This is a genomic window from Gordonia sp. JH63, from assembly GCF_009856645.1.
Classification (GTDB): Bacteria; Actinomycetota; Actinomycetes; order Mycobacteriales; family Mycobacteriaceae; genus Gordonia; species Gordonia hongkongensis.
On sequence record NZ_CP047235.1, the window covers coordinates 1,144,525 to 1,202,195 of the forward strand.

Annotated in this window: 51 protein-coding genes, 1 pseudogene, 1 riboswitch and 1 other annotated feature (2 of these 54 only partly in view); of the genes and pseudogenes, 30 read left to right on the top strand and 22 right to left on the bottom strand. The window is 67.4% G+C overall.

Annotation, left to right across the window (positions count from 1 at the left end; all coding sequences use genetic code 11):
* The 3 genes from nusG to rplA all read left to right on the top strand — a co-directional run.
* Positions 1-545, top strand: the 3' portion of a protein-coding gene (nusG, locus tag GR168_RS05160) for a transcription termination/antitermination protein NusG (RefSeq protein WP_159370203.1). It extends 334 nt beyond the left edge of the window; 545 of the gene's 879 nt are visible here — the last part of the coding sequence; the start codon falls outside the window, past its left edge; the stop codon is at positions 543-545.
* Positions 546-620: 75 nt separating this feature from the next.
* Positions 621-1,055: a 50S ribosomal protein L11 gene (gene rplK, locus GR168_RS05165; protein WP_004021736.1), complete on the top strand. Its 435-nt coding sequence runs from the start codon at positions 621-623 to the stop codon at positions 1,053-1,055.
* Between the two features lie 82 nt (positions 1,056-1,137).
* Positions 1,138-1,854 carry a 50S ribosomal protein L1 gene (gene rplA / locus GR168_RS05170; RefSeq protein ID WP_159370204.1) on the top strand — a complete coding sequence of 239 codons (717 nt, stop codon included), beginning with the start codon at positions 1,138-1,140 and terminating at the stop codon, positions 1,852-1,854.
* 70 nt (positions 1,855-1,924) lie between these two features.
* On the opposite strand, the gene GR168_RS05175 is transcribed toward rplA, so the two are convergent.
* The 4 genes from GR168_RS05175 to GR168_RS05190 form a co-directional block, all read right to left on the bottom strand.
* Entirely contained in the window at positions 1,925-3,553 is a 1,629-nt protein-coding gene (locus GR168_RS05175; RefSeq protein ID WP_159370205.1) for an HNH endonuclease signature motif containing protein, read from the bottom strand.
* A 205-nt stretch (positions 3,554-3,758) separates the two neighbouring features.
* A complete protein-coding gene (locus tag GR168_RS05180) occupies positions 3,759-4,796 on the bottom strand; it encodes an ABC transporter substrate-binding protein (protein ID WP_238995024.1) in 1,038 nt (345 codons plus the stop codon).
* Positions 4,797-4,849: 53 nt separating this feature from the next.
* Positions 4,850-5,656, bottom strand: coding sequence for an ABC transporter ATP-binding protein (locus tag GR168_RS05185; protein ID WP_159371835.1), 807 nt, complete (start codon positions 5,654-5,656; stop codon positions 4,850-4,852).
* Positions 5,657-5,679: 23 nt separating this feature from the next.
* Complete coding sequence (locus GR168_RS05190) at positions 5,680-6,759, bottom strand: iron ABC transporter permease (RefSeq protein WP_068971794.1); 1,080 nt, start codon at positions 6,757-6,759, stop codon at positions 5,680-5,682.
* A gap of 46 nt (positions 6,760-6,805) precedes the next feature.
* Positions 6,806-6,984: riboswitch (cobalamin riboswitch) on the bottom strand.
* 150 nt (positions 6,985-7,134) lie between these two features.
* Between GR168_RS05190 and GR168_RS05195 the strand changes: the two genes are divergently transcribed.
* Entirely contained in the window at positions 7,135-8,088 is a 954-nt protein-coding gene (locus tag GR168_RS05195; protein ID WP_078113046.1) for an L-lactate dehydrogenase, read from the top strand.
* 2 nt (positions 8,089-8,090) lie between these two features.
* Here the strand turns inward: GR168_RS05195 and GR168_RS05200 are convergent, their stop codons facing one another.
* Positions 8,091-8,975 (bottom strand): alpha/beta fold hydrolase, encoded by an 885-nt coding sequence (locus GR168_RS05200; RefSeq protein WP_159370207.1) that lies wholly within the window; start codon positions 8,973-8,975, stop codon positions 8,091-8,093.
* A 126-nt stretch (positions 8,976-9,101) separates the two neighbouring features.
* Here GR168_RS05200 and GR168_RS05205 point away from each other — a divergent pair, with 126 nt between their 5' ends.
* The 6 genes from GR168_RS05205 (at position 9,102) to GR168_RS05230 (ending at position 12,463) form a co-directional block, all read left to right on the top strand.
* Positions 9,102-9,494 (top strand): hypothetical protein, encoded by a 393-nt coding sequence (locus GR168_RS05205; RefSeq protein ID WP_068971791.1) that lies wholly within the window; start codon positions 9,102-9,104, stop codon positions 9,492-9,494.
* 150 nt (positions 9,495-9,644) lie between these two features.
* Positions 9,645-9,917, top strand: a complete 273-nt coding sequence (locus tag GR168_RS05210; protein WP_078113048.1) for an excalibur calcium-binding domain-containing protein — start codon at positions 9,645-9,647, stop codon at positions 9,915-9,917.
* A 21-nt stretch (positions 9,918-9,938) separates the two neighbouring features.
* Entirely contained in the window at positions 9,939-10,247 is a 309-nt protein-coding gene (locus tag GR168_RS24215) for an AraC family transcriptional regulator (RefSeq protein ID WP_343213037.1), read from the top strand.
* A 164-nt stretch (positions 10,248-10,411) separates the two neighbouring features.
* Positions 10,412-10,870, top strand: a complete 459-nt coding sequence (locus GR168_RS05220; RefSeq protein ID WP_159370208.1) for a VOC family protein — start codon at positions 10,412-10,414, stop codon at positions 10,868-10,870.
* Positions 10,871-10,920: 50 nt separating this feature from the next.
* Positions 10,921-11,622, top strand: a complete 702-nt coding sequence (locus GR168_RS05225; protein WP_159370209.1) for a DUF1275 family protein — start codon at positions 10,921-10,923, stop codon at positions 11,620-11,622.
* Between the two features lie 10 nt (positions 11,623-11,632).
* Entirely contained in the window at positions 11,633-12,463 is an 831-nt protein-coding gene (locus GR168_RS05230) for a DUF2786 domain-containing protein (protein WP_058253315.1), read from the top strand.
* On the opposite strand, the gene GR168_RS05235 is transcribed toward GR168_RS05230, so the two are convergent.
* The gene (locus GR168_RS05235; RefSeq protein ID WP_159370210.1) at positions 12,460-13,401 is read right to left on the bottom strand and encodes a YhjD/YihY/BrkB family envelope integrity protein; all 942 of its coding nucleotides are present in this window, start codon (positions 13,399-13,401) and stop codon (positions 12,460-12,462) included. The genes GR168_RS05230 and GR168_RS05235 overlap by 4 nt on opposite strands.
* Before the next feature lie 44 nt (positions 13,402-13,445).
* On the opposite strand from GR168_RS05235, the gene GR168_RS05240 reads away from it, so the two are divergent.
* The gene (locus GR168_RS05240; protein ID WP_058253351.1) at positions 13,446-13,964 is read left to right on the top strand and encodes a TIGR04338 family metallohydrolase; all 519 of its coding nucleotides are present in this window, start codon (positions 13,446-13,448) and stop codon (positions 13,962-13,964) included.
* A gap of 6 nt (positions 13,965-13,970) precedes the next feature.
* On the opposite strand, the gene GR168_RS05245 is transcribed toward GR168_RS05240, so the two are convergent.
* A complete protein-coding gene (locus GR168_RS05245; protein WP_065629263.1) occupies positions 13,971-15,998 on the bottom strand; it encodes a CocE/NonD family hydrolase in 2,028 nt (675 codons plus the stop codon).
* A 214-nt stretch (positions 15,999-16,212) separates the two neighbouring features.
* A complete protein-coding gene (locus GR168_RS05250; protein ID WP_159370211.1) occupies positions 16,213-17,400 on the bottom strand; it encodes a glycoside hydrolase family 76 protein in 1,188 nt (395 codons plus the stop codon).
* A 279-nt stretch (positions 17,401-17,679) separates the two neighbouring features.
* On the opposite strand from GR168_RS05250, the gene rplJ reads away from it, so the two are divergent.
* The 16 genes and pseudogenes from rplJ (at position 17,680) to GR168_RS05330 (ending at position 40,319) form a co-directional block, all read left to right on the top strand.
* On the top strand, positions 17,680-18,210 hold the full coding sequence (gene rplJ, locus GR168_RS05255; protein WP_004019499.1) for a 50S ribosomal protein L10: 531 nt from the start codon (positions 17,680-17,682) through the stop codon (positions 18,208-18,210).
* An 87-nt stretch (positions 18,211-18,297) separates the two neighbouring features.
* A complete protein-coding gene (gene rplL / locus GR168_RS05260) occupies positions 18,298-18,687 on the top strand; it encodes a 50S ribosomal protein L7/L12 (protein WP_004019500.1) in 390 nt (129 codons plus the stop codon).
* 306 nt (positions 18,688-18,993) lie between these two features.
* Positions 18,994-19,949, top strand: a pseudogene (locus tag GR168_RS05265) (hypothetical protein).
* 371 nt (positions 19,950-20,320) lie between these two features.
* Positions 20,321-21,547 carry an ABC transporter ATP-binding protein gene (locus tag GR168_RS05270; protein ID WP_068970872.1) on the top strand — a complete coding sequence of 409 codons (1,227 nt, stop codon included), beginning with the start codon at positions 20,321-20,323 and terminating at the stop codon, positions 21,545-21,547.
* Between the two features lie 2 nt (positions 21,548-21,549).
* The gene (locus GR168_RS05275; protein ID WP_004023366.1) at positions 21,550-22,356 is read left to right on the top strand and encodes an ABC transporter permease; all 807 of its coding nucleotides are present in this window, start codon (positions 21,550-21,552) and stop codon (positions 22,354-22,356) included.
* A gap of 2 nt (positions 22,357-22,358) precedes the next feature.
* Positions 22,359-23,240, top strand: a complete 882-nt coding sequence (locus GR168_RS05280) for an ABC transporter permease (RefSeq protein WP_058253306.1) — start codon at positions 22,359-22,361, stop codon at positions 23,238-23,240.
* A gap of 1 nt (position 23,241) precedes the next feature.
* A complete protein-coding gene (locus GR168_RS05285) occupies positions 23,242-24,609 on the top strand; it encodes an MCE family protein (RefSeq protein WP_065629267.1) in 1,368 nt (455 codons plus the stop codon).
* Entirely contained in the window at positions 24,606-25,688 is a 1,083-nt protein-coding gene (locus tag GR168_RS05290) for an MlaD family protein (RefSeq protein ID WP_058253304.1), read from the top strand. Before GR168_RS05285 ends, GR168_RS05290 begins: the two co-directional genes overlap by 4 nt.
* Positions 25,689-25,693: 5 nt before the next feature.
* A complete protein-coding gene (locus GR168_RS05295; protein ID WP_203235897.1) occupies positions 25,694-26,800 on the top strand; it encodes an MCE family protein in 1,107 nt (368 codons plus the stop codon).
* A complete protein-coding gene (locus GR168_RS05300) occupies positions 26,800-28,131 on the top strand; it encodes an MCE family protein (RefSeq protein ID WP_058253303.1) in 1,332 nt (443 codons plus the stop codon). The genes GR168_RS05295 and GR168_RS05300 overlap by 1 nt, the downstream gene beginning before the upstream one ends.
* Complete coding sequence (locus tag GR168_RS05305; protein WP_159370212.1) at positions 28,131-29,474, top strand: MCE family protein; 1,344 nt, start codon at positions 28,131-28,133, stop codon at positions 29,472-29,474. Before GR168_RS05300 ends, GR168_RS05305 begins: the two co-directional genes overlap by 1 nt.
* On the top strand, positions 29,471-30,712 hold the full coding sequence (locus tag GR168_RS05310; protein WP_159370213.1) for an MCE family protein: 1,242 nt from the start codon (positions 29,471-29,473) through the stop codon (positions 30,710-30,712). The genes GR168_RS05305 and GR168_RS05310 overlap by 4 nt, the downstream gene beginning before the upstream one ends.
* Positions 30,713-30,814: 102 nt before the next feature.
* On the top strand, positions 30,815-31,468 hold the full coding sequence (locus GR168_RS05315; RefSeq protein WP_238995025.1) for a hypothetical protein: 654 nt from the start codon (positions 30,815-30,817) through the stop codon (positions 31,466-31,468).
* A complete protein-coding gene (locus GR168_RS05320; protein WP_159370215.1) occupies positions 31,468-32,448 on the top strand; it encodes a hypothetical protein in 981 nt (326 codons plus the stop codon). The genes GR168_RS05315 and GR168_RS05320 overlap by 1 nt, the downstream gene beginning before the upstream one ends.
* Positions 32,449-32,791: 343 nt before the next feature.
* On the top strand, positions 32,792-36,298 hold the full coding sequence (locus GR168_RS05325) for a DNA-directed RNA polymerase subunit beta (RefSeq protein WP_159370216.1): 3,507 nt from the start codon (positions 32,792-32,794) through the stop codon (positions 36,296-36,298).
* Between the two features lie 64 nt (positions 36,299-36,362).
* Entirely contained in the window at positions 36,363-40,319 is a 3,957-nt protein-coding gene (locus GR168_RS05330) for a DNA-directed RNA polymerase subunit beta' (RefSeq protein WP_058253299.1), read from the top strand.
* Between the two features lie 60 nt (positions 40,320-40,379).
* On the opposite strand, the gene GR168_RS05335 is transcribed toward GR168_RS05330, so the two are convergent.
* The 5 genes from GR168_RS05335 to GR168_RS05355 all read right to left on the bottom strand — a co-directional run bounded on the left by GR168_RS05335 (position 40,380) and on the right by GR168_RS05355 (position 46,230).
* Complete coding sequence (locus GR168_RS05335) at positions 40,380-41,360, bottom strand: alpha/beta hydrolase (protein WP_159370217.1); 981 nt, start codon at positions 41,358-41,360, stop codon at positions 40,380-40,382.
* Between the two features lie 134 nt (positions 41,361-41,494).
* Positions 41,495-43,009, bottom strand: coding sequence for an acyl-CoA synthetase (locus tag GR168_RS05340; RefSeq protein WP_159370218.1), 1,515 nt, complete (start codon positions 43,007-43,009; stop codon positions 41,495-41,497).
* Between the two features lie 31 nt (positions 43,010-43,040).
* Positions 43,041-43,877, bottom strand: coding sequence for an SDR family oxidoreductase (locus GR168_RS05345; protein WP_159370219.1), 837 nt, complete (start codon positions 43,875-43,877; stop codon positions 43,041-43,043).
* A 44-nt stretch (positions 43,878-43,921) separates the two neighbouring features.
* Entirely contained in the window at positions 43,922-44,719 is a 798-nt protein-coding gene (locus tag GR168_RS05350; RefSeq protein ID WP_159370220.1) for a maleylpyruvate isomerase N-terminal domain-containing protein, read from the bottom strand.
* A gap of 56 nt (positions 44,720-44,775) precedes the next feature.
* Complete coding sequence (locus GR168_RS05355) at positions 44,776-46,230, bottom strand: aldehyde dehydrogenase (protein ID WP_159370221.1); 1,455 nt, start codon at positions 46,228-46,230, stop codon at positions 44,776-44,778.
* Positions 46,231-46,346: 116 nt separating this feature from the next.
* Here GR168_RS05355 and GR168_RS05360 point away from each other — a divergent pair, with 116 nt between their 5' ends.
* Positions 46,347-47,369, top strand: a complete 1,023-nt coding sequence (locus GR168_RS05360; protein ID WP_065629277.1) for an AraC family transcriptional regulator — start codon at positions 46,347-46,349, stop codon at positions 47,367-47,369.
* Here the strand turns inward: GR168_RS05360 and glsA are convergent.
* The 9 genes from glsA to GR168_RS05405 form a co-directional block, all read right to left on the bottom strand.
* Positions 47,366-48,631 (bottom strand): glutaminase A, encoded by a 1,266-nt coding sequence (gene glsA / locus GR168_RS05365; protein WP_159370222.1) that lies wholly within the window; start codon positions 48,629-48,631, stop codon positions 47,366-47,368. The genes GR168_RS05360 and glsA overlap by 4 nt on opposite strands.
* Positions 48,632-48,653: 22 nt before the next feature.
* On the bottom strand, positions 48,654-49,025 hold the full coding sequence (locus GR168_RS05370; protein ID WP_159370223.1) for a VOC family protein: 372 nt from the start codon (positions 49,023-49,025) through the stop codon (positions 48,654-48,656).
* A gap of 312 nt (positions 49,026-49,337) precedes the next feature.
* Positions 49,338-50,590 (bottom strand): IS3 family transposase gene (locus tag GR168_RS05375; RefSeq protein ID WP_159370224.1). Its coding sequence is split into 2 segments (ribosomal slippage): positions 49,338-50,296 and positions 50,296-50,590, totalling 1,254 coding nucleotides; the frame shifts between segments, so codons are not numbered across the junction.
* Positions 50,175-50,306: a sequence feature (AL1L pseudoknot), on the bottom strand. Its footprint overlaps the gene before it by 132 nt.
* Complete coding sequence (locus GR168_RS05380) at positions 50,578-52,227, bottom strand: IS1182 family transposase (RefSeq protein WP_238995078.1); 1,650 nt, start codon at positions 52,225-52,227, stop codon at positions 50,578-50,580. The genes GR168_RS05375 and GR168_RS05380 overlap by 13 nt, the downstream gene beginning before the upstream one ends.
* 144 nt (positions 52,228-52,371) lie before the next feature.
* Positions 52,372-53,232, bottom strand: a complete 861-nt coding sequence (locus GR168_RS05385; protein ID WP_058253898.1) for a hypothetical protein — start codon at positions 53,230-53,232, stop codon at positions 52,372-52,374.
* 336 nt (positions 53,233-53,568) lie between these two features.
* Positions 53,569-54,450, bottom strand: coding sequence for an ATP-binding protein (locus GR168_RS05390; protein ID WP_159370225.1), 882 nt, complete (start codon positions 54,448-54,450; stop codon positions 53,569-53,571).
* A 58-nt stretch (positions 54,451-54,508) separates the two neighbouring features.
* Positions 54,509-54,835 carry a hypothetical protein gene (locus GR168_RS05395; RefSeq protein ID WP_058251199.1) on the bottom strand — a complete coding sequence of 109 codons (327 nt, stop codon included), beginning with the start codon at positions 54,833-54,835 and terminating at the stop codon, positions 54,509-54,511.
* Positions 54,836-54,974: 139 nt separating this feature from the next.
* Positions 54,975-55,514 carry a sigma-70 family RNA polymerase sigma factor gene (locus GR168_RS05400; protein WP_159370226.1) on the bottom strand — a complete coding sequence of 180 codons (540 nt, stop codon included), beginning with the start codon at positions 55,512-55,514 and terminating at the stop codon, positions 54,975-54,977.
* A gap of 63 nt (positions 55,515-55,577) precedes the next feature.
* The gene (locus GR168_RS05405; RefSeq protein ID WP_159370227.1) at positions 55,578-55,925 is read right to left on the bottom strand and encodes a hypothetical protein; all 348 of its coding nucleotides are present in this window, start codon (positions 55,923-55,925) and stop codon (positions 55,578-55,580) included.
* A 159-nt stretch (positions 55,926-56,084) separates the two neighbouring features.
* Between GR168_RS05405 and GR168_RS05410 the strand changes: the two genes are divergently transcribed.
* Both GR168_RS05410 and GR168_RS05415 read left to right on the top strand, forming a co-directional pair.
* Positions 56,085-57,467 carry a dynamin family protein gene (locus tag GR168_RS05410; protein ID WP_238995026.1) on the top strand — a complete coding sequence of 461 codons (1,383 nt, stop codon included), beginning with the start codon at positions 56,085-56,087 and terminating at the stop codon, positions 57,465-57,467.
* A 69-nt stretch (positions 57,468-57,536) separates the two neighbouring features.
* A protein-coding gene (locus GR168_RS05415) for a dynamin family protein (RefSeq protein ID WP_159371837.1) crosses the window boundary here: on the top strand, positions 57,537-57,671 show its beginning. It continues 1,719 nt past the right edge of the window; 135 of the gene's 1,854 nt are visible here — the first part of the coding sequence; its start codon is at positions 57,537-57,539; the stop codon falls past the right edge of the window.

A 57,671-nucleotide genomic window follows, 5' to 3' on the forward strand; every position in this document is an offset into this window, starting at 1 on the left:
AGAACAAGGTCAAGGCCAACCTCGAGACCCGCGTGCAGAACCTCGACGTCGGCGACTACATCTTCCAGGTCGAGGTGCCGACCGAAGAGGTCACCGAGATCAAGAACGGCCAGCCCAAGAAGGTCAACCGCAAGGTACTGCCGGGCTACATCCTCGTCCGCATGGAGCTCAACGACGAGTCGTGGGGCGCCGTGCGCAACACGCCGGGTGTCACCGGCTTCGTCGGGATGACCAGCAAGCCGTCGCCGCTCTCGCTCAACGAGGTGCTGCAGTTCCTGATGCCGCGGACCGAGGCCAAGAAGCCCGCCGCGTCGCGTGGTGCCGCCGCCGAGGGCGTCGAGGCCGCAGCTGCCGCCGCGTCGAACGTCATCGAGGTCGACTTCGAGGTCGGCGAGTCGGTCACCGTCATGGACGGCCCGTTCGCCACGCTGCCCGCGTCGATCAGCGAGGTCAACGCCGAGCAGCGCAAGGTCAAGGTCCTCGTGTCGATCTTCGGTCGCGAGACGCCGGTCGAGCTCGGGTTCAACCAGGTCGAGAAGATCTAGGGCCGGACCACCAACTCAGAACTTTCACGTCTCCAGCGGGCGTGAATTCGCAAGGAAACAAGCAAGGAACAGAAGATGCCTCCCAAGAAGAAGAAGCTCGCCGGGATCATCAAGCTCCAGATCTCGGCAGGCCAGGCCAACCCGGCCCCGCCCGTGGGTCCGGCGCTCGGTCAGCACGGCGTGAACATCATGGAGTTCTGCAAGGCGTACAACGCGGCGACCGAGTCGCAGCGCGGCAACGTCATCCCGGTCGAGATCTTCGTGTACGAAGATCGCTCCTTCGACTTCAAGTTGAAGACCCCGCCGGCTGCGAAGCTCCTGCTGAAGGCCGCCGGCCTGCAGAAGGGCTCCGGCGAGCCCCACACCAACAAGGTCGGCAAGGTGAGCATGGACCAGGTCCGTGAGATCGCCAAGACCAAGGCCGAAGACCTGAACGCCAATGACATCGACCAGGCCGCGAAGATCATCGCCGGTACTGCTCGGTCCATGGGCATCACCGTCGAAGGCTGACAGACCTCATCATCACCGTGGGAGGGCCGGCTCGGCCCGCACCACACACCCCGCCGACTGACGGCGGAGAAGGAACAGAGCAATGAGCAAGAAGAGCAAGGCCTACGCGGCCGCGGCCGAGAAGGTCGACAAGACCAAGCTGTACAGCCCGCTGGAGGCTGTGGAGCTGGCCAAGGACACGTCGTCGAAGAACACCGACGCGACCGTCGAGGTCGCGATGCGGCTGGGCGTCGACCCCCGTAAGGCAGACCAGATGGTTCGAGGCACCGTCAATCTGCCGCACGGCACCGGTAAGACTGCCCGCGTGATCGTGTTCGCCGCCGGCGACAAGGCCGCCGAGGCCACCGCCGCCGGTGCCGACGAGGTCGGCGCCGAGGATCTAATCGAGCGCATCCAGGGCGGTTGGCTGGACTTCGACGCCGCGATCGCCACCCCGGATCAGATGGCCAAGGTCGGCCGTATCGCGCGTGTCCTCGGACCCCGCGGCCTGATGCCGAACCCGAAGACGGGCACCGTGACCACCGACGTCACCAAGGCCGTCAACGACATCAAGGGCGGCAAGATCAACTTCCGCGTCGACAAGGCTGCGAACCTGCACTTCGTCATCGGCAAGGCCTCGTTCGACCCGGCCAAGCTGGCCGAGAACTACGGCGCTGCCTACGACGAGATCATGCGCGCCAAGCCGTCGGCCGCCAAGGGCCGCTACATCAAGAAGGTCACCGTCTCCACGACGACGGGCCCGGGCATCCCGGTCGACCCGGCGGTCACCCGCAACTTCGCGGAGGCACCGCAGGCCTGATCTGATCAGGCGCACTGACACCCACGAGGGGCCCGGCATTCCGATGCCGGGCCCCTCGTGTCGTGTGCAATCACGCGTGGTCAGCGAGTATGCGTGCGAGTGCAGCTTCGACCGGGGTCAGCGGTGGGGTGGTGAGGTGCTCCGGCGGTGTTCGCGGATGGACGAGTTCGCGGTAGGCGAGTTCGAGGCGCCGGCCGCGGTCGCCGTAGCCGACGGCGTCGGGGCGCGACTGGTCGCCGGACCTGGTGGCAGGTCCGTGGATCTCGTTGCGCACGGTGTTCAGGTGTTGTGCGAACCGCCGGGGTATGTCGGGTCGGCGGTTGATGTGTTCGGGGTTGGGCGGTGCGCCGGGTTCGGCGTTCAACCGCCACAGGCAGCGGCCTTCGTCGGGGCCGGATCGGGCGATGCGGGTGGTGTATTGGCCGGGTTGGTCGCCGACCATGCGGTTGTGACGGGGACAGGCCGGGGCGAGGTCGTCGATGTCGGTGAGACCGCCCTTGGCCCAGTCTCGTTCGGCGTGATGAAGCTCGACGTGGGTGGCGGGTTGATCGCACCCGGGTGCCGAACACACTTCCCCGTCGGGACGGGCGAAGGAGACGAGGCGTTGTTCGCGGGTGGCCAGGCGTTTGCCCCGTCCGAAGTGCAGGGGGACGGTGGTGGCGTCTTTGAAGATCGCGAGCCAGGGTTGCATGTCGGCGGCCATCGTGATCAGGTCCCGGATGGGCAGCAGGGTGCCGGTGGCGGTGGTGGCGAGTCCGGCTTCGCGGATGAGGTCGTTGAGGTCGGCTTTGATGATCAGTTGCACGGGTAGCCCTCGGTGCGAGGTGCCGAGTGTTCCGTCGGCGAAGCCTGCGGCGAGTGCGGCATCGAGGGCGTCGTGATTGGTCTGGGCGAGGGTGCGTTGGTCGCGGTCGGCTGCGGCGGTCAGGGCGTCGGGGTCGGCGGCACCGGCCGGGCCTTGGGGCGAGGCGGGGTCGTCGGGGTTGTTGAGTCCGGGTTTGCCCCACACGGCGAACATCATGGTCAGTCGGGCGGCGAGTGCGGGGGTCAGGGTGCCGGAGATCTTGGCGGTGCCATCGGCGCGTTGCCGACCGATCCACAGGCCGCGGCGTCGTTTCTGGTCGGTGTCGTCGGCCAGTGTGCCGTCGGGATCGAGGTGGGCGAGCAGCCGCGAGCCGAGCTGGGTGATCTCGGCAGGCGTGTGGGCTTCGGCGATCTCGGCCATCTGCCGCTCAGCGGCGACCTGTACATCGTGGTCGATGGTGCCGGGGATGCGGTCGAGGACGTCGAGGGTGGCTTGTACGTGGGCGGTGCCGACTGTGCCTTGTGCGAAAGCTTCGGCGAGGCAGGGGTATTCGGGTGGGAGGACCTCGCCGCCGAGGCTGGTCCGGTGGGCGGTGGCGTCCATCTGCTTACGGCGGCGCATCGGGTTCGAGACTCGTAGCCGGTGGGTCATGTACTGCATGAGGGTGCGGCAGCCGGCCTTGCGGGGTAGGTCGCGGGCCTCGACCTGATCGATCTGCCGGTCTCCGGCGACGGTCAGACGCGCGATCGCGCGCTCGGTCTCCGCGGCCACGTCGGCGAGTTCGGCATCGGTACACGGCGACAGGTCCACGGTCTGCAACTCACCGAGGATGCGGTGCAGGTCGGCCACCAACTCGAGGGCGCGCGGTCGCCGCGCCGCTTGTTCGTCAGACATGGTCGCCCCCGAGAACCGTTGCCGCGAATGTACGTTCGAGTGTACACCGTTGCGAGCGCGTTGCAAGCCAAAACTGATGTTGTGCAACGCTATTCGGAGCCGGTAACTTGTCGGTGCCTCGTGGTAGGGGGTCCACCGACTACTCCGTGGGGCGGCGGCATGACGATCGCCGCGGCCCCACGTGTTCAACGGGGCGTCCCGCGACTCACTCCAGCCAGTTGTTGCCCCCGAGGTCCAATTGCGCGACATCCAGGGACGGGGTGATACCGGATTCCGGTGCGAGGCCGTGGCTCTCGAGAACGCCGCGCATGATCTCGGCGGCGTCGATGTTGAGTGGGCTCGACACCCACATCGCGTACGGCAGGTTCACGAAGCGGTTCTCGCGCACGGCCTTCAGGTTCCGGCTCGCCGGATTAGAACGCAGGGCGGCGATCTTCTCGTCGACCGACTGGCCGGGATAGTCGACGAACACGATGACGTCGGGGTCCGCGGTGGTGAGGCGTTCCCAGCTCACGGCGGTCCAGGTGTCCTCGATGTCCTCGGTCGCGTTGCGCGCGCCCGCGGCGTCGATGATGCCCTGCGGGCCGCCGAAGGATCCGGAGGAGAAGATGGTGTCCGAGACGCTGTCGAAGACGAAGACCGTTGGTTTCGCGGCGGGTTGTGGTGCGGCGCGCAGCTTCTCGAGGCGGTCGGCCACCTCGTCGGCCGCGGCGGCGCCCTGCTCGGGATTGCCGGTGAGGGTGCCGATGTTGCGCAGATCGGTGTCGAGCGCGACCCACGGGTCCATTGTGCCGCGCTGCGCCTCGCCCTCGGTCTGCCGGCACGCCTCGGACAACTGGTACACGTCGATGCCGTGTCCGGCGAGGATCTCGGGTGTGATCCCGCGCGATTCGCTCATGCCGTAGTTGTATCCGGCATACAGCACTTGGGGTTTCGCCGCGACGATGTTCTCGAGGGTGGGACGTTCGGTCGCGACCTCGTTCAGGGTGTCGACCTGGGGTCCGTACTCGAGCCGCAGGATGTCCTTGTCCCGGGCGAGCGCGCTGACCGCCACCATGTTGTCACGGGCACCGGCGGCGAGTGCGATCGCAATCATGCCGCCGTCGTTGACGAACAACCGGTCGAGGGGTTGCGGGAAGGCGACGTCGGCTCCGCAATTGGATACGGTGACAGTGCTTTCCGACGCTGCGGTGCTGTCGGTTCCGCAGGCGGTGGCAGTTCCCAGGATCAGTGTCGCCGCCACGATGGCGACGGTCGGGTGGACTCGGGACGTACGTATGGTCAAAGGATGTCCTCTCACGGGATGTCTTTCGTCAGAGCGCTGGGGGCGGGTGTGGTGGTGGGAGTGTTCAGGAGCAGATGGGGCAGGCCCGTCGATGGATGGTCGACGACGGTGCCGGACACCTCGAAGACGTCGGCCAGCAGAGCCGGCGTCAGCACCTCGACGGGTGGTCCGTGCACGATGACTCCGCCGTCGGAAACCACTGCGACGGAGTCGAAGTGACGCAACACCAGGTCGAGGTCGTGCATCGCCGCGACCACGGTGGCGTCGAGTTCGTCGAGGATCTCCATCAGTCGTAGTCGCCAGGCGGCGTCCAGGTGATTGGTGGGTTCGTCGAGCACCAGGATCGGGGTCTGCTGAGCGAGCGCGCGGGCGAGGACGACGCGGTGCCGTTCGCCGCCGGACAGCTGGGTGCACGAGCGGGTGCCCCAGCCGTCGAGCCCGACCTGGATCAACGCGCGATCGACCACCGTCTTGTCGTCGGAACTCCCGGTGGACCAGGCCGACCGGTACGGGGTCCGGCCGAGGCCGACCGCCTCGCCGACCGTCAGCTCCGCGGAGGGCTGTTCCTCCTGGCCGACCACCGCCATCGACATGGCGCGGCGTCGCGAGGGGATGCGGTGGAGGTCGTCTCCGTTCACCTCGACGGTGCCGGCGGCCGGGCGTTCGAGACCGCACAGCGTGCGCAGCAGGGTGGTCTTGCCGGAACCGTTGGGCCCGACGATGGCCAGTCGGGTGCCGGCGGGGACCGCGAGATCGACATCCCGCAGTACGACGCGGCCACCGCGACGGCACGCAAGCGCAATCGCGCGCAACGACATCGACGATGCGCGGGCGGGGTCGGTCACGAGCCACCCCCGAACACGTACTGGCGTCGTCCCATGAGGAACAGGAAGATCGGTGCCCCGATCAGTCCGGTCACGATGCCCAGCGGCATCTCGCGCGGTGCGGCCGCCACCCGCGAGATCACGTCGACCCACACCAGGAAGAGCGCACCGCCGCAGACCGCCACCGGCAACATCGCGCGGTGGGTGGCGCCGACCAGGAGTCGCGCCGCGTGCGGGACGATCAGACCGACGAAGCCGATGCCGCCCGCCACCGCGACGAGTACGCCGACCAGGAGACCCTGGACACCGAACAGCGCGTTGCGCATCGCGCGTACCGGCACGCCCAGCGACGTCGCGGTGTCGGTGCCGGCCGCGTAGGCATCGAGCCAGGAGTGGATGGCGAGCATGGCCACGACGGTGGCCAGCACGACCACCCCGGCGATCTGCACTTTCGCCCAGGTGGCGCCCGCGACGCTGCCGAGCATCCAGAACATCACGTTGTCGGCGGCGTGCGGGTCGGCGGCGGTGAACACCAGCAGCGACGACAACGCCATGAACGCCGAGGACAACACCACCCCGGACAGGATGAGTCGCAGCGCGGTCAGCCCGCCCTGGGCGCGGGCCACCAGGTACACCGTGACGGTGGCGGCCAGCGCGCCGAGTAGCGCCCCGCCGGACAGCGCCCAGACGCCCAGTCCCGCGAGCACGCCGAGGGTCATCACCGCGGTGGCCCCGACCGCCGCGCCGGCGGACACACCCAGCAGATACGGCTCGGCCAGCGGGTTGCGGACCAGGGCCTGCATGAGTGCGCCGGCCAGCGCCAGCCCGGCTCCGACCAGCGCGGCCAGCACGGACCGGGGCAACCGGAGATCCCAGATGATGACGGCGTGCGCGGAGTCGAGCTCGGCCCCGGTCATCCGGCCGACGACGGTGTGCCACACGTCGCCGACGGGGATGGTCTCCGCGCCGAAAGCGGTGGCCAGGGCGATGCTGAGGAGGGTGAGGACGAACAGTACTGCGGCTAGCGGCGTCGACGGGAGTCGCCGGACCGACGGGGCGGTCGCGCTCTCGGTCGTGCCGTCGGTACGACGGGACACGGGTGGTACTGCCTATCGGTCTGGGTATCTGTGCGCGAGATACACGATGGACTCGAGCGAGAACGGCCGGTAATCGGACTCGGGATCGTGGCGCCGGCGCCTTCCCGGGTCGCCCCGGTGTCCGCGCCGAATCCGTCTCCCATACCGTTGCGCGCCAGTCCCGGATTCACACCGGGTTCCCTGACACCCACGTGTGCGGGTGTGACCGTTCTCGGGGCTGAACATACCAACAACGATTCGCTACACCTGAGTCAGATGTCGCAGTTCGTGGTTCTGGGCGCAACGATGCGCGACATCGGTGCCCGGACAGCCGACACGCGAGCACCTACGCTGGGGGCCGACGATCGACGATCCCGACGCGGAAATGGTGAACCGATGGACGTACGAGACACGAAGCTGGCCATCATCGGGGCGGGTGCGGTGGGCACCGCGATCGCCTACTCGTCCCTCATCCGAGGTGTCGCACGGACCATCGCCCTCCTCGACATCAACGCTGCCAAGGTGACCGCCGAGGTGCTCGACATGTCGCATGGCCTCGAGTTCGTGCCCCGCGCGGACATCATCGGATCCGACGACGTGTCGGTGTGTGCGGACGCCGACGTCGTCGTGTTCACCGCCGGCGCGAAGCAGAAGCCCGGGCAGTCGCGCCTCGAATTGGCCGAGGCGACAATCGGTCTGACACGCGCCATCCTCCCCGGGGTGCTGGCGGTGGCGCCGAACGCGATCTATGTGATGGTCACCAATCCCGTCGACATCGTCACCTACGCCGCCCAGGAGATCAGCGGGCTGTCACCGCACCAGGTCTTCGGCTCGGGCACGGTGCTGGACTCGTCCCGGCTGCGATTCCTGATCGCGCAGCACTGCGGGGTCGCGGTGCAGAGCGTGCACTCCTACATCGTCGGCGAACACGGCGACAGTGAGATCCCGCTGTGGAGTTCGGCGTCGATCGGGGGCGTGCCGCTCACCTCGTGGACGCCGCTGCCCGGCCGTCCGGCGATGGACGCCGTTGCGCGCGAACGTATTCACCACGAGGTCGTACATGCCGCGTACACCATCATCGAGGGCAAGGGGGCGACGAACTACGCGATCGGTCTGGCCTCGACGCGCATCGTCGAGGCGATCCTGAACAACGAACACCGGGTGCTGCCGGTGTCGACGCGGGCGGACGGCATCGAGGGGCTCGACGGCGTGTGCCTCTCGTTGCCGACCGTCGTCGACCGCGGTGGTGCCCAGACCCGGCTCGATGTCCCGCTGTCGGACTCCGAGCGGGCGGGTCTGCTGGCATCGGCGGAAACGCTGCGCGGGATGCAGGCGCGGTTCGGGTTCTGACGTCACACGGGGACGGTCCCGCGCAGGAACTCGAGCTGATCGGCGACCACCCGCTCGAAGTCGGCGCCGACGTAGATGTCGAAATGTCCTGCCGGATAACGAATCACTCGCGCTGCCGGGGCGCGGCGGGCGTACCGGGCAGTCGGTCCGGCCGGCGCCACGGTGTCCTCGTCGCAGATGCACACGAGCGTGGGACAGGTGAGCTTTCGCAATGCCCGACCAGGCGTGTGCAGCGGGATGGCGAGACCGGCCCGCGCGGCGACCTCGTTGATGAACTCCAGGTCGTCGGGCACCAGCGGCAGGTATCCCGACACCGCGTCGGGTGCCGTCATCAGGGCGGCCGAGCCGGACGCACCGGCGAGGCCGACGGTGACCGGCGGACGGCCCAGCGCCGAACCCGCCAGATCCGCGAGCGCGCGCACGGTCACCTTTGCCCCGGACGCCACTCCCAGGGCAGCGGTGGAGGCTATTCCACTGGTGAAGGGGCACTGGGAGATCACCGCGGCCACCCGGCCGTCGCGTTCGCCCGCGACGAGGGCGTGCCCGCCGCCGAAGGAGGTGCCCCACAGCACTATCCGTGAGGTGTCGACACCGCTGAGTGTTCGGGCGAAGGCGATTGCCGCGGCCCAGTCGTCGAGTTGGCGGCGAATGGACAGCAGCTGTCGCGGTTCGCCGTCGCTGGCGCCGAAGTGGCGGTAGTCGAACACCAGGCACGAGTATCCCGCGGCGGTGAAGCGCTCGGCGAACGCGTCCAGGCGCATCCGCCGGACCGCACCGAGCCCGTGCGCCATCACGATGACCGGCGCCGGAGTGGTTCCCTCGGGCAGGTACCACCAGGCCCGGCATGTCGTCCCGGACGAATCGAACTCGACGTCGTTCCTGATCATCGTTTCCCCCGCTGTCGGTGGTTGCCTGGCCGGACTGTACCAATACGCGTTGTCGAATGGCAGGCTCGTGGCAGGCTGTGGAAAGCGAGATGGAACCCGACGTCGACGCTGCTAGCGTCTGCCGTCGTGAAGAGATTGATAGCGGGGGCGTTGATCGCCGGAACAGCAGTATTCGGATTGGCCGTGGGCGCGGGTGATTCCGACGCCAAGATCAAGCCGGGCAACTACAAACATCAGCAGCTCATCTACGGGGTCATCCCGACCCCGGAGTCGAACGTCCGGGTCATCGGCAACGGGTTGTACACCGACTACTACGGACTCGGACCGTGGAATCTGTCGCGTCAGCAGATCCAGCACACGAAGAGTGGTGGCGTCGTCGCGTTGACCGCGGACCCGCCCGTGCAGTGGTACCAACGGGTCGAGTATCGGCGTACCAAGAACGGTTACACCGGTACGACGTACATCCTCGGCGGCATCCCGACCGGCAACGTCCTGCTCAAGGAGCAACCCCGCCGCTGACCCCGCGCCTTCCGATCCCAGGTCCGGCCGATGGCGTGTCCGTCGGCCGGACCAATCTTCGCGTCGCATGCGCTTTTCGCCGGCCGGAACCCGTAGTGTCACTTCGTCACGTTGAGGTGTCGGGGGACACTACGAAGAAGGCCAAGCACGATGCGTTGCTCGCGAAAGATGGTTCTCGGATTCCTGGTCGCGGCGTCGATGACGATCGCTCCGCTGATGGTGGCGGCACCCGCCGCGGCGGCAACCGACTACGCCAATTGCACCGAACTGCGCGGCGACTACCCGCACGGTGTCGGCAAGACCGGCGCCGTCGACTCGACGTCGGGTACGCCGGTCACGACGTTCACCGTCGACGACGAACTGTACGAGGCGAACTCCGAGAGCGACCGCGACGGGGACGGCATCGCCTGCGAGAAGCACTGAGCGTGCGTCACACTGGGTGACGTGTTCACCCAGGTCGAGGACGAGAACCGCCGGTTGCTCCGTGCGCGCGACGCCATCGACCGCTCCTACGCCGACGACCTCGACATCGCAACGCTCGCCCGCATCGCGCTGATGTCGCCGTCGCACTTCATCCGCCGGTTCCGGGCCGTGTTCGGGGAGACGCCGCACCGCTACCTGCAGCGTCGGCGCATCGAGCGGGCCTGTGCCCTCCTTCGGACCACCGACGTCCCGGTGCTCGACGTCGCGTTGCTGGTCGGCTACGACAATCCTGGCACGTTCGGCCCGACGTTCAGCCGAATCGTCGGCTGAAGTCCCACGGCCTACCGGCAGCGTGTCGCTCCGATTCCCGTTCCCGGTTGCTTCGTGCGCCGGTGGACCAGGCCGAGCGATGCTGCCACCGGGGTCCCGCGAGCGGCCGAAGTGAGCGATTTCGGAGAAGCGCCGGCCGGGCCGCCGGTCGTATCGTCGGGCGCATGATCAACGGCATCGGTATCCATTCCGTCTACGTCCTCGATCAGGACGTCGCACTCGACTTCTACGTCGGCACACTCGGTTTCACGGTCGACACCGACGTCGACATGGGGTTCATGCGGTGGTTGACGATCGCGCCGCCCGGTCAACCCGACCGGCTCATCCTGCTCGAGAAGCCCGGGCCGCCCGCGCTTTCCGACGAGACCGCCGCGAAGATCCGCGACCTCGTGACGCAGGGGGCGATGCCGGTGACGATCCTGTCGACCGACGATTGCCGCGGCACCCACGCGGCGCTCGTCGCGCGCGGCGTCGAGTTCACCCAGGACCCCGAAGACCAGCCCTACGGCACCGACTGTGCGTTCCGGGACCCGTTCGGCAATGCGTTGCGAATGACCCAGCGGGCCGTCGCCGCCCGGCCGATCCGAGCCGAGGACATCGCCTGCTGGGCACCGGACGATTGACCTGGTCCGCCGACCATCCCGACCGGCACGCAGGCGTTAGATTCGTGCCCATGGCGGTCCGTCTCGACAGGTACCTGAGCAGCAACCACCCGGACATCGCGATCGCGGCAGCGTTGCTGTTCCTGGCCGGGCTGGTCGACGCCATCGCGTTCGTCGTGCTCAAGGGCAGCTTCGTCGCGTTCATGTCCGGCAACTCGACGATCCTGGGAGCGTCGACGGCCGCGGGCCGGTGGTCGACGATCGCCGTCGTCGCCGGACTCGTCGCGGCCTTCTTCGGCGGGGCCGTGGGCGGCGCGGCACTCGGTCGCTGGGGCGGACAGCACTCGCCGGTCTGGGTTCTCGTAGCCGTGACGGTGACGCTTCTCGCCGGCACCGTTGTCGCGCTGACCGCGTCGCCGACGGCCGGGATGATCGTGGTGGCGACTGCGACCGGCGCGATCAACTCGGCACTGTCGCACACCTCGACGGTGCCGGGCGGCTTGACGTACGTCACCGGCACGCTGGTGAAGTCCGCGCACGAGCTGGTCGCCTCGCTGGGTACCGATCGACCGTGGGCGTGGCTGGCGGTGTTCTGGATGTGGCCGGTGTTCGTCCTGGGCGCGGTGTGCGGCGGTTTCGCAGAACGTCACTGGGGTGTCGCCGGGTTGTGGGCCGGGGTCGCGATCGCCGCCTGCACCCTCCTCCTGCGGGTTGCCGAGACGTTGTCTCGGGGCAATTCGCGCTCAGATGGAACCGAACGGGCCGCTGGATAGTCTGAAACATATGCGCGACGACAAGCTGCTCACCCGGATCTCCGCCCTTCTCCGTCAAGCGGAGAACACCGACAACGAGCACGAAGCCGAGACCTTCATGCAGGCCGCCCAGCGGCTCGCCACGGCGTCGTCGATCGACCTGGCGGTGGCGCGGGCCCACGACCCCGCGGCGCGCAAGAAGGTCACCCCGATCAGTCGACAGATCGCGATCGGCGAGCCCGGCAAACGCGGACTGCGGACCTATGTGCAGCTCTTCGTTGCCATCACCGCCGCCAACGACGTGACCGTCGACGTGGCGAGCAACTCGACCTTCGTGCTCGCCTACGGGTACGAAGCCGACATCGACGCCTGCGAGGCCCTCTACACGTCGCTGATCGTGCAGATGGTCGCGGCCAGCGACGCCTACCTGCGGTCGGGTGCCTACAAGGGCGAGACGTTCGCGCGGGTCGTCACCCGCGGGAACGGGTGGCGAGCCCGGCGGGTGATCGAGGAGAAGCCGTTGTCGCCGATCACGGCGCGGCTCAACTTCCAGTCGGCGTTCGCCGAACGCATCGGCAAGCGTCTCGCCGAGGCCCGCGACGCCGCGCGTGCGGAGGCCCTGGCCGCCGAACGCGACTCCGGGGAGACCACGCGCTCGACGGCGGTCGCGTTGCGCAACAAGGAGATCGAGGTCACCGACTTCTACCGGACCGAGTCGAGCGCCCGCGGGACGTGGCGTCCGTCGAGCGCCTCGGCCGGCTACTCGGAGGCCGCACGCCGCGCCGGCGACCGCGCGGGACGTCGCGCGAAGATCGGTGCCGACCGCGAGTTCGGCGGTGCGCGTGGCGCTTTGGAGGGTTAGGGCTCCACACGCGTGGGCGGGGCGTCGACCGGACCCCCGGGCGGCCGGTCGTACCAGGATGCAGACGGGTGCGGGACGAACGGTGTCGGTGTGCCGGCCCACCGCCGCACCCACCGGCCCAGACGACCCTCGTCCGTTGCCACGGCGTGCACGACGATGGCGGTGACGACGAGGATCAGCGCGAACACGAACAGCCAGCTGATCGCGACGAAGACGACACCGAGGGTGCCGTAACTGCGGATGGTGCCCGCCGCGAGCGTCGGCAGTGCGACGCGGCTGCCGGCGAGCAGGGCGGTGATGAGGATGCCGGTACCGAGGCCGTTGAGGACGAGCAGCTTCATCGGTACCTGCGACGACACCAGGAGCCGCGGGATCGCGGTGAAGGTGACCGACCAGATCAACACGGTCACCGCGACGATGAGCCCGATTCCCAGGACGCCCCGATCGCCGATGTGCATGCCGAACAGCGAGGTGGCCTCCACTCCGGTGGACAGACCCTGCACGGTGACCGCGGCGGGGATGAGGAAGACGACGACGACCCATCGCCAGAAGCTGCTCCACGGCAGTTTGGCGACGTCCCAGATCGACACATACATTCGGCCGAGGGCACGGGACAGGGAGGTGGCGCCGGCGATGGTCATCAGCGCACCGACGATGCCGAAGGTCGTCGCCGAGGTCGGGTCGTCGATCGTGGGCGTGTCGAGACTGCTGACGGGGATACCGAGCTGGGTGAGTGCGTCGTCGACGACGCTGGCGCCCGGGAGGGTGAGCACCAGGATCACGACCGGGAGGATCGAGGTGAAGGCCTGCGCGGCCAGGGTCATCGACCGGTCCGTGAGATTGCCTCGAGCCATGTCGATGACGATGCGGAGCATCAGGGAGGCGCCGGGCAGCCGCATCACGCGCTCGCGTACGGCATCGAGGTCGGGACGGCGCATGAAGTCTCCCATCGGCTCCGGGGTCTCTCATCATCGGCGATGCCGTGAGTGAACGGGACACCGGGCGCGCACGATTCTATGAGGCCGAGCACCTCGTGCATCGCCTGTTCGACAACGTGTCGTCGTCACGGACGGTGCAACTCGCCGGCACCGAGGTCACCCTCCCCGCGGAGGCGCGCTTCGCCTCGATCGACGCCGTCGACGACTACGTGGGCCGCGTGCTCGCGCTGCCGGGTGTGCGGTCGAGTTTCGAGCGCGCGTCGCACCCGGTGTCGGTCCGCGAACGGCGCGGCCAGCGGTCCGCGCACTATGCGGCGCGGGTTCGCAGATCCGACGGTGTGCCGGTCGCCGCCGAGATCGCCATCCCGTCCGCGGCCGACGGACGCTGGGCGCTGCGTGAACTGGTGGTGCTGCACGAGCTCGCCCATCACCTCGACGGCACGACCGGCCCGGCTCACGGGCGCGGATTCGTGCTGACGCTCATCGAACTCGTCGGGCTCGTACTGGGGCCCGAAGCCGCGTTCGTCTATCGCGTCGTGCTGTCGGATTCCGGGGTGGGGTGAACGACCTCAGCGCAGCCCGTCGCCGGCCAGCAGCGTCAGGTGGCTCGGGTGGTCGGGGTCGAGGACCAGGCGCTGGTGTCGGCGGCCGCGTGCCTTGATGAGGTCGGGCACGAGCGTCAGGTAGCGCGGGAGACTCGCGGCGTAGACGTCGACCCGGAGCCGATGGCCCGGCTGCAGGACCGCGTCGGTGGGGACGAGATCGACGTCGAGGCGGATCGGTTCGTCGGCGGGTACCGGCAGCTTGCGCTTGCGGGACAGATAGTGGTGCGCCGAGAGCAGGCTGCCGTCGTCGGCGTACGTCGACTTCGATTGGTCCAGTGCGCGATTCGACGCCGACAACGCGCCGTTGGTCAGCACCACCGACGTACCGTCGGGCGCGACGTCGTTCACGGTCACCGCCCAGACGGCCTCGTGTGCCGTGGTGGCGACGTTGAGGCGCAGGTTCATGGCGCCGCTGATCGGGGTTGCCTCTCCGACCGGCTCCGTGGTGAACGACAACGCGCCCCGCTCCTGGTATCGCGCATCCCGGGCGAAGTCCGCGCCGAGGGCCAGCGTCGCCCCCGCGGTCACCTGGGTCATGTCCCGGGACCGGAGCCCCCGAGTGTCCGGACGTACGTGCAGGGACGAAACACCCTGTGCGGGAGTGGTGCTCAGCGAACCGTCGTGGACGCAATGGTCGGCGGTCGACGACGGTTCGGCAGTCAGGTAGAGCCGCGTCGGGGCCACCCCGGGACGCGGGAAGCTCTGGCCCGCGGTCCACGCACCGCCCTGCTGCAGCATGGTGACCGGCCCGTAGTACTCGATCCCGTTGCGGTGCCCCTTGAGCCAGCGGTCGAACCACGCGCGTTCGAGGACGTCCAGGCGCGGGGGAGCGAACTTGCCGCCGTATCCCGACCCCACGTCGAGGTGATAGCCGTCGCCGACGATCATCTGCTTGCGGCCCGGCTCCATCTGTAGGCGCTCGTACACCCCGGTTGCACTGCGGCCGAACAGATCATGCCAGGCGCCGACGGTGAAGGTGGGTGCTTCGATGCGGTCGACGATCGGGTCGCGGGCGTCGAAGTACGGGTCGTCGAAGATGCGTGGATCACGGGCGGTCAGGAACCCCCACAGCAGCGAGGGGATCTCGGTGGCCGGGGACTTCACCCGGTCGATCGCCCAGCGCACCGCGTCGCCGCGCACGAGGTCGCGGATCACGTTGGCGGGGTTGGGAACCCACTTGAGCATGTTGACCGCGGACAACCACACCGGGATGAAGGCCGACGGCATGCCGCCGGTGATGTAGATGTCGCGCACCAGGTCGTCGCAACCCTCTACGGCGAACACGGCTTTCAGCTGTGGCGGCCGCTTGTCCGCGGCCTGCAGCGAGTTGATCGCCGAGTACGACCAGCCGGCCATCCCGACGGTCCCGTCGCACCACTCCTGCTCGGTCACCCAATCGATGACCTCCACCGAGTCCTGCTGCTCGCGAGGACCGAGGATCTGCCATTTACCCAGGCTCGCGCCGGTTCCGCGGACGTCGACGACGACCTGCACGTACCCGCTGCGTACCAGGTTGCGATTGATGCCGAAGACGTCGAAGACCCCGCCTGACAGGGTCTGTGTCAGCGTCGTGAGTCCCTCGAGGGCCGTGCCCGTCGCGTCCATCGACCGGGATGCGGTGTGCAGTGCCTTGCCGAGGACGGGGGCGTGGAGGGTCTGGTCGATGAAGTCGATGGCCGCGCGGTTGTACGGGTTGATGTTGATGACCGCGGGATAAGGGGTGAGGATCGTCTGCCCGAACCGGTTGGCGGGCCGGATGACCGTGGCGCGCAGGACGACGCCGTCGCTCATGGTGATGGAGACGTTCCGGTCGATGACGACGCGCGGGTAGAGCTGCTTGCCGTCGACCTGCTCGCGCCAGCGGATACCGTCGGCGCCGCCGGTGGGATCACCCAGCGGGAGCGTGCCGAAATGCGGCGCACCAGTGGTGCGGGTTCGCGTCGACGGAGCGACGCGGGCGCGCGGCTGTGTGGGATCCAGCTGGTACGTCATGGTGCATCACCCTGCCTGGGATGAGGTGTCGCACCCGCGAGTTGTTGCACGGATCGAGACGGCCGGGTGGACACCGACACCCCGTCGTGTCGGTCGCTTGCTTCCCGGCCCGTCCGCTGGCTGCGGATTACAGTGTGGTCCAGGTCACTTCACGTAGTCGCTGAAGGATAACTCAGCGGCGGTATCGGATGGCTAACGAGGTGGCGTCTTTTGGTCATGGCCGTGTGTGTTCCTGGTCACATTCAGGTAAACCCAGATCGATGGCGGCCGCCGCCTCGAGCACCATCCACGCCGACAACTGCACCGACAGATCCCGCTCCGGGACCTCGGAAGGATTGACGGCGCCTGCCACGAACTGGGCTTTCGTGCCGGCGTCGGTCGGGATCACCGCGTTTCGTCGCCAGTCGCTGGAGAAGATCACCCGTCCGGCGACCTCGGTGCGATGAGCCCACGCGGCGTCCGCGCTACGGGTCACGATCCGGGCTGCCCGCGTACGGAGTTCATCCGAACCGTCGGCCTCGGGCAGGTCGGTGGCGATGAGTGCGAGGTAGCGGGCCAGTACGCCGTGGAAGAGGCCGCCGTCGCCGCCACCTCCGCCGTTGATCACCCCGTCGGTGCAGGAGTGGTGCTCGACGGCGCCGAGCAGCCGGGCCAGCCGGTCGAGGTGCCGGCGATCCCCGGTCGTCCGCAACGCCTCGAGTTCGGCGCCCAGCACGACGCCCTGGCAGTAGGTGTAGGTGCCGGTCTCGGGTTTCAGTGAACCGTCGGGCAGCTTCTTGAGACCGTCGATGACCAGATGGGTGTCGGGATCGACGAGGTTGGCGTCCATCCAGTCGCACATCGCCACGGCGCGTTCGACGTGACCCGTGCGTGCCAGCAGGATCGCGGCCGGGCCGTTGGCCGGTGCGTTGAAGAACTGATCGGCCTTGCGCCAGGGGATGCCGCCGCCGTCCGCGGGCACCCAGGCGTCGAGCATCTGCCCGGCGAGGACACGGAGTCCGCTCGCATGGTCGAGGTGCAGGTGCCGGTCGGCGCGTTCGATGGCCAGTCCCAGCCACGCCATGTCGTCGTAATAGTTGTTGGTCCAGCGGCCGCCGTTGCGGACCCGGATGCCGCGCAGCAGCCGGTTGGCGTCGTCGGCGACGTCGGGGTCGAAGGAGCGGTCCGAGCCGACACGGTGGATCGCGGCGTCGACGATCAGGTCGACGAGGTGTGCCTGCCACCAGTAATGCCAGGATCCGAACTGGGCCTGCACGCGCCCGATGGGCCAGGCGACGGCTCCGGCACGTGTCCCCGGCAGCCAGAAGGCCCGCTGCAGGTGACGGTCGTAGATGGCGTCCGCGGCGGCCTGTGCGCGGGCGTTGGGGTCCCGCAGGTCCGACGATTTGGATTGTTCGTCCACGTCCGCGTAGCCTAGTCGTCGATGTGATGCACACCCGTGCGTCGTATCGGTTCAACCAGAGACCGTTGGTCGTCGGGATTTCCCGGACGAAGGCGCGACGAGGTCGCCGGCCCACGCAGGATGAACGAGGAATGTCGCTCCACACGAACAGTGTGTGCGTTCACGCCCCGTGCCTGTGTGCCGGGGCGTTTGTCATCTCCGCCCTCGATCGCCTCCCGATGCCTGTCGCTCTTCTGTTGGACTCGACCAACTCATAGTGACGAGGAGAGGAGGCGAAGTATGGCCAAGTCCGAAAAGGTCGCCGCAGTTGCGGAGATCGCGGAGCAGTTCAAGAGCTCCACGGCGACGGTTGTCACGGAATACCGTGGCCTGTCCGTCACCCAGATCAGCACGTTGCGACGTTCCCTCGGTGAGGGTGCAACCTACTCCGTCGCCAAGAACACCCTGGTGAAGCGTGCCGCTGCTGAGGCGGGCGTGGAAGGGCTCGACGAGCTGTTCACCGGTCCGACCGCGATCGCCTTCATCGAAGGTGAGCCGGTCGTGGCCGCGAAGGCGATCAAGACGTTCGCCAAGGACAACAAGGCGCTGGTCATCAAGGGCGGGTACATGGACGGCCGCGCGCTGTCCATTGCCGAGATCGAGCAGATCGCCGACCTTGAGACCCGTGAGGTCTTGCTGGCCAAGCTCGCCGGTGCCATGAAGGGCAACTTGGCAAAGGCCGCCGGTCTGTTCAACCAGCCGGCTTCGCAGGTGGCGCGCCTGGCCGCGGCCCTGCAGGAGAAGAAGAACGAAGCCGGCGAGACCGAATAGGTCGTCCGCCGCACCACACCAATCCCCGAACCGTACGGGGATGAACACCGAAGCCCCGTACGGGGACTGACAGGAAGGACGCCAACCATGGCGAAGCTCACCGCTGACGAGCTCATCGATCAGTTCAAGGAACTGACCCTGCTGGAGCTCAGCGATTTCGTGAAGAAGTTCGAAGAGGTCTTCGAGGTCACCGCTGCGGCTCCGGTCGCCGTCGCCGCTGCCGGTGCCCCGGCTGCCGGTGGCGCCGAGGCTGCTGCCGAGCAGGACGAGTTCGACGTCATCCTCGAGGGTGCCGGCGACAAGAAGATCCAGGTCATCAAGGTCGTCCGCGAGGTCGTCTCGGGCCTGGGCCTGAAGGAAGCCAAGGACCTCGTCGAGAGCGCTCCGAAGGCTCTGCTGGAGAAGGTCGACAAGGAGGCCGCCGAGGCTGCCAAGGCCAAGCTCGAAGAGGCCGGCGCCAAGGTTTCGGTCAAGTAAGACCGACTCACGCGCAAGCGTTTCACGAGCCCGGGACAGCACCGCTGTCCCGGGCTCGTTGCTGTCTGCTGTCTGCGCCCCTCGCCCTCGGTCCGCGGCGAACTCGTCGGCCTGCTGCGGCTTCGGCCGGCGGTCTCCCCGGATTGAAGTCGCACGCGACATCGATCCGTCGGTGCGACCTCGATCGAAGTCGCGCGGACGGACTGACATCGCATGCGACTTCGATCCGGGGGCTCGGCGCACGGTGCGCAGGGGGAAATCCGGAATGGGATGCAACCGAGACGGGGTCGTGTGCGTCCAAGACGCATGGCCTGGTTCCCTGCTGACAGTTTTCCCACCGACCGGCACGGGCTGATCCGTCGAGAGGCGACACTCCGGGCGGGTATCGGCGATGGCGTGGTCACCGCTGCAGTCGCACGGGGAGCACTCGTCCGTCTCGCGCCGGGCGTGTGGATCGCCGCGTCGGCGGAGTTCGACGGCCCCGACGGCGCCGACAGGCTCTATCGGAAGCGTCGATCGCCGTCGCCACCTCCGCGCGAGACCGCGGTGTCGCGACCCTCAGCCATCAGTCCGCTGCCGCTCTTCTCGGCCTCGCGACACTGCATCCTCAGCGTGAGACGGTCCACCTCACCAAGCCGTCGAGTTCGAGCGGCGGGTTCGTCCGTGGGCACCGCCACGTCCACAACGGCCCACTGGGCAGAGATGAGACGGTGGTCGTCGAAGGTGTCCTGGTCACCCGCGCCGAACGCACCGCGGTGGACATCGCCATGTCCGGCGACTTCGCTCAAGCGCTCGTCGTCTTCGACCAGGCGCTGCGCATGGGGGCGGATCCTGGGCTGATGTCCGCGATGGTCGACAGCCGCGCAGGCTGGCGCAACGTCGGTGTCGCACGTCAGGCGCTGGATGTTGCCGACGCGCGCGCCGAGAGTGTCGGTGAGTCGTGGAGCCGAGCGCAGATGGTTCTGGCCGGACTGCCGACGCCGCGCCTGCAGCACACGTTCCAGACGCCGCACGGCGAGGCGCGGGCCGACTTCGACTGGGATGGACGAATCATCGGCGAGTTCGACGGTCTCCAGAAGTACGGACTCGTGGTTCCGGGCGAATCCCCTCGGGATGTGTTGATCCGAGAGAAGCAGCGCGAGGACGCCCTCCGCGCCCAAGGGATCGTCGTGATCCGCTGGACGTGGGCGACACTGGAATCCGGCGAGCTCGTCGGCCTCTTGCGGCCGTGGCTGGCGAAGTTCGGTCACACAGCTGCCTGAGCCGCACCTCCGCGCTAACGCCGGAGACCGAGCAACCGATATCGTTTCCGACATCATTCCGACGCCACCGCCCATCGACTTCGAGGGTGGTCATCGGCCGTCGGATCGCGTCTCGCAGGTGAAGCCCAGGTCTGCGGTGGCCGTCACATCGAGGGGCCGGCCCGACTTCCCTCACCGCGAACCATCGGATATTGTCATCGGCGCGGCGAGAGTTACCGGGCGGTAGGTTTCCCGCAGCCATCACCGAGAACCACGCGGCGGCGTTATGGGCGGGGACGGGTCGGTTAGAGTGACCCCAACCACAAATGCCGCCGGTTGGTGCGCGGTCACACCGTGGCCGCCTCGGGGGCAGCGATCGTCTGGAGGAAGTTGTGGGTGTTGAGGTCAGCGTCGAAGGACTCACCAAGTCGTTCGGTTCGCAGAACATCTGGCGTGATGTCACTCTGACCCTGCCGGAGGGGGAGGTTTCGGCGCTGCTGGGTCCGTCGGGTACCGGTAAGTCGGTGTTCCTGAAGACCCTGATCGGGCTGCTGCATCCGGAGCAGGGGTCGGTGATCATCGACGGGACCGACATCACGCAGTGTTCGGCCAAGGAGCTCTACGAGATCCGCAAGCTGTTCGGCGTGCTGTTCCAGGACGGCGCTTTGTTCGGGTCGATGAGCCTGTTCGACAACATCGCGTTCCCGCTTCGTGAGCACACGAAGAAAAAGGAGAACGAGGTCCGCGACATCGTGATGGAGAAGATCGACCTCGTCGGTCTGACCGGTGCCGAGGACAAGCTTCCCGGTGAGATCTCCGGCGGTATGCGCAAGCGCGCCGGGCTGGCGCGCGCGCTGGTCCTCGACCCGCAGATCATCCTGTGCGACGAGCCGGACTCGGGTCTGGATCCGGTGCGTACCGCCTACATCTCGCAGTTGCTGATCGACATCAACGCCCAGATCGACGCCACGATCCTGATCGTGACCCACAACATCAACATCGCGCGGACGATCCCGGACAACATCGGCATGTTGTTCCGCAAGGAACTGGTCATGTTCGGTCCGCGGGAGCAGTTGCTGACCTCGGAGCAGCCGGTGGTCAAGCAGTTCCTCTCCGGTGACCGGTTCGGTCCGATCGGTATGTCCGAGGAGAAGGACGAGGCGGTCCAGAAGCAGGAAGAGGCGATGCAGGCCGCGGGTATCTCCGGTGGTGGTACCAAGGAGGACTTCACCGAGATCATTCCGCAGGTGCAGCCCAATCCCGGTATGCCCGAACGCAAGGCGATCGCCCGGCACCGCGAGCGCGTGCACGCGATGCTGCCCGACCTGCCCCATAACGCTCAGGAGGCGATCCGCCGCAGCCAGGAGCAGGAAGACCAGATCCGCGAGGAGAGCCGCCAGCACGCCGACAACATGGCGAACGGCAACGGCCCGTCCGGCAACAACAGCTCCGGCAATGAGTGGACGACCGCGCCGAGCAACGTCGCCGTCGCGGACTCCAAGACCGACGTCATCGACTACGGCGGCAGCGATGCCCCGACCGAACAGTGGCACACACCCGGTGATGCACTGACCAAGCCCAGCCATCGTGCTGATGGGAACGAAGGGCGGACACCCTAGGGATGAGCAGTGCCACCACGCGTGGCGTCGACCGAATCGCGCAAGCCGGGACAGGTGCCCTGTCACAGACCGGCAATATCGTTCAGCTCTTCGTCGATGTTGCACGCCAGACCTTTGTGCGCCCGTTTCAGTGGCGGGAGTTCATCCAGCAGGCGTGGTTCATCGCCAGTGTGACGATCCTGCCCACCGCCCTGATCGCGATTCCGTTCGGCGCGATCGTCTCGCTGCAGACGGGTTCGCTCATCAAGCAGCTCGGCGCGGAGTCCTACACCGGCGCGGCCAGCGTGCTCGTCGTCATCCAGCAGGGTTCGCCGCTGGTGACGTCGTTGCTGATCGCGGGTGCGGCCGGGTCGGCCGTCGCCGCCGACCTCGGCTCGCGCACCATCCGCGAGGAGATCGACGCGATGGAGGTGCTCGGCATCAACCCGATCCAGCGCCTCGTCGTACCGCGTGTGCTGGCGATGGTCCTGGTGGCGATGCTGCTCAACGGTCTGGTCGCGGTCATCGGCATCGGTGGTGGTTACTTCTTCAACGTCGTCGTCCAGGGCGGTACCCCGGGTGCCTACCTCGCGTCGTTCGGTGCGCTGGCACAGCTGCCCGACCTCTGGGTCTCGACCCTGAAGGCCGCGATCTTCGGTGTGCTCGCCGGCGTCGTGGCGTCGTACAAGGGCCTCAACCCCAAGGGCGGTCCGAAGGGCGTCGGTGACGCGGTCAACCAGAGCGTCGTCATCACGTTCCTGCTGCTGTTCCTGGCGAACCTGATCATCACTGCGGTCTACCTGCAGGTCGTCCCACCGAAGGGGAGCTAGACGTGACCGAAGGTGGGGGCGGTGTGACCATCGCCAAGAGCCGGCCCGAGTACTACATGTACGAGGCCCGCAAGCAGCTGGGCAAGCCGCTGAAGGTGCTCGACGGCGCCGGCGAGCAGATGTCGTTCTACGGCCGGACGCTCGCGTGGATGCCGAAGACGATCGTGCATTACACGCGCGAGGTCCTGCGCCTGCTCGCCGAAGTCGCGTTCGGATCGGGCGGACTCGCGGTCATCGGCGGCACCATCGGCGTGATGGTGCTGATGTCGGGGTTCACCGGCGTCGTGGTCGGCCTGCAGGGGTACGCCGCGCTCGACCAGATCGGGTCGCAGGCCCTCACCGGCTTCCTCTCCGCCTACGTCAACACCCGCGAGGTGGCGCCGCTGGTGGCGGGTCTCGCGCTGTCGGCGACCGTCGGTTGCGGCTTCACCGCCCAGCTCGGCGCCATGCGGATCTCGGAGGAGATCGACGCGCTGGAGACGATGGCCGTGCCGTCGATCCCGTTCCTGGTGTCGACCCGAGTGATCGCCGGTTTCATCGCGGTCATCCCGCTGTACGTGCTCGGCCTGCTGTCGGCGTACCTCGCCTCCCGCGTGGTGACGACGGTCTTCAACGGCCAGTCCGGCGGCTCCTACGACCACTACTTCAACCTGTTCCTGCCACCGGCCGACGTCTTGTGGTCGTTCGGCAAGGTGCTGGTCTTCGCGTTCGTGATCATCCTCGTGCACTGCTACTACGGCTACTACGCTTCGGGCGGTCCCGCGGGTGTGGGCGTGGCCGTCGGGCACGCGGTTCGAGCGGCTCTGGTGCTGATCGCGGTCCTGGACTTCTTCCTCGGCCTGGCGATCTGGGGCACCACGACAACCGTGCGAGTGGGAGGTTAGCGTGACGCTGCTGCGTAAACGGTTGCTCGGACTCGTCTTCTTCCTCGTGGTCGCGTTGTTCCTCACCTTGACGATCACCAAGTTCAACAAGACGTTCACCGAGTTCACCGACGTCACGTTGCTGACCGACTCGACCGGCAACGCGCTGCCGGCGAACGCCGACGTCAAGGCCCGCGGCATGACCGTCGGCGAGGTGCGCGAGGTCAAGCCCGGACCCGACGGTTCCGTCGAAGTCGTGTTGGGACTCAACCCCGATCAGGCGTCGACGTTGTCGGCCGAGACCACCGCGCGCATCCTGCCGAAGACCCTGTTCGGCGAGCGCTACGTCGCCCTGCAGGTGCCGGAGGACAACTCCGGGCCGACGCTGAGCAACGGTGCGACGATCCAGACCGACCAGAGCGGCAACGCGCTGGAAATCCAGCAGTTGTTCGACAAGCTGCTCCCGGTCCTCGAGGCGATCCCGCCGCAGGATCTGAACGCCACGCTGACCTCGCTGTCGTCGGCACTCTCGGGCCGCGGTGAACAGCTGGGCACGACGCTGGAGGAACTCGACCAGATCTTCGGCGAGATCAACGAGAACCTCCCCGAACTCGAGGGCACCCTCGAGGGGCTGGCCAGCTTCTCGCAGACCTACTCCGAGGCGCTGCCCGACGTGGTCGACGCGCTCGACTCCCTGCGCACGACGACGAACACCATCGTCGAACGCCAGGACGACCTGCGGACCCTCATCGCCACCCTGGGTGTCGCGTCCGACGACCTGACCGGCTGGCTGCGTGCCAACCGCACCGACCTCATCGACCTGGCCGTCGACTCCGAGGAACTCCTCGTCGGACTCGCCAAGCAGTCGCCGGCGTTCGTGTGCACCTTCCGCAACTTCGCGGGTCTGATCCCGGAGTCGCGCAAGATCGTCGGCCAGGGCACCAAGAATCCGGGTGTGCGCGTGAACCTCCAGTTCGCCAATCCCCGTGGCCGTTACCTACCGAACCAGGACGAACCCCGCTTCATGGACCTCGATCCGCCGGCCGTGTGCTACGACCCCAAGATGGGTGGCAACCGCCCGTTCCCGCAGTACCCGGGTGGTTCGCTCGCCGACGGCAGCTACCAGCCCCCGTCCCGTAACCCCGGCCCGCGCACGATGCCCGAGCTGCCGCAGCCGCAATTCAGCGGCGTCCCCGCGGGGTCGGTCTCGGCGGCGCCGGGCGCGAAGCCGGTCGCAGTGGAGTCCAACCCGTTCGACGACCCGGACTACCGCAAGCAGCTGCAGGTCATCTATGGCGCCACCTCGGGCAAGGCGCCCGAAGAGGTGCCCACCTGGGTGACCATGATCGGCGGCGGTGCGCTGCAGGGTGCGAAGGTCGACATCAAATGAAGTCGATCGTCGGACCGCTGATCAAGCTGGTCATCTTCGGCGTGGTCACGGTGGTGACCACGAGTCTGCTCGCCGTCACCATCGCCAATGCGGGCGGTGACGGGGACGCGAAGTTCAACGCCGTCTTCACCGACGCCACGCTGCTCAACCCGGGCGACGACGTGCGCATCGCCGGTGTGCGTGTGGGACAGGTCGAGAGCGTCGAGGTCTACGACCGCAACAAGGCGAAGGTCGCGTTCAACGTCGACCGCGACCGGCTGCCGGACGGGACCCAGCTCTTCATCCGCTACCGCAACCTGACCGGGCTCCGGTACCTCGCGCTCGAGCGCGGGGCGGGCGATCCGTCGCAGACGGTCGCGCAGGGGCACACCTTCGGCCTGAACCCGGGCGTCAAGGACACCCACCCGCCGGTCAACCTGACCGAGCTGTTCAACGGATTCCGACCGCTGTTCCAGCAGCTCTCGGCCTCCGACGTGAACAAGCTGACCGAGCAGATCATCGCGATCTTCGACGGTCAGGGCGGTTCGATCACCCGTCTGGTCAGCGACACCGCCGATCTGACGAACGCGATCGCCGACAAGGACAAGGTCATCGGTGAGCTGATCACGAACCTCACCAAGGTCCTCGACACCGTCAACCGCAACGACGAACAGTTCACCAGCCTGCTCGACAACACCGAGAAGCTCGTGACAGGCCTTGCGGCGCAACGCGGTTCGGTGGGTTCGGCGATCACCTCGGTCTCAAACCTGACCTCGGTCACGGCGAACATCCTCGGTGCGACACGGCCGTCCATCCAGGGCGACATCGCCGGCCTGAAGTCGCTCGCCGACCAGATCAACGCGCGCGACGAGGACATCGAGGAGACGCTGACCAATCTGCCGATCAAGCTCCAGAAGATCGGCCGCGCAGCGACATTCGGTTCCTGGTTCCAGTTCTACCTGTGCGGTATCGACGTGGTGGCGGGCAACGGCAAGTCGCCGGTGCTGACGCAACCGCTGGTCCCGCTGCCCGACATCAACCATGTGCTCTACACCAGTGCGGCGACGCGCTGCTGGGCCGACGACCGGCCAGGGGGGTGACCACGATGGCAGACAACAACGATCCGAACCCGCGTGACCCGAATGTGAACGACGACGAACGCGACGCGGCTGACGCCCCGGTGCAGCATCCGCACCGGCGCTTCGGCGGCCGGCGCAGCCCGGTCAGCATCGGCGCCATCGGCATCCTCATCCTGATGATGCTCGGACTCAGCTCGTTCTATCTCGCCGAACTGCCGCTGCTCGGCGCGGGTGCGCGCTACACGGCGAAGTTCACCGAGGCCGCCGGCCTCAAGCCGGGCAACGAGGTCCGCGTCGCGGGCGTGAAGGTGGGCGAGGTCGACGACGTCACCCTGGACGGTGACCGCGTCAACGTGTCCTTCCGGGTGGAGAACACCTGGATCGGTGACCAGACCCAGGCGACGATCCAGATCAAGACGATCCTCGGTCAGAAGTTCCTGTCGCTGAATCCGCGTGGCAGCGAGCCCGCCGATCCCGACGTCCCGCTGACCGACACGGTCGCCCCGTACGACGTCATCGAGGCGTTCTCCGGTGCGGCCGAGCAGATCGGCGAACTCGACAACGACCAGCTGGCCGAGTCGATGCGCGTGCTGTCGGACACCTTCTCGGGGACCGCGGGTACCACGGGACCGGCGCTCGACGGCATCGCCCGTCTGTCGCAGACGATCTCGAGCCGCGACCAAGAGGTGCAGCGACTGCTCGCCGCGACGAAGGACACCTCGAAGATCCTCGCCGACCGCAACGAGGAGTTCGTGCGCCTCATCGGCGGCGCCGGTCAGTTGCTCGACGAGCTGAACAACCGCCAGCGCAACATCTCGGCGTTGCTGGCCAGCACCACGAGCCTTGGTGATTCGCTCACCGGCATCGTGCGCGACAACGAGGAACAGATCGGACCGGCACTCGACGCGCTGAAGGGCGTGAACGAGCTGCTGCAGCGGCAGAACCAGAACATCCGCGACTCGATCAAGTACATGGCGCCCTTCTACCGCCTGTACGCGAACGTGCTCGGCAACGGTCGATGGTTCGAGTCGTCGGTCGTGAACCTCCTGCCGCCGGCGCTGCCGCAGCAGAACACGACGCGGCCGCCGAACAAGCAGGCCATGGAGAACCAGGCCGGAACGGGGGTCGGCTGATGACCGCACCAGACCTGACCCAGAACTCGGGTCCCGGTCGATGGTTCACGCCGCGGCACATCGTGGTGCTCGTGATCGGGCTGATCCTCGCTCTCATCGTCGCGGGTGCGCTGTGGTGGGTGTTCACCTCGGTCGGCACCACCAAGATCACCGCGACCTTCAAGCGGTCGGTCGGCATCTACGAGGGCTCCGATGTCCGGGTGCTCGGGGTGGCGGTCGGCAAGGTCGACTCGGTCACGCCGGAGGGCGACACCGTCAAGGTGACGATGACCGTCGACCGCGGTGTCGAGCTGCCCGCGGATGTCCGTGCGGTGCAGATCATCCCGTCGGTCGTCGCGGATCGTTACGTGCAGCTGACCCCGGCCTACACGGGCGGGGAGAAGGCGCCGCGCGACCTCACCCTCTCCGTCGACCAGACAATGGTCCCGGTGGAGGTCGACCAGATCTACGCGAGTGTCAAGGAGCTGTCCGACGCACTCGGCCCCGACGGCGCCAACAAGACCGACGGCACCGGTCGGCAGGGTGCGGTGAGTGAACTCGTCACCACCGGCGCGGAGAACCTCGAGGGCAACGGCGAGAAGCTCGGCGCGGCCATCGAGGGATTGTCGAAAGCGTCGACGACGCTCAGCGACTCGCGCGGCAACCTCTTCGACACCGTCAAGAACCTGAACGTCTTCGTCGGCGCGCTGCGCGAGAACGACGCCCAGGTGCGGCAGTTCAACACGCAGATGGCCTCGTTCAACCAGTTCCTCGCCGGTGAGCGCGAGCAGCTCGCCGCCGCGCTGAACAAGCTGTCGATCGCTCTCGGCGACGTGGCGACGTTCCTCGCCGACAACCGTGAGCAGATCGGGGAGACGGTGAAGGACCTGCAGCCGACGACCCAGGCCCTGCTCGATCAGAAGAACAACCTCAAAGAGGTCCTGACCGTGCTGCCGATCACGGTGAACAACCTGATCAACGCCTACGACGCCGAGTCGGGCACGCTGTCGATGCGCCTGACGATCCCGGACCTGCAGGATCTGATCGGTGCCCAGTGTCGCCTGCTCGACCTCGGCAAGCTGCTGCCGGGCAACCCGGCCGCCGATCAGTTCAGCGACACCCTGCGGCCGCTGATCAGCCAGTGCGAGGAGATCGGTGAGCAGATCCAGGAAGGCGTCCTCGAGCCGCTGCTGCCCGTGCTGCCCTTCGGCATCATGAGCAACAACAAACTGCAGCGTGCGCCGGTGCCGGGCACCGTCCCGGGCAACCCCGATCCGGAGATCGGCAACCCGCCGTCGGAGCGGGCCCCGGCCTCCTCGTCGACCACCCCGCGACCCCGGGGAGGCAACTGATGAACCGCACGTCGATGCGTACGGCGATGGCCGGCGCGGCGCTGTCGCTGACCCTGCTGGTGACCGGCTGTATGTCCAACGGCATCCAGTCGATCCCGCTGCCCGGCGGCGTGAACACAGGCGACAACGCGCGCACGTACAAGATCCAGTTCGACGACGTGCTCGACCTCGTGCCGCAGTCGATGGTCAAGCGCGACGGGATCCCGGTCGGGCGCGTGACCAAGGTCGAGGTGCCCAACGATCAGTGGTTCGCCCAGGTCACCGTCGAGGTGCAGAACAACGTCGACCTGTCCGATGAGGCCGAGGCGAGCGTGCAGCAGACCTCGCTGCTCGGTGAGAAGTTCGTGTCGCTCACCGAGCCCGACGGCAGTGCCGACGCGCCGCGCCAGAACCCGGACCAGCCGATCCCGGTGTCGCGGACACGGACCGCCACCGACATCGAACAGGTCCTCGGGGCGCTCGCGCTGCTGCTCAACGGCGGTGGCCTCAACCAGCTGCAGCCGATCGTCACCGAGCTCAACAAGGCACTCGACGGCCGGACAGACAAGGTGCGCGACCTGATCGGCGAGACCGAGGACCTGATCGCCGGCCTCAACCGTCAGCGCGACGACATCATCACCGCGATCGACGGCCTGGCCGAGCTGTCCACCCGGACCGCCGCGCAGACCGCGCAGATCGACCGCATCCTCAAGCAGCTGCCCGCGGGCGTCGAGGTGCTCGAGGAGCAGCGTCCGCAGTTCGTCGAACTGCTGACCAAGCTCGACGAGCTCGGCCAGGTCGGTACCGACGTGCTGGGCAAGTCGCGCAAGGCGCTGATCAACGACCTGAAGGCGTTGCGGCCGGTGCTGACGCAGCTCGCCGCGGCGGCTCCGGATCTGATCACCGCCGCGCCGCTGATGCTCACGCATCCGTTCCCGGACTGGTTGCTTCCGGGTGTGCGCGGTGACTCGACCAACCTGTTCATGACGCTGGACCTCCGCGTGCTCAATCAGCTCGAGGCGCTCGGTGTCGGCCAGGGGACCCCGAGGTACGTCCCGCCCGCTCGGGTGAACGTTCCGGTCGACCGGCGCAACCCGTACTACCGCGGCAACGGCCCGCGCTACGGCTGGCCGACGATCACGCTGCTCCCGCCGGCCCCGAACTCACGTCCGGGACCGAACACCCCGCCGTCGGGTGGCACCTACCCCGCCTCGTTCTCGCGCCCGGCCGACGCGGCCGGTCAGATGCCGACCCCGGCGGTGCCCGGTCAGGGCATCCTCGACGGTCCGCTGGCCGCCATGGGGCTCGCTCCGGCGGCGTCCGCCGGGAACCCGGCATCCGACCCGTCAGGAGGTGGACGATGATCGGCAAGCTCGTCAAGATCCAGCTGATCGTGTTCGTCGTCGTCGGCCTGGTGGCGCTGGTCTACGTGGGCGCGAAGTACGCCCGTCTGGACAAACTGGCCGGTGTCGGCATGTACACCGTCACCGCCAAGCTGCCCGACTCCGGCGGCATCTTCACCAACGCCGAGGTCACCTATCAGGGTGTGCCCGTGGGTCGCGTCGGCAAGCTGACGCTGACGCCCGACGGTGTGGACGTCGCTCTCGACATCGACTCGGGCGGGCCGGAGATCCCGGCGTCGGCGACCGCGGTCGTCGCGAACCGGTCGGCGATCGGTGAGCAGTTCGTCGATCTGCAGCCGACGTCGTCGGAGGGGCCGTACCTGAAGGGCGGCGACACGATCACCAAGTACGTGCTGCCCGAGCCGCTCGAGGACGTGGTGGCCTCGGCGATCGACTTCACCGATTCGATCCCGGTCGACGACCTGAACACGGTCATCACCGAACTCGGCAACGCGTTCAACGGCCAGGGCGAGAACCTGACCCGCCTCGTCGACTCACTCGGCAAGCTCTCGCGGGCCGGCGTCGACAACCTGAGCGAGACGGTCGCGCTCATTCAGAACTCGAACGTCGTGCTCGACACGCAGGCCGACCAGTCCGACGCGATCCTGACCTGGTCGCGCAACCTGAACCTGGTGACCGCGACCCTCGCCTCGGCCGATCCCGACCTGCGGCGACTGCTCACCACGGGCACGTTGTCGGCGACGCAGATCTCGGAGCTGATCCAGAAGAACGGCAACGACCTGTCGAAGGTCGTGAAGGATCTCGCCGAGGTGGCCCGCACGATCGAGCCGGCGACCTACACGACGTCGACGACGTTCGCGATGCTCTCCGCGCTGTCGGCGGGCAGCCACGCACCCGCGCCGGGCGACGGCCAGATCCACTTCGGTGTCGTCCTGGAGACCAACAACCCCGCGGCCTGTACCCGTGGCTACGAGGGCACCGACGCGGTCCTCGCCGAGGCTCGGCGCAACAACCCGGACTTCGATCCCCGCTACGACGACTTCGCCTTCAACACCGAAGCGAAGTGCACTGTGCCGCTGGGTAATCCGACCGGCGTCCGAAGTGCTGAGCGGGCCCAGTACGCCAATCCGGCGTACCCGCAGCCGTGGGACAACACCCCCAAGAAGGATCCCGACAAGCTCAACCTCAACCCGCTCGCCCAGCAGCTCGCAGCGCTGCTCGGCGTCCGGCCGCGCTAGACCCGACCACCCGACGAGCGTCGCCGCCCCTGATCGGACCTCCCACGGTCCGAACCTCGGCCTTGGCTTGCGCTCAGGAGCGATATATACAGTGTGTTCCCGATGACTGTCACCGCAGAACCGACAGAGAACAAGCCCGGCGGCCCCCGTCCCGCCCTGCGGCGGGCGGCGAAGTCCGCACCGTTCGTCCTGGCTGCCGTGGCGGTCGTGGTCGGCGTGGTGCTCGTCGCCGTGTTCGGTGTGCGGGCCTACAACGTCTACTTCGACGAGTACCCGGCGCAGGAGACGCGCGACGCCGCCACCCAGGCCGCCGAGCAGGCCGTCCTCAACATCACGACGATCGACCCGGCCGACATCGACGGCTTCCGCAAGCGTGCGGAGGCGTCCCTGACCGGGAAGGCCAAGGACGAGGTGCTCGGCAGTGAGAAAGACGGTGAGGGCGGCAACGTGCTCGACATGCTCGGGACCGCCGGACCGAACACCGCCAAGCTGAACGCGCGGCTCTTGCGCAGCGCACCGAGCGAGGTCGACGCCGACGAGCAGAAGGCCAAGGTGCTCGTCTACGTCGTGACGACGCTCGAACGCCCCGGCCAGCCCGGGATCGACGAGACACGCGGCTTCGACGTCAGCATGACCAAGGACGGCGACGCCTGGAAGGCCGAGAACATCCTCGGTCTGGAGGGCATCGCCTACGCCGACGGCGGCGGTGCGCCCGCCCCCGCGGCCCCGGCCCCGGCTCCGGAAGGGGGCAACTGATGGCACCGGACCGCGGTAAGAAGAAGCCCACCCCGAAGCGCCGCCCGACCCCGAAGGTCGCCGGCCGGACCTCCCCGCCCTCTGAGGTGCGAGAAGCGAAGGCGACGAGCCTCGAAGGGCCTGGTGACGACACCACGAGGGCTGACACCCCACTGCCCCCTGAGTTGCGAGGAGCGAAAGCGGAAGCCCCACTGCTCCCTGAGGTGCGAGGAGCGAGAGCGACGAGCCACGAAGGGCCTGGTGACGCCACCGCGGAAACCGACACCGCAGAAACCGACGCCGTCAGCCTCGAGAAGTCGGCGACGGCGGAGTCGACCACAGCCGAGTCGCCCAAACCCAAGCCCAAACCGGTCGCGCGGGTCTCGACCCTGCGCCGCGGAGACACCCCGGCGCCGGCCGGATCGCCCGACAAGCCGAACCGGCCGATGGGCCGGCGTCCCGGCAAGCGGGACCGGCGGGGGAGGGGTGCCTCCCGCAATCCCCTCGGCATCCGTACCGGAGTGCTGGCGGGCATCGCGGCCGTGTTGTTCGTCATCGCTGCCATCCTCGCGTTCCATCCGGGCGCCGAGATCGGACCGAACAAGGCGTTCGTGGACCAGGAGTCGACATCGCAGCTCACCTCGCAGGCCCAGGAGCGGATCTGCGCGGTGTTCGGGTACGACCACACCGAACTCGACGAGTGGCAGCGGCGGGCGCAGGACGCGCTGACCGGGCAGGCCCGCACGGAGTTCGACGAGACGCTGAAGGCGCAGCGCGAGCTGATCACGCAGACCAAGACGGGTGCGGAGTGCCGGGTCGACGCGATCGGCGTCCGGGACCTCTCCGGCGCCGACGACGGCGCGACCGCGACCGTCATCGCGAACCTGGTGGTGAGCGAGACGCAGAACAGCATGGCCACCAACAGCGGTGCACCGCGCGCCCAGTTCGCGATGGTGCGTGAGGGCGACCAGTGGCGGATCCGGGCGGTCGAGCCCTTCTGATCGAGGTGCGTCGCCCCCTCATCACCAGGTCGGACGCCGAGTTCGACACCGACTTCGCGAAATTCGCGCGTAGCGCTTGACGTGGCGGCGATGTCGGGCCAGGCTGTGACCAGCGATCGACGTGCAGGCAGCCACCCGCGCGAAATCGCTTTCCAGACGGCTTGACAAAGTGCGTCTATTTTCTGCTACAGTTGGACGTTGCGCTGGCTGCCTCCTGTCCATCTATCGATCCTTCTTCGGCCACTCTCTAGACGTGTGTGCTGCGGTGATCGCCGATTCCAGGGTGTCACCAGCGAACGGCCCATCAAGCCACGTACTGCACATCTAGGTTGTGAATAACGTCGTGTTGGAAGGACGCATCTTGGCAGTCAACCGCCAGTCCACCTCAACAATCCCCGGCGCGCCGCATCGCGCGTCGTTTGCAAAGATCAGCGAGCCGCTGGAGGTCCCGGGCCTCCTCGACCTCCAACTCGATTCGTTCGAATGGCTCGTCGGTTCGCCGGAGTGGCGCGCGAAGGCGATCGCCCGCGGCGACGAGAACCCGACCGGTGGCCTCGAGGACATCCTCCACGAGCTGTCCCCGATCGAGGACTTCTCCGGTTCGATGTCCCTGTCGTTCTCCGAGCCGCACTTCGACGAGGTCAAGGCCTCCGTCGAGGAGTGCAAGGACAAGGACATGACCTACGCGGCGCCGCTGTTCGTCACCGCGGAGTTCATCAACAACAACACCGGCGAGATCAAGTCGCAGACCGTCTTCATGGGCGACTTCCCGATCATGACCGAAAAGGGCAGCTTCATCATCAACGGCACCGAGCGTGTCGTGGTGAGCCAGCTGGTCCGCAGCCCCGGCGTGTACTTCGACGCCTCGATCGACAAGACCACCGAGAAGACCCTGCACACCGTCAAGGTGATCCCGGGTCGCGGTGCGTGGCTCGAGTTCGACGTCGACAAGCGCGACACCGTGGGTGTGCGTATCGACCGCAAGCGCCGTCAGCCGGTCACCGTGCTGCTCAAGGCGCTGGGCTTCACCGCCGAGGAGATCACCGAGCGGTTCGGGTTCTCCGAGATCATGATGTCGACGCTGGAGAAGGACAACACCGGCAGCCAGGACGAGGCGCTGCTGGAGGTCTACCGCAAGCTGCGCCCGGGTGAGCCGCCGACCAAGGAGTCCGCGGAGAACCTCCTGGAGAACCTGTTCTTCAAGGACAAGCGTTACGACCTCGCCCGCGTGGGCCGCTACAAGGTCAACAAGAAGCTGGGCCTGACGGGCAACCCGATGGTGGGCGAGTCCACGCTGACCCGCGAGGACATCATCGCGACCGTCGAGTACCTGGTGCGTCTGCACGAGGCCGACCCGCACACCACCACCTACATGACCGTCCCCGGTGGCGTCGAGGTGCCCGTCGAGGTCGACGACATCGACCACTTCGGCAACCGTCGCCTGCGTACCGTCGGCGAGCTGATCCAGAACCAGATCCGCGTGGGCCTCTCGCGTATGGAGCGTGTTGTGCGTGAGCGCATGACCACTCAGGACGTCGAGGCGATCACCCCGCAGACCCTGATCAACATCCGTCCCGTCGTGGCGGCGATCAAGGAGTTCTTCGGAACCAGCCAGCTGTCGCAGTTCATGGACCAGAACAACCCGCTGTCGGGTCTGACCCACAAGCGTCGTCTGTCGGCGCTGGGCCCGGGTGGTCTGAGCCGTGAGCGTGCCGGCCTCGAGGTGCGCGACGTGCACCCGTCGCACTACGGCCGCATGTGCCCGATCGAGACCCCTGAGGGTCCGAACATCGGTCTGATCGGTTCGCTCTCGGTGTACGCGCGGGTCAACCCGTTCGGATTCATCGAGACCCCGTACCGCAAGGTCGTCGACGGCGTCGTCTCCGATGACATCGAGTACATGACCGCCGACGAGGAGGACCGCTTCCTCATCGGTCAGGCGAACACCAACTTCGACGCCAGCGGCCGCATCACCGACGAGCGTGTCCTGGTGCGCAAGAAGGGCTCCGAGGTGGAGTTCGTCGGCGCGACCGATGTCGAATACCTCGACGTCTCGCCGCGTCAGATGGTGTCCGTCGCGACCGCGATGATCCCGTTCCTCGAGCACGACGACGCCAACCGCGCCCTGATGGGTGCGAACATGCAGCGTCAGGCCGTGCCGCTGGTGCGCAACGAGTCGCCGCTGGTCGGTACCGGCATGGAGCTGCGTGCCGCCGTCGACGCCGGTGACGTCATCGTGTCGTCGAAGACCGGTGTGGTGGAAGAGGTCTCGGCCGACTACATCACCGTCATGTCCGACGACGGCACCCGCGACACGTACCGGATGCGCAAGTTCGCGCGCTCCAACCACGGCACCTGCGCCAACCAGCGTCCGATCGTGGACGAGGGTCAGCGCGTGGAGTCCGGCCAGGTCCTCGCCGACGGCCCCTGCACCGAGAACGGTGAGATGGCGCTCGGCAAGAACCTGCTCGTGGCGATCATGCCGTGGGAGGGCCACAACTACGAGGACGCGATCATCCTGAGCCAGCGGCTCGTGGAGGAGGACGTGCTCACCTCGATCCACATCGAGGAGCACGAGATCGACGCCCGCGACACCAAGCTCGGTGCCGAGGAGATCACCCGGGACATCCCGAACGTCTCCGACGAGGTCCTCGCCGATCTCGACGAGCGCGGCATCGTGCGCATCGGTGCCGAGGTCCGCGACGGCGACATCCTGGTCGGCAAGGTCACCCCGAAGGGCGAGACCGAGCTGACCCCGGAAGAGCGTCTGCTGCGTGCCATCTTCGGTGAGAAGGCCCGTGAGGTCCGCGACACGTCGCTGAAGGTGCCGCACGGCGAGACCGGCAAGGTCATCGGCGTGCGCGTGTTCAGCCGCGAGGACGACGACGACCTGGCTCCCGGCGTCAACGAGCTGGTCCGCGTGTACGTGGCCCAGAAGCGCAAGATCCAGGACGGCGACAAGCTCGCCGGTCGTCACGGCAACAAGGGCGTCATCGGCAAGATCCTCCCGCAGGAGGACATGCCGTTCCTGCCCGATGGCACCCCCGTCGACATCATCCTCAACACCCACGGTGTGCCGCGGCGTATGAACATCGGCCAGATCCTGGAGACCCACCTCGGGTGGGTGGCCAAGGCCGGCTGGAACATCAACGTCGCCGAGGGTGTGCCGGAGTGGGCGTCGCGTCTGCCCGAGGACATGTACTCGGCCGAGCCCGACACCAACACCGCCACCCCGGTGTTCGACGGCGCCCGCGAGGAGGAGCTGACCGGACTGCTGTCCTCGACGCTGCCGAACCGCGACGGTGAGGTCATGGTCAACGGCGACGGCAAGGCGACGCTGTTCGACGGTCGTTCCGGCGAGCCGTTCCCGTACCCGGTGTCGGTCGGCTACATGTACATCATCAAGCTGCACCACCTGGTCGACGACAAGATCCACGCTCGTTCGACCGGCCCGTACTCGATGATCACCCAGCAGCCGCTGGGTGGTAAGGCGCAGTTCGGTGGTCAGCGCTTCGGTGAGATGGAGTGCTGGGCCATGCAGGCCTACGGTGCGGCGTACACGCTGCAGGAACTGCTGACCATCAAGTCGGACGACGTGGTGGGCCGCGTCAAGGTCTACGAGGCGATCGTCAAGGGCGAGAACATCCCGGAGCCGGGTATCCCCGAGTCGTTCAAGGTGCTGCTGAAGGAGCTTCAGTCGCTGTGCCTGAACGTCGAGGTGCTCAGCTCCGACGGTGCCGCCATCGAGATGCACGACACCGACGACGAGGACCTGGAGCGCGCCGCTGCCAACCTCGGCATCAACCTGTCGCGCAACGAGTCGGCCACCGTCGACGATCTCGCCAACTGATCTGACCCTCACCCGGCCGGGTTTCGCCCCGGCTACTGACAACAGAGCTCTGGAAAGGTAACAAGTGCTCGACGTCAACTTTTTCGACGAACTGAAGATCGGCCTGGCCACGGCCGACGACATCCACAACTGGTCATACGGTGAGGTCAAGAAGCCGGAGACGATCAACTACCGCACGCTCAAGCCGGAGAAGGACGGCCTGTTCTGCGAGAAGATCTTCGGCCCGACCCGCGACTGGGAGTGCTACTGCGGCAAGTACAAGCGCGTCCGCTTCAAGGGCATCATCTGTGAGCGCTGCGGCGTCGAGGTGACCAAGGCCAAGGTGCGCCGTGAGCGCATGGGCCACATCGAGCTGGCCGCCCCGGTCACGCACATCTGGTACTTCAAGGGTGTGCCGAGCCGGCTGGGCTACCTGCTCGACCTGGCGCCGAAGGATCTCGAGAAGATCATCTACTTCGCCGCCTACGTGATCACCGCGGTCGACGACGAGCTCCGGCACAACGAGCTCTCGACGCTCGAGGCCGAGATGGAGGTCGAGAAGAAGGCCGTCGCCGATCAGCGCGACGTCGACCTCAACGAGCGTCAGCAGAAGCTCGAGCAGGATCTCGCCGAGCTGGAGGCCGAGGGCGCCAAGGCCGACGTGCGCCGCAAGGTGCGCGACGGTGCCGACCGCGAGATGCGTCGTATGCGCGACGCCGCCCAGCGTGAGCTCGACGGTCTCGAGGAGATCTGGGACAAGTTCGTCAAGCTCGCCCCGGGCGACCTCATCATCGACGAGAAGCTCTACCGTCAGCTCGAAGAGCGCTACGGCGAGTACTTCCAGGGTTCGATGGGTGCCGAGGCGATCAAGAAGCTCCTGGAGACCTTCGACATCGACGCCGAGGCCGAGTCGCTGCGCGAGACCATCCGCAGCGGCAAGGGCCAGAAGAAGCTGCGCGCGCTCAAGCGACTCAAGGTCGTCGCGGCGTTCCAGCAGTCGGGCAACTCGCCGCTGGGCATGGTTCTCGACGCCGTTCCGGTGATCCCGCCGGAGCTGCGTCCGATGGTGCAGCTCGACGGTGGCCGCTTCGCGACCTCCGACCTCAACGATCTGTACCGCCGCGTCATCAACCGCAACAACCGCCTCAAGCGACTGATCGATCTGGGTGCTCCCGAGATCATCGTCAACAACGAGAAGCGGATGCTGCAGGAGTCGGTCGACGCCCTGTTCGACAACGGTCGTCGTGGCCGTCCGGTCACCGGGCCGGGCAACCGCCCGCTGAAGTCGTTGAGCGATCTGCTCAAGGGCAAGCAGGGTCGTTTCCGTCAGAACCTGCTCGGCAAGCGCGTCGACTACTCGGGCCGTTCGGTCATCGTGGTCGGTCCGCAGCTGAAGCTGCACCAGTGCGGTCTGCCGAAGCTGATGGCTCTCGAGCTGTTCAAGCCGTTCGTGATGAAGCGTCTGGTCGACCTGAACCAGGCGCAGAACATCAAGTCGGCCAAGCGCATGGTCGAGCGTCAGCGCCCCGCGGTGTGGGACGTCCTCGAAGAGGTCATCGCCGAGCACCCGGTTCTGCTGAACCGTGCACCGACGCTGCACCGCCTCGGCATCCAGGCCTTCGAGCCGCAGCTGGTGGAGGGCAAGGCCATTCAGCTCCACCCGCTGGTGTGTGAGGCCTTCAACGCCGACTTCGACGGTGACCAGATGGCCGTGCACCTCCCGCTGTCGGCGGAGGCGCAGGCCGAGGCGCGCATCCTGATGCTGTCGTCGAACAACATCCTGTCGCCGGCGTCGGGCCGTCCGCTCGCCATGCCGCGTCTGGACATGGTGACCGGTCTGTACTACCTGACCACCCTCAAGGAGGGTGCGGCGGGCGAGTACACCCCGGCGAACGGCGACGACGTCGAGCGTGGTGTCTACTCGACCCCGGCCGAGGCCATCATGGCCGTCGACCGCGGTGTGCTGACCGTGCAGTCGCGCATCAAGGTGCGTCTGACCGACCAGCGTCCGCCGGCCGACATCGAGGCCGAGCAGTTCCCCGACGGCTGGAAGTACGGCTCGCCGTGGGACATCGAGACCACGCTGGGCCGGGTGCTGTTCAACGAGCTGCTGCCGATCGAGTACCCGTTCGTCAACGAGCAGATGCCGAAGAAGCGTCAGGCCGTGATCATCAACGATCTCGCCGAGCGCTACCCGATGATCGTGGTCGCCCAGACCGTCGACAAGCTGAAGGACGTCGGCTTCTACTGGGCCACCCGTTCGGGCGTCACCGTCTCGATGGCCGACGTGCTGGTGCCGCCGCAGAAGGCGGAGATCCTCGACAAGTACGAGGAGCGGGCCGACGGTCTGGAGCGCAAGTTCCAGCGCGGTGCCCTCACCCCGGACGAGCGTCGTGACTCCCTCGTCGAGATCTGGAAGCAGGCGACCGAAGAGGTCGGCGCGGCCATGGAGGCGCACTACCCGGACGACAACCCGATCCCGATGATCGTGAAGTCGGGTGCGGCGGGCAACATGACCCAGATCCGCTCGCTGGCGGGCATGAAGGGTCTGGTGACCAACCCGAAGGGTGAGTTCATCCCGCGTCCGATCAAGTCCTCGTTCCGCGAGGGCCTGACCGTGGCCGAGTACTTCATCAACACGCACGGTGCCCGAAAGGGTCTGGCCGACACCGCGCTTCGTACCGCCGACTCGGGTTACCTGACCCGTCGTCTGGTGGACGTGTCGCAGGACGTCATCGTGCGCGAGACCGACTGTGGCACCGAGCGTGGCATCACCACGACCATCGCCGAGAAGCAGGCCGACGGCACGCTCATCCGTGACGCGCACGTCGAGACCTCGACCTACGCCCGCACGCTGGCGCAGGACGCGGTCGACGCCGACGGCAACGTCATCGTCGAGCGCGGTCACGACCTGGGCGACCCGGCCATCGAGGCCCTGCTCGCCGCCGGCATCACGCAGGTGAAGGTCCGCTCGGTCCTGACCTGTGGGACCGGCACCGGTGTGTGTGCGATGTGCTACGGCCGTTCGATGGCCACCGGCAAGCTCGTCGACATCGGCGAGGCCGTCGGTATCATCGCGGCCCAGTCGATCGGTGAGCCCGGTACCCAGCTGACGATGCGTACGTTCCACCAGGGTGGCGTCGGTGACGACATCACCGGTGGTCTGCCGCGTGTCCAGGAGCTCTTCGAGGCCCGCGTGCCCAAGGGCGTGGCGCCGATCGCGGAGGTCTCCGGCCGGGTGCGCCTCGAGGACGACGACCGCTTCTACAAGATCACCCTCATCCCGGACGATGGTTCGGAAGAGGTTGTCATCGACAAGATCTCGAAGCGCCAGCGTCTGCGCGTGTTCAAGCACGACGACGGTTCCGAGCGGCTCCTCGCCGACGGTGACCACGTCGAGGTCGGCCAGCAGCTCATGGAGGGCTCGGCCAACCCGCACGAGGTGCTCCGTGTCATGGGTCCCCGTCAGGTGCAGATCCACCTGGTCAACGAGGTCCAGGAGGTCTACCGCAGCCAGGGTGTGTCGATCCACGACAAGCACATCGAGACCATCGTGCGTCAGATGCTGCGTCGCGTGACGATCATCGATCACGGTTCGACCGAGTTCCTGCCCGGTTCGCTCGTCGAGCGCGCCGAGTTCGAGGCGGCCAACCGTCAGGTCGTGACCGAGGGTGGCGAGCCCGCTGCCGGACGTCCGGTGCTGATGGGTATCACCAAGGCCTCGCTGGCGACCGAGTCGTGGCTGTCGGCGGCGTCGTTCCAGGAGACCACGCGTGTCCTGACCGACGCGGCGATCAACAGCCGCAGCGACAAGCTGATCGGTCTGAAGGAGAACGTGATCATCGGTAAGTTGATCCCGGCCGGTACCGGTATCAACCGCTACCGCAACATCCAGGTTCAGCCGACCGAGGAAGCTCGTGCCGCGGCGTACGCGGTGCCGTCCTACGACGACACCTACTACAGCCCGGACGGCACCTTCGGTGCTCCGGCCGGCGCTGCGGTGCCGCTGGACGACTACGGGTTCTCCAACGACTACCGGTAGGCGCTAGGACAAGACGACGCGGCCCCCGCACTCATCGCGAGTGCGGGGGCCGCGTCGTTTCTAGGGAACGGGCAGTGTTGTGACGGTGCGGGTTTCGAGCAGCAGGTCGTAGTAACGGCCGCCGGGGTAGTAGGTCGGGGTCGCGGTGTCGGCCACCATGTCCGACGACCAGCCGGTGGCCAGCGTGCGGATGACCCGCCCGTTGCGGGGACGCGGCACGGCGAGCTCGGACAGTTCGCCGATCAGGTCGGTCGACTCGCCTTCGGCGTCGATGTGGATTCCGGTCACCAGGCGCGAGCCGACAAACTCCTGCCGCGTTGTCTCCTGGAGGACGGACACGCCTTGCCCGAAGTTGTTGGATACCGACGGTTGCGACGCGATGACCCGGATCGGTAGCTCGGCGGCGGCGAGAGATGCTGCGGCGGTGGCGAAGTTGACGCCGAAGAACGAGTTGACGGGGTCGAACAGCATGAGGCCGGCCAGGCGTCGGTAGGCGACGGGGTCGGCGCGGCGGAGTGCGTCGGCCGCCACGACGACGAACTCGCCGCCGGCCGAGTGTCCGGAGAAGATCATCCGATACGGCATCGTCACGTCGGGGCGGTGGGCGGAATCGCGTGCTTTGCGAAGGCTTGTCGCGAGCGGACTGCCGGTGTCCCGGCCGGAACCGAAGACCCCGCCGATGGTCCGCGCGAACGCGGCGTTGTCGGCGATGTTGTACGCGACGGCGCACCCGCCGAGGTTGACCGAGTCCAGCGTCGGACTCACGACGAGGAACCCGGCTTGCGCATATGCGCGGGCCACGGAGTCGAGATTGGCCGCCGTGCGGGAGAAACCGTGCTGCAACCACACGATCGCCGAGGGTTCACCGGGCGGGAAGTACCAGCGGGCTGCGACCCGGACGGGCTTGCCCGCACATTCGGTGGCGATGTCGGACGACGACACGGCCGCCGGCGCTGCTGTCACTGCCGACGGTGTCACACCGACGAACACCACGATCGCGGCAACAACCGCGATGCACCAGCGCAACAATCTTCCCGACATCCGGCCAGTCTAGGACCGGCCGGATGCCACGGTGCGCAGTTTTCGGGAGGTGTCACACCCTGCTCCTTGAGCCCTTCCAGCTATCACTAGGTGTGAGGAGCGCCCGGTGCTTGCGGACGGTGCGTCTCGAAGGGTCACAGCTTGCGCTTGACCAACTTCCCGGTCGGCGTGCGCGGCAACGTGTCCCGGAAGATGACCTCGCGCGGCAGCTTGAACTTCGCGATCCGCGGTCGGAGGTGATCCAACAATGCATCGGCGAGCTCGTCGCCCCCGTCCTGTCCCTCGACCGGTTGCACGACCGCCGTCACCCGCTCGCCGAGATCGGGGTCGGGTACGCCGATGACCGCGGCGTCGAGCACCGACGGGTGGGCGAGGAGCGCGTCCTCGATCTCCCGCGGGTAGATGTTGACCCCGCCGGAGATGATCAGGAACGAGTCGCGGTCGGTGAGGAACAGGTGACCCTCGTCGTCGACGTAACCGACATCGCCGGTGGTCGTCCATGTCGGATGCTCGGGATGCTGTGCGCCACGGGTTTTCTCGGGATCGTTGTGGTACTCGAACGGTAGCCGGTCGCGCTCGAAGTAGATCGTGCCGATCGTTCCCGGCGGCACCTCGGTGCCGTCGGGATCGCAGACCCGGATGGTGCCGAGGACGGCGCGCCCCACCGTGCCCGGGTACTCCAGCCACTCCGGGGTGTCGACGATGGTGAGACCGTTGAGCTCGGTGGACGAGTAGTACTCGGACAGGATCGGACCCCACCAGTCGATCATGGCCCGTTTGACGTCGACGGGACACGGCGCCGCGGCGTGCACCGCGACCTTCAGGCTCGACGTGTCGTACCGGGCCCGCACCTCCTCGGGAAGTCGGAGCATGCGCACGAACATCGTCGGCACCCACTGGCTGTAGGTGACGCGGTGTTCCTCGATGAGGGCCAGCGCCCGTTCCGCGTCGAACCGCTCCATCACCACCACTGTGCCGCCCGGGGCCTGTACCGAGGCGCAGGTGCGAAGCGGCGCAGCGTGATACAGCGGTGCCGGTGACAGGTACACCGTGTCGGGACCGACGCCCCACACGGACTGGTTCATCGCGATCATGGTGTCGCCGGGCTCGTCGACCTGCCGGTTCGGCAGTTCGGGCTTGATGCCCTTCGGTCGTCCGGTGGTGCCGGACGAGTACAGCATGTCCGCGCCTCGCGGCTGGTCGGCGAGCGGTTCGGTCGACTGCGTCGCCGCGGCGGCGTCGAGATCGTTGTGGCCCTCGATCCGGCCGGAGTAGGCGAAACGTGTCTCGACGCCGGGGGTGAGCGGGATCAGCTCGGCGCCGAGGTCGGCGAGAGCGGCGTCGACGATGAGGGCCTTCGCGCCGCAGTCGGTCACGATGTAGGCGCTCTCGGCGGCGGTGAGGTGCCAGTTCACCATGCTCAGGTAGAGGCCCGACCGCATTGCCGCCCAATAGATGTCGAAGATCCGCGCGGTGTTGGTGGCGAGCACCGCGAGGTGGTCGCCGGGACGCAGGCCGCGGTCGGCCAGGGCCCGGGCGACCTGGATCGACCGGGTCTCCAACTGGGTGAAGGTGACCGTTTCACCAGAGTCGGCCATGATGACCGCGGGATCGTTGGGTCGGGTGGAGAGGTGGGCTCCGGGGTACATCAGAAAGCTCCTAGCGGGTCGAACCGGTCGATCAGTACAGGTAGTCCTCGCCGCTGGCGCGCACGGTGACATCGGAAAGGCTGATGCCCCAGGGCTGGTCGATGACGTGGACGACGGCGTCGGCGAGATCCTCGGGCTTGATCAGCCAGTACTTGATGGAGTCGACGTCGGTGAGTTCGGCGGGCAGGTCGTCGTTCATGAGGGCCGTGACGTGCTCGCCGTAAGAGGCGGCGCGCTGGCCGACGAGGCCCATGATCGCGGTGTCGTTGACGATCCAGCTGGCGAGGTTGGTGCCGGTGATGCCGGTCGGCTTGACGGTGGTGACCTTGATCTTGCCCTTGGCCTCGATGCGCAATGAGTCCGAGATGGTGGTGACCGCGGCCTTGGTCGCGCTGTACACGCCCGAACCCTCGATGCCGGCATTGCCGTAGATCGACGAGATGTTGACGACCTGGCCGCGACCCTGCGCGATCATCTGGTCGTAGACCGCGGAGATGCCGTTGACGACGCCCTTGATGTTGATGTCGATGGCGGCGTGCCACTTCTGCCAGGCGCGGGCGTGGTCGGCGAAGTAGGCGAGCGGCATGACGCCGGCGTTGTTGACGAGGACGTCGATGGCGCCGAACTTCTCCACGGTGGCGTTCGCCGCCGCGGCGACCTGCTCCATGTCGGTGACGTCGGCGACCTGGGCGAGCGCCGAACCACCGGCCGCGCGGATGCCCTCGACGACGGCGTTGACGTTGTCGGCGTTGACGTCGACTCCGACGACGTGCGCGCCGGCGGCCGCGGTCTTCTCCGCGATCAGCTTGCCGAAGCCGCTTCCGGCGCCGGTAATGACGATGACCTTGTCCTTCAGGTACTCGGACATGGGGGTACTCCGTTTCTGTTCTGGGTGAGACGAATTGAGTGAGTTCAGACGATGTCGACGGCGTCGAGGACGCCTGCGACGCGCTGTCGGTCGCCGCTGACGGTGACCGCCGAGCGCCAGGCGCTGCGGGTGGTGCCCCAGCGCAGGAAGTCGGTGGCCGAGGAGGTGGCGACATCGGCCGGCAGGTCGGCGGTCTCGCGCACGGTGACGATCGTGCCCGCGGTGTCGCGGTCGAGGACGAACGAGCGATCCGTCGCGCCGGTGAGCCGCAGGCCGATCGGGCTCACGAGTGTGGGATACAGTGCCGCACCGTTCATCTGGGGCAGGCCGGCGATCATCCAGTCGATGGCGGGATCGATGGCCGCACTCACCGACACCTCGGCGGCGTCCAGCGGTCCGAACGGCTGCATCAGGTCGCTGGTGAGATGCACGAGGTGGTCGAAGGCGACGGCGTCGCTGAGCTGGCGCAGCCGGTAGGTGCCCAGGTCGAGCATGTCCAGCGGCTGGTCACGGAGATCTTCGCCCTGTAACGCGGCCAGGGTCGCGAGGCCGGCCTCGGACTGCGCGCGGTAATACTCGACAGCCTGTTCCGACGACCAGTCGGCCCGCTCGTGCACCGCGGCGTCGTTGAGTCGCTCGGACTTTCCGCTCGGATTGTCGGGGAAGACCAGGTCGGGGTCGGCGATGAAGTTGAAGAAGAAGCCCATGTGGGTGACGACGTCGTGGACGCGCCAGCCGTGGCAGGCGCTGTCGGCCGCCCAGTCGGCGGGCGTGAGCCGGTCGAGCAGGGCGAGGGTGTCATTCACCAGTGCCTTGGCAGCAGTGACTCCGGCATCGGACATGGCCGATCGCCTCCTTGGAATATGTTGTGTACGAGTGTGAATGGACGAGACGGGTGTCAGGCGGGCAGGAAGATCGACTTGAGGTCCTGGTAGGCGGCCAGGCCCTCGGGGCCGAGCTCGCGGCCGATGCCGCTGGCCTTGACGCCACCGAAGGGCGAACCCCAGTCGAGGTTGAAGTAGTTGACGCCGAACGAGCCGGTCTCGACGCGACGGGCGACGTCGACGCCGCGATCGGGATCGGAGGTCCACACCGTTCCGCCGAGCCCGTACGACGAATCGTTGGCGAGCGCGATGGCGTCGTCGACGTCGTCGTAGCGCAGCACGGTCAGGACCGGGCCGAAGACCTCTTCGCGGGCGATGGTGGCCGAGTTGTCGATGCCGGCGAAAACGGTTGGCTCGACGAAGAACCCGCGGTCGACCCCCGACGGCGTCCCGCCACCGGTGGTGACCGTGCCACCCTCGGTGCGGCCGCGTTCGATCAGCGACAGCACCCGATCCCGGTGCCGGCCGCTGGCGAGCGGACCGACCGCGACGTTCTCGTCCTTCGGGTCACCGACCGGCAGCGACGCGCACATCGCGCTGATCGCATCGAGGTACTCGTCATAACGGCTGCCGGGCACCAAAATTCGGGTGGACATGTAGCAGGTCTGGCCGGTGTTAAGTAGGGATGCGGTGGCGAGTCCGCCGACGGTCTGCTCGAGATCGGCGTCGTCGAGCACCAGCGCCGCGGACTTGCCGCCGAGTTCGAGGGTCACCGGACGGATGAGTTCGCCACAGACGCGGCCGATCTCGCGGCCGGCCGGGGTCGAGCCGGTGAACGCGACCTTGTCGATGTGCGGGTGCGACACCAGGTGACGGCCGATCTCGCTGCCGCCGTTGACGATGTTGAGGACACCGGCGGGCAGGTCGGCGGCGATGGCCGCCTCGGCGAGGACGTACGCGTCGAGGCTCGTCTCGGGGGATGGCTTGAGAACCACGGTGCAGCCGGCGGCCAGCGCGGGCGCGATCTTGAACATCGAGAGGATCGCGGGGAAGTTCCACGGTGCGATCGCCCCGACGACGCCGATGGCCTCGCGGCGCACGATCGTCGAGCCGGGCAACGGCTGGCTGGTACGCGTCTCCTCCACCGGGGTGGACTCGACGAGGTCGGCGTAATAGCGCAGCAGTTGGACCGGGGCGGCGCCCTCGGCGAACCGCGCCAGCGCGATCGGCATGCCGTTCTCGGACGTCACCGCCGACGCGCGATCCTCGGCGCGCTTGTCGAGCTCGTCGGCGAACCGGCGCAGGTGTGCGGCACGGTCGGCAGGGGACAGGTCGCGCCAGCCCGACGACCGGAACGCGGTGCGGGCGGCCTCGACGGCCGCGTCGACGTCGGCGGTGGTGGCTTCGGGTACCGAGCCGAACTGCTCCTCGGTGAGCGGGGAGATGACCGGGATCGTCGCCGAACCGGCCGGCGCGCGCCAGCCGCCGTCGATGAAGAAACTCGTGCGGACGGTGTCGATGGTGGTCATGGGTACTCCTCGCTGAGTGTGTCGGCCGTCGAGCGGTCGGCGGCGTGTGTCCATGATCACTCCCACCCAGATCGGATTTCTTGACATCTCATGACGACTTCTTGACAGTTGATGCCATGGCCGACCTGATCTGCGCATCCTCGCTCAGTCAGTTACCCGAACTGATTGCCGAACACGATGGAGATGCCCGCGCGATCCTCGGTCGCGTCGGCATCGACCCGGCCGTCGTCGGCGCGTACGACCGGTTCGTCCCGTTCACCGCTCTGTCGACGGTCATCGGTCTGTGCGCGGCCGAGTTCGACGTCCCCGACTTCGGGCTGCGCCTCGCCGCCCGGCAGGACCCCGACATCCTCGGCCCGGTCGCGATCGCCGCCCGCAACGCCGAGACCGTCGGCGACTCGTTTCGACAGGTCTCGGCCTTCGCGCACGTGTACAGCCCGGCCATCACCGCCCAGATGCACTACGGCGAGCGGGAGGTCGCCTACGAGTTCGATACCGTGCTGCAGCGTGTGCCGTACCGACCGCACGTCGTCGAACTCGCGATGGGCGTCACCCGGTCGACGTTCGCGATGACGCTGGGCCACGGCTTCCGCGCGAACCGGATCACCTTGGCGCACCCGGCGATGTCCGAGCCGCGCGTCTACACCGACTATTTCGGTTGCCCGGTCGAGTTCGAGGCGCCGGCCAACCTGGTGGTCTTCCCGCGCGGGGTGATGCAGCAGACGTTGCGGCGGGTCGACCCCCTGGCCTACGACGTGGCCATCCGATTCATGACCGGACACGATCGCGAGAGGGCCTTCGGCGAGGCGGTCTCGGCGCTGATCGTGCGCGCCCTGCCGGCGGGGGCGGCCACGCTGGAGGCGGTGTCGAAGCTGCTGATGATGCACCCGCGTGCGGTGCAGCGGGGTCTGGCCGACGAGGGCGCGACGTTCGAGCAACTCGTCGACGACGCGCGCCGCGACCTCGCCGTCTCACTGCTGTCGAATCGGGGTGTCCCACTGGCGGCGGTGGCGCGGCAGATCGGATACTCCGAGCAGAGCACGCTGACCCGCAGTTGCCGACGCTGGTTCGGCGTGCCGCCGCTGGCGAAGCGCCGCGAGCTGACTGCCCCGGGCCAGGACTTGTCCCGAGATCTCTAGGAGTCGTCGCTGTCCGGGGTGTCGTCGCTGTCCGGGATGTCGTCGCCATCCGAGAAGTCGTCGTCAGCCGAAGCGTCGTCCAGGAGGCCTTCGGGGTCTTCGATGCGGACGTCGTAGTCGTCGCCGAGGCGCCGGGCCACCTCACCGATGAGGCGCCGCGCGGCGTCGTCCAGTACCCGCACGTGGGTCAGGTCGAGGACGACGGCCTCGGTGCCGAACCCCTCGCACGCACGGCTGGCGAGGATTTCCGCACCCGCGAAGCGCACATCGCCCTGCAGCTCGACGACTGTAGTGCCGTCGTGTTCGGTCACCGATCGCAGCGCGGGCCGACCGGTGGGGGCCACGTGCATCATGTGCAGTTCCATGTCGCGCGACAGCCGTTCGAAAACGGCGACGCCGCGCACGCTGTTGCCCCGTCGGTCGAGCCGCGGTGACCACACCGCGAGCCCGACCTGGCCGGGCAGTACGCCCAGGATCGCGCCGCTGACACCGCTTTTCGCGGGGATTCCGACCGTCGCCATCCAGCTGCCGCTGCCGTCGTACATGCCGCACGTGGCCATGACCGACAGGACGTGCCGGGTGATCCAGCCTTCCAGGATGCGCTCGTCGTCGCCGGTCGACAGTCCGCCGTTGGCGAGTACCGACCCCATGACGGCGAGGTCGCGGCAGGAGACCCGGATCGAACACTGGGCTGCGTACCCGTCGACGACCTCGTCGGGTTCGCAGTCGAGTTTGCCCGCCGAGCGCAGCAGGTAGGCCAGCGCGGTGTTGTGGTCGTCGGAGGCGAGTTCAGCGCGGTCGACCTCCTTGTCGACCGAGACCTCGCGTCCGGCGAGAGTGCTGACGAGGTCGATGACGCGGTCGACGCGTTCGTTGGGATCCGCGCCGTTGATCATCCCGTGCACGGCGACGGCGCCCGCGTTGATCAGCGCGTTGCGCGGCCGACCGGTCTCGGCCTCGAGCGAGATCTCGTTGAAGGCGTCGCCGGACGGTTCGGTGTCGACGCGTTCGAGTACGGCGTCGAGCCCGCGGTCGCGCAGGGCGAGTGCGTAGGCCGGGACCTTGCCGATGGACTGGATGGAGAACTCGTGATCGGCGTCGCCGGCGGTGTACACGGTGCCGTCGATGGTGGCCAGGGCGATACCGAACGACGACGGATCCGCCTGCTCGAGTTCACGATTGCCGCTCGCGACCTCACCGCCGTCGTCGTCGCGGCATTCGGAGAGTACGCGTTCGAGGTAGTCGTCGATGGGGGAGCGCATATCCCACGGTAGCCACCTGGGCTCAGTTCTGGCGGTACGGCATGTACTGCACCGACCAGTGGTTGCCGTCCGGATCGTCGAAGTACACGAAGTGGCCCCACGCCTGTTCGTCGATCTCGCCGGGGTCGACGCCGGCCGCGAGCAGCTGCTCGCGGGCCTCGTTGATGTCGGTGACGACGACCTGCAGACCCTTCACCGATCCTGGTTCCGCGTCGGTGAGTCCCTTGCCGAAGGCGATGGAACACGCCGACCCGGGCGGGGTCATCTGGACAAACCGGATCTCGTCGGACACGACGTGATCGTGGTCGACGTTGAATCTGATCTTGGAGTAGAAGTCTCGCGCCCGGTCGACGTCGCTGACCGGCAGGATGACGAGTTCGAGTGTCCAGTTCACGGTTCCTCCTGGGGTTGTGGTGTGACACCAGCTTCTCAGGGCATGCAGACAGTTACGGTCCTTATTCGGAGACGTTCGCCCGCATCCGAAAGAACCTCAGAACCGCTGCTGTGTGGGGTGCAAGCGATGCCCTCCCTCTGCTCCCTAAGAGCCTGCTGAATTAGGGTCCAGCCTGGGTTGAGGTTCCTGCTGCGGGGATGTGTCGGTTCCGGGGTGTGGTCGTGGTGATCGATCTAGGTGGGGCGGCGGTGCCGCGGTTCAGGCGGTGGCCAGTGTCCAGGTGAACCGTCCTGGATCGGATGGAGACCTCGTTTAGGCCACCGCCATCTCGGAGGTGGCTGTCTCACGGTAGCGCCTCTCGTACTCAATGGGCGGGCAGTAGCCGATCGATGAGTGCAGCCGCTCGGTGTTGTACCAGTGCACCCAGGCGGCGGTCTCGCGCTCGACTTCTGCGCGCCCGGTCCACGATCGCTGGCGCTCGATCAGTTCGGTCTTGTACAACCCGATGGCTGATTCCATCAACGCATTGTCGAGTGCATCGCCGACCGACCCGATCGATCCGGCCAAGCCGGAGTCGCGTAATGCTTCGGTGAACGCCAGCGCTGTGTACTGACTTCCGGCATCGCTGTGATGAATCAAACCTGTTGCAGTGAACGAGAAGTCGGTTCTACGTCGGGTGAACAAGGCCTGTTCGAGAACGCTGGTCACCAACGGTGTCGACTTGCTCGTCATCACCCGCCACCCGAGGATTCGACGCGAGTACACATCGACGAGAAACGCGGTGTAAACGAACCCTGCCAGGGTCCAGCAGTAGGTGAAATCAGCCACCCACCACTGATCTGGCCTGGCCGGCAATGACCACTTGCGCTCCACCAGATCAGGATGCCGCGGCGCGCGATCATCGCGCTGGGTCGTGATCGTGCGATGTTTTCCGCGGGTGACTCCGGCGATCCCGCAGATCCCCATCAGTCGGCCCACCTGATCACGGCCCATCTCACGGCCCTCGCGGCGCATCGTGCGCCAGATTTTGCGGACGCCGTACACGCCACGATTGCGATGAAACGCCTGGTAGACCGCGTGAGCGTCGTACGCCTCGGCCAATCGTGTCACCGAGACCGGACCCGCTTGCGTGCGGGCGTAGTAGGTGGACGGGGCGATCTGCACGCCGTGCTCAGTGAGCACTCGGCAGATCGGGGCGACCCCGAACCGACCCTTGTGAGCGTCGATGTAATCAACGATCACCGCAGTCGGCGGTCGACCTCCGCCGCGGCGAAAAACGCCGACGCTGTCTTCAAAATCTCATTGGCCCTTCGCAATTCAGCGTTCTCCTTGCGAAGCGCCGCCAACTCGGCGTCCTGCTCGCCCACCGTCATCGTTCCCCGCGCAGTCACGATCGGCCGGTCCTTCTCGATCCAGTTCCGCAACGTCGCCTGGTTGATATCGAGCAATGCGCCCACGTGTTTCCGGGCGGCGAGCTTTCCGCCGCCATGCTCGGCGAGGTGGTCGTGATACATCCTCACAGCCCGCTCACGCGTCTCTGGATCAAACTTCCTCAGTGCACCCATACCGGCATTCTCCTGGTGAGATCACGGTCTCCACCAGACCCAGGACGGTTCAAGGTGCCGTTGGTGGTAGTCAGTCCGAGGGTGATCAGGCGGCGTAGGTTGATCGCGGCGGCGCGGTGGTGCAGCCAGTTGTTGTTGCGTTCGATTCCACGGTAGGGCACCCGCCGGTTACCGCGGGTGAGCCAGGCAATCGTCCGTTCGACCATGGGTCGATGCTGGCGGTAGGTGTCGGCAATAGTGTTGTCAGAGAAGTGTTGTCGGTGTTCGCGCTGGAGTTGGTGGTGTTCGCCGAAACTGATTTTGCGTCCACGAACCGCGGTGGTGCACCGTGCCCGAAGTGGGCAGTCTTGGCAGGCCGCACCGTAGGTGACGTGGCCTTTCGCGCTGACCGGTCGGGTCAGGTTGTTGGGGCAGGTCAATGTGTTCGAGTCGGCGTCGAAGGTGAAATCGTCGACGACGAAACCACCAGCAACCGCCGGCATGTGTGGCTTGGGTTTGATCACCGCGTTCCATCGTGTCCGCGCCAGCGTGGCCAGCATGTCACCGGAGGCATACGCTGAATCACCCAGCACCTCACGATCGTCGGCGTCGTCGGCGACGGTCGGATCGCTCAGCAACAACCGTGCCCCGACTGCTCCGTCGGAAGTGTCCGGACCAGCGGCTTTGGTCATCTCGATCGCGGTGACCAACCCGGTCTCCGGTTCATTGACGATGTGGCCCTTGAACCCGTCCTGCTGGCGTGCCCGGGTTTTGTGGGCGTGCCGGGTGTCGGTATCGACGGTGGAGATCACCCAGTCCGGGGCGGTCCGGGGCGCGATGCGCCAGCGTCCGTCGGTGCCATCAGAACCTGGTGCCGGTTCCACATCCTGGCCGGTCACCAATGCCAGCAATGCCACCGCCTGCGCCTGGGCCTGGTTACTCGGTTCCTTGTCGATGGCCTCGAGGTCCAGACCGTCGAGCACGGCCAACCCATCTTCGACAAGGGCGCTGATCAGGTCCTGTTGAGCACACTCATCATCCCAGGCGATCCGCGGCTTGCCGGGCCGGTCATAGCCGCCGCCGGTCAACGCGGCCAGACGAGTCGCGTGCTGCTCGACCACCACCGCACCACCGTCGACCTCTCGGGCGACCCGCCGGATCGCCGCGATCACCTGGGTGATGGCGTCCTGGCGGGCCACCGCGTCATCGAAGATCGTCGAATCCAGCGCTCGACGACTCTTACCCGCGAGCACCCCGGTGGTGGTGATGACCTCGCGTACCACCTCGAAAATGCGGTGCGGCCGATCGCTGGCTGCCAGTCGCCGACGCCAGTACGTCAGAGTCGACGGATGAAAACCTTTGTTACCCAACACGAATCCACACGCCGCTTTCCACCGCAGATCGAAAGTGACCGCATCAGCGGCTTCGCGATCGGACAAACCCTGCAGCGTTTGCAGCACGATCACCGACGCCATCGTGGCCGGCGGGATCGACGGACGGCCCCGGCCGCTGGGAAACAGGTCCGCGAACATCTCCGCAGGAAACAACTGCTCGCGATGAGCAGCCAAAAACGCGAACACACTGCCCTCGGCCAGCAAATGCCCGACGACCGAGTTCACATCCAGAAACTCACCCTGACGATCCGGCTCACCCTGCATACCCACCAGGATCCCAGCCCACCAGGCAAACCCGCTCACCCCACACCGAAACGACACCGACTATTTCAGCAGTCTCCTAATCCGAAAGAACGCCCTGCCCCCTGCTCCCTGAGCTGAGGAGCGCCCGGAGCTGGCGGAGGGCCGTCACGAAGGGTCGCCCCGTCGGCGGATGCGGTGCCGGTCGGGGCGTGTCAGCGCGCGGATCTCCTCGAGGACCTCCTCCCAGTCGTACAGCACGTCGTCGTAGGTGAGGCGCATCGTCATCCAGCGGTCGAGCATGGTCATCCGGTCCCGCCGACGGTCGTTGCGGAATGCGGCTCGGTCGGAGTGGTACGACTCGCCGTCGCACTCGATGAGCAACGAACCCGTGCGGAGATCAGCGTGTTCGCGGTCGCCGATCGACGGTTGCACCTCCACGTCGAATCCCGCGGCGATGAGCCGGAGCCGGACGAGCGACTCGGTGCCGGATTGCGAACGGGCATCACATCGGTCGAACATCGCCGAGACCGCACGGGTTACACGACCCATCTCGGCCTGGAGGTCCGGGATGGTCAAGTCGGTGGCGTTGAGGACCGAGTCGACCACCGCTATCCACTCCTCGGCCGGAAGGCACCGTGCGGCGCAGCCGACCGCCACGGCGATCGGGTCGACGGCCGTCGTCACGGGGAGCGGGCGGCCGAAGCCCTGGCACCACCGGAACGGGCCGCTGGGCTTCGTGGCGGACTTCGCGTGTTTGCTGAGACGAACGTGGGTCTCGTTGTGGCCCGGCGGTATCCAAAGATCCGGCAGGCCGCGCCGCTGATGGAACCGCAGCGCGCTGATGCAGGACAGCGCACCTCCGGCCGTCACCGCGGACACGACGTGGGGGTCCGCCGCGGACGTCCGCACCCAGCCGTATCGGAGCGACGTCAGGGTCTCGGCCTTGCGCGCCTGCGCAATGGCATCGGGCGCCCAGCCCATCGCGGTCAGTTCTCTCAGCGAGTACACGCCACAATCCGAAGTCACACCTGCTTTGACGCACGGAACCGGTCGGTGGTTTCGTCAGATCGGGCCGGGTGTGGAAAGTGTTGTCCCCGTGAGAGTCGTGGGAGGGCAATATGCCCTTCGAGGTCGCTCATGGGGACGAGACTTTGACTCACCCCGCCGAGAACCGGACCGTGGTGCGGATCTGGGTGGCTCCGGGGTGGTCACAGGCGGTAGTCGTGCCGGCTTTGGGCGTGGCCAGTCGCGACGGGCCGGTTCCTAGGCTTCGTCGGGCCGGGTGTGGAAAGTGTCGTCCCCGTGGGTGTCGTGGGAGGGCAATGTGCCCTTCGAGGTCGCTCATGGGGACGAGACTTCGGCTCACCCCGCCGAGAACCGGATGGCGGCGCGCACCTGGGCCGCGATCGCCCGCCCGGCGCCGAGCGGCCACCGGTGCATGACGTAGTCGGCGGCCGCGTCGACGGAGAGTTGGCGGGTGGAGTTTCCCGCGCGCACCCAGAACTCGGGCGGGGCGCTCTTCCCGGCCCGCAGGTAGACCGGTCGCGGGGACGGTGAGCACGTCACCCGGCAGACCGGGACGTCCCCCGATCCGTCGGGCCGCGCGACCGATTCGACGGTGATACCGACGGCCGCCGCGGTGTTCTGGCCGAGGGTCGTGGTCAGCAGATCGCGCAGCCACAGTTCGAAACGGTCGGCGTCGGGCACCTTCAGCGTCGCGAAGTCGGGTTCGAGACCGAGTGGGGTGCCGTCGTCGGCGACACCGATGAGCAGGGTGCCGCCGTCGGAATTGAGAAACGCCGACACCGTCTTGACGATCACCTGCTCCATCCGCGGGTCTTTCTCGCCGCTGCGCAGGTTGACCCGGGCGGTCGACTTGAACTCGAGCCGATCCGATTCGCCGTCGGAGAGCAGTTGCGCGACAGGGGCATTCGATTGCCGTTGCAGCCGCGCCGCGAGCAGGCCGTACGCGCCCACCGCCACGACCGAACTGATCAGTCCCAACACGACCGTCGTCACGCTCCACACCCGGAGGTGTTTGTCGACGAGGCCGGCGATGTAGAGGCCGAGCGCGGTGCCGAGGATCGACAGCACCATCGCCGTCGTCGCGTCGAGGCGGGCGCGTCGGCGCAGCAACCACCTGGCGACGACGCCGAACACCCACGCGACCACCAGCACCAGTACCAGCGCGGTCGCCGTCGCCCAGACCGGTACCGCGAACTCGATTCCGCCGATCGTTCCCACACAGCTTTATAGCCCGGAGCCTCGCTCAGCGCGGCTCCGGGCTACGGAAACGTCGAACTCAGACGGCGTCGCCGCCGTCGATGCTGCCGAAGTCGCCGACCTCGACGTTGCCTTCGTCGTCGACGGCGGTGTCGAAGGTGCCGTCGCCGTCGGTGTCGGCGACGGCGATGTCGGTGAGGCCGTCGGCGTCGGTGTCGGCTTCGATGATGTCGATCTCGCCGTCGGCGTTGGTGTCGTAGGCGATGGAGTCGGCCTGGCCGTCGCCGTCGGTGTCGAGGATGGCGTCGGTGGTGCCGTCACCGTCGACGTCGGTGAGTGCGGCGTCGACGGCTCCGTCGCCATCGGTGTCGACGAGAACGGCGTCGGCGGGGATCTCGGTGCTCATGGTGGGTCCTTTCGGGGTTCGGCGCGGTGGTGCCGGGGAGTTGTGAAGTGGTTCTGGTTACTTGGAGGTGAGTCTGCCCCGGTTTGTTCCCCACGGCCTCGAAGTCGCGTCGGGATCATTCGCGGGGAGTACCCCCGCGTCACCGGAGATCGGCGAGCAACTCCGACAGGAGGGACCGCGCGCGCGAGATGCGACTGCGCACGGTCTGCAGGCCGATGCCCTGGGCCTCGGCGATCTCGGAGTAGCTGAGCTCGCCGTAGACGCGCAGCACGAAGGTCGCCCGGTAGGCGTCTGGGACCTGCGCCAACGCTTCGGCGATCCGGTCGGACACGACGACCTGCGCCGCGACGTCCAGATGGCTCATCGGGTCGTGGTCGGCGATGTCGTCGGCGTCGGTGCGTTTGCGGATCCGGGCGAGCGCGGCATTGGACCCGATGCGGTACAGCCAGGTCGACAGTTGCGCGTCGCCACGGAAGTTGCCGATGGCCCGCCATGCGGCGACGAGCGCGTCCTGCATGGCGTCCTCGGCGTCGTGCTGATTGCCGGTGATGCGTAAACAGATGGCCCACAGCCGGTCTCGATGTTGTTCGACGAGCGTGGTGAAGGCCGCCTGATCGCCGGAGCGGGCGCGTTCGAGGAGGTCCGCGCCAGAGGTGGATTCGTCGATCAACGACTGCACCCGCTCATCGTAGGGCCGTGCCCCGACCATGGCAGCACATCGCGACTTTCGGTGCCGCGCAGCTCAGAAGTCGTCATCGAATGTCCCGTCTTCCACTGGATCGACGACCGGATCCCCGTCGTCGCCGAAGACGTCGTCGATGGTGTCCCCGAAGTCACCACCGATCGGATCGTTATCCCCGAAACCGGATTCCGCAGACACCTCGCCGTCGAACTCCTCGTCCGCCGGATCCGGCCCGGGTGCGGCGGTCAGGTCGGTGTCGAGTTCATACGACGGGTCGAACGCGGTTCCGACGGCTGTCTCCCACGCGCCCTCGGGCACGCTCAGCTCGCCGGGCGGGTCGGTGTCGCGCAGCCAGTCGTCGAAGCCGCTCTCCCCGGAGCCGCTGTCATCGTCAAGGTCGTCGGTCATGGTCGTTCGCCTCCGCAGGTATCTCTGTCATCCGGTCGACTGCCGGGCGCCGAGGAGTGATGGACAATTCTCGGCACGTACCTAGGAGTGTCGCCGAGCCCGGAATGTTCCCGCCGGATCGGAAGAAGTCTCGGGAGGTCAGATCTCGTGGAACAGCGCATGACCGTGCGTGGTCGCGTGGAGCAGTTGCTCGACGAGGTGGGCCTGCTGGCGCCGGACCCGGCGACGATTCCCGCCCTGCGGGCCCGACTCGCCGAACCGCTGACCGTCGCGCTCGTCGGACGCGTCAGCTCCGGCAAGTCGACGCTGCTCAACGCCCTCGTCGGGGACCGCGTCGCCCCGACCGACCGCGCCGAGTGCACCCGCGTCGCCGCCCTCTACACCGAGGGCAACCCGCAGCGGGTCGAGGTCATCGGACTCGACGGCACGGTCACCGAACTCCCCGGACCCATGCGCGGCGACCTCGGCCGGCCACCGGAGGAGATCGACCATGCGATCGTCCACACCCCGTCCCGGTTGCTGCGCGAGCGCTTCCGGGTCATCGACACCCCCGGCCTCTCGGGTTTCACCGACACCGCCGAGATCGCGACCCGGCGGGTGTTCGGTGGCCAGAGCAGGCTGGCCCGGCCGGACGTCGTCCTCTTCCTGCTCGACGACGCCGCGGGACCGAAGGCTGACGAGGTCGCCTTCCTCGCCGACGCCGGTGCGTCGGCGCAGAACACCATCCTGGTGATCTCCCAGGCCGACCTCATCGCCGCCGACAACCCGATGCTCAAGGCGCAGGAGATCGCTCGCCGGGTCTGGCGACGCTTCCCGGCGATCGCGGGCGCCGTGGTCGCCGTGTCCGGGCTGATGGCCGAGGCGGGCGTCTGCGGGGTCACCGAACGTGAGACCGCCCAGATCTCGCGCCGCGGACAGCTCGAGTCCTGGGAGCTGTTGACCATCCTCGACGGCGGGATGCCCGCGCCGCCGGGGATCGACGTCGACGAACTGGGCCGGCTCGAGCAACTCGTGGGCACCTATGCGATGGACGCCGGGGGTGAGATCGCGCGGCAAGGTGCACGGGCGTACAGCGAATGGCTGCACCGGGTTTCGGGTATCGACGAGTTGCGGCTGGCCATCGGCCGACGATTCCTGGCCGTCGGCGACATCCTCAAGGCGCGCACGGTGCTGGCCGCGCTGCGCGAGTCGGCCTACCGCAGTCCGCGACGCGACGTCTTCCTGGAGGCGATCGACGAGGCCGAGACGTCCCCGGCGCTGCACCGGCTGCGCGAGATCGCCGCGCTCGAGGCCCTCGCCCGGTGGCAGCCCGACAGTGAACTCGTCGGCGAGCTCAACGTCGTCGTCGCGAGTCGCGATGTGCGCGTGCTGTTGTCGTTGCCGCCGAATGCCGCACCACCGGCGATCGCGGACGCCGCGCGGCAGCGGGCCACCGACTGCCGGTCGCGGCGGGCCTTCGCGGCGACGTCGGCCGAACGGGAGGCGTTGCTGGTGCTCGAGCAGACCTATCAGCTGGTCAGGCGCGGACTCTGGGTCAACTGACGTCATGGTCGACGAGGAGCGCAGGGTGAACGAGGAGAGCAGACAATGACTTCCAGCGAACCCGCCGCCATGTCCGGGGCTGGGGCCAAGGGACTCGAGAAGGTCCCGGCGAAGAGTGCGACGCCGACGCCGGAGGCGGTCCTGCGCTCGGCGATCGACGCATTGCGCAAGCACGGCGAGGACGCCATCGCCGACCGCGCGACC

Excerpts from the sequence above, each read along its gene's own strand:
- GR168_RS05380 (WP_238995078.1), bottom strand. The coding sequence starts at position 52,227 with ATGCAGGGTGAGCCGGATCGTCAGGGTGAGTTTCTGGATGTGAACTCG.
- GR168_RS05350 (WP_159370220.1), bottom strand. The coding sequence starts at position 44,719 with ATGTCCGATGCCGGAGTCACTGCTGCCAAGGCACTGGTGAATGACACC.
- GR168_RS05345 (WP_159370219.1), bottom strand. The coding sequence starts at position 43,877 with ATGTCCGAGTACCTGAAGGACAAGGTCATCGTCATTACCGGCGCCGGA.
- GR168_RS05220 (WP_159370208.1), top strand. The coding sequence starts at position 10,412 with ATGATCAACGGCATCGGTATCCATTCCGTCTACGTCCTCGATCAGGAC.
- GR168_RS05395 (WP_058251199.1), bottom strand. The coding sequence starts at position 54,835 with ATGAGCACCGAGATCCCCGCCGACGCCGTTCTCGTCGACACCGATGGC.
- GR168_RS05195 (WP_078113046.1), top strand. The coding sequence starts at position 7,135 with ATGGACGTACGAGACACGAAGCTGGCCATCATCGGGGCGGGTGCGGTG.
- GR168_RS05410 (WP_238995026.1), top strand. The coding sequence starts at position 56,085 with ATGACCGTGCGTGGTCGCGTGGAGCAGTTGCTCGACGAGGTGGGCCTG.
- GR168_RS05405 (WP_159370227.1), bottom strand. The coding sequence starts at position 55,925 with ATGACCGACGACCTTGACGATGACAGCGGCTCCGGGGAGAGCGGCTTC.
- GR168_RS05320 (WP_159370215.1), top strand. The coding sequence starts at position 31,468 with ATGGCACCGGACCGCGGTAAGAAGAAGCCCACCCCGAAGCGCCGCCCG.
- rplL (WP_004019500.1), top strand. The coding sequence starts at position 18,298 with ATGGCGAAGCTCACCGCTGACGAGCTCATCGATCAGTTCAAGGAACTG.
- glsA (WP_159370222.1), bottom strand. The coding sequence starts at position 48,631 with ATGCGCTCCCCCATCGACGACTACCTCGAACGCGTACTCTCCGAATGC.
- rplK (WP_004021736.1), top strand. The coding sequence starts at position 621 with ATGCCTCCCAAGAAGAAGAAGCTCGCCGGGATCATCAAGCTCCAGATC.
- GR168_RS05230 (WP_058253315.1), top strand. The coding sequence starts at position 11,633 with ATGCGCGACGACAAGCTGCTCACCCGGATCTCCGCCCTTCTCCGTCAA.
- GR168_RS05340 (WP_159370218.1), bottom strand. The coding sequence starts at position 43,009 with ATGTACCCCGGAGCCCACCTCTCCACCCGACCCAACGATCCCGCGGTC.
- GR168_RS05335 (WP_159370217.1), bottom strand. The coding sequence starts at position 41,360 with ATGTCGGGAAGATTGTTGCGCTGGTGCATCGCGGTTGTTGCCGCGATC.
- GR168_RS05310 (WP_159370213.1), top strand. The coding sequence starts at position 29,471 with ATGATCGGCAAGCTCGTCAAGATCCAGCTGATCGTGTTCGTCGTCGTC.
- rplJ (WP_004019499.1), top strand. The coding sequence starts at position 17,680 with ATGGCCAAGTCCGAAAAGGTCGCCGCAGTTGCGGAGATCGCGGAGCAG.
- GR168_RS05295 (WP_203235897.1), top strand. The coding sequence starts at position 25,694 with ATGGCAGACAACAACGATCCGAACCCGCGTGACCCGAATGTGAACGAC.
- GR168_RS05245 (WP_065629263.1), bottom strand. The coding sequence starts at position 15,998 with ATGACGTACCAGCTGGATCCCACACAGCCGCGCGCCCGCGTCGCTCCG.
- GR168_RS05290 (WP_058253304.1), top strand. The coding sequence starts at position 24,606 with ATGAAGTCGATCGTCGGACCGCTGATCAAGCTGGTCATCTTCGGCGTG.
- rplA (WP_159370204.1), top strand. The coding sequence starts at position 1,138 with ATGAGCAAGAAGAGCAAGGCCTACGCGGCCGCGGCCGAGAAGGTCGAC.
- GR168_RS05210 (WP_078113048.1), top strand. The coding sequence starts at position 9,645 with ATGCGTTGCTCGCGAAAGATGGTTCTCGGATTCCTGGTCGCGGCGTCG.
- GR168_RS05175 (WP_159370205.1), bottom strand. The coding sequence starts at position 3,553 with ATGTCTGACGAACAAGCGGCGCGGCGACCGCGCGCCCTCGAGTTGGTG.
- GR168_RS05185 (WP_159371835.1), bottom strand. The coding sequence starts at position 5,656 with ATGTCGTTGCGCGCGATTGCGCTTGCGTGCCGTCGCGGTGGCCGCGTC.
- GR168_RS05235 (WP_159370210.1), bottom strand. The coding sequence starts at position 13,401 with ATGCGCCGTCCCGACCTCGATGCCGTACGCGAGCGCGTGATGCGGCTG.
- GR168_RS05275 (WP_004023366.1), top strand. The coding sequence starts at position 21,550 with ATGAGCAGTGCCACCACGCGTGGCGTCGACCGAATCGCGCAAGCCGGG.
- GR168_RS05200 (WP_159370207.1), bottom strand. The coding sequence starts at position 8,975 with ATGATCAGGAACGACGTCGAGTTCGATTCGTCCGGGACGACATGCCGG.
- GR168_RS05305 (WP_159370212.1), top strand. The coding sequence starts at position 28,131 with ATGAACCGCACGTCGATGCGTACGGCGATGGCCGGCGCGGCGCTGTCG.
- GR168_RS05225 (WP_159370209.1), top strand. The coding sequence starts at position 10,921 with ATGGCGGTCCGTCTCGACAGGTACCTGAGCAGCAACCACCCGGACATC.
- GR168_RS05360 (WP_065629277.1), top strand. The coding sequence starts at position 46,347 with ATGGCCGACCTGATCTGCGCATCCTCGCTCAGTCAGTTACCCGAACTG.
- GR168_RS05315 (WP_238995025.1), top strand. The coding sequence starts at position 30,815 with ATGACTGTCACCGCAGAACCGACAGAGAACAAGCCCGGCGGCCCCCGT.
- GR168_RS05300 (WP_058253303.1), top strand. The coding sequence starts at position 26,800 with ATGACCGCACCAGACCTGACCCAGAACTCGGGTCCCGGTCGATGGTTC.
- GR168_RS05355 (WP_159370221.1), bottom strand. The coding sequence starts at position 46,230 with ATGACCACCATCGACACCGTCCGCACGAGTTTCTTCATCGACGGCGGC.